At 52.6% G+C, this 56,921-nt stretch carries 58 protein-coding genes and 2 pseudogenes (2 of these 60 only partly in view); 31 read left to right on the top strand and 29 right to left on the bottom strand.

Features of this window, described 5'->3' with window-relative positions:
- The 4 genes from H7R56_RS26120 to H7R56_RS26105 all read left to right on the top strand — a co-directional run.
- Positions 1-313, top strand: partial view of a recombinase family protein gene (locus tag H7R56_RS26120; protein WP_004098989.1) — the 3' portion only. It extends 257 nt beyond the left edge of the window; 313 of the gene's 570 nt are visible here — the last part of the coding sequence; its start codon lies off the left edge, out of view; it ends in the stop codon at positions 311-313.
- A gap of 7 nt (positions 314-320) precedes the next feature.
- Positions 321-1,712 (top strand): SIR2 family protein, encoded by a 1,392-nt coding sequence (locus H7R56_RS26115; protein WP_004098990.1) that lies wholly within the window; start codon positions 321-323, stop codon positions 1,710-1,712.
- Positions 1,709-3,775 carry an ATP-binding protein gene (locus H7R56_RS26110; protein WP_004098991.1) on the top strand — a complete coding sequence of 689 codons (2,067 nt, stop codon included), beginning with the start codon at positions 1,709-1,711 and terminating at the stop codon, positions 3,773-3,775. Before H7R56_RS26115 ends, H7R56_RS26110 begins: the two co-directional genes overlap by 4 nt.
- Positions 3,776-4,279: 504 nt before the next feature.
- On the top strand, positions 4,280-4,777 hold the full coding sequence (locus H7R56_RS26105) for a hypothetical protein (protein WP_016241538.1): 498 nt from the start codon (positions 4,280-4,282) through the stop codon (positions 4,775-4,777).
- A 36-nt stretch (positions 4,778-4,813) separates the two neighbouring features.
- Here H7R56_RS26105 and H7R56_RS26100 read toward each other — a convergent pair whose 3' ends face one another.
- Both H7R56_RS26100 and H7R56_RS26095 read right to left on the bottom strand, forming a co-directional pair.
- Positions 4,814-5,065, bottom strand: a complete 252-nt coding sequence (locus H7R56_RS26100; RefSeq protein WP_007372348.1) for a hypothetical protein — start codon at positions 5,063-5,065, stop codon at positions 4,814-4,816.
- A 100-nt stretch (positions 5,066-5,165) separates the two neighbouring features.
- Complete coding sequence (locus H7R56_RS26095; RefSeq protein WP_032951190.1) at positions 5,166-5,372, bottom strand: hypothetical protein; 207 nt, start codon at positions 5,370-5,372, stop codon at positions 5,166-5,168.
- A gap of 422 nt (positions 5,373-5,794) precedes the next feature.
- Here H7R56_RS26095 and H7R56_RS26090 point away from each other — a divergent pair, with 422 nt between their 5' ends.
- Positions 5,795-6,052: a hypothetical protein gene (locus H7R56_RS26090; protein WP_182928831.1), complete on the top strand. Its 258-nt coding sequence runs from the start codon at positions 5,795-5,797 to the stop codon at positions 6,050-6,052.
- A gap of 156 nt (positions 6,053-6,208) precedes the next feature.
- On the opposite strand, the gene H7R56_RS26085 is transcribed toward H7R56_RS26090, so the two are convergent.
- The 6 genes from H7R56_RS26085 to merR form a co-directional block, all read right to left on the bottom strand.
- Positions 6,209-7,822 (bottom strand): HNH endonuclease signature motif containing protein, encoded by a 1,614-nt coding sequence (locus H7R56_RS26085; RefSeq protein ID WP_007372347.1) that lies wholly within the window; start codon positions 7,820-7,822, stop codon positions 6,209-6,211.
- 560 nt (positions 7,823-8,382) lie between these two features.
- Positions 8,383-8,619, bottom strand: coding sequence for a hypothetical protein (locus H7R56_RS26080; RefSeq protein ID WP_071602877.1), 237 nt, complete (start codon positions 8,617-8,619; stop codon positions 8,383-8,385).
- 260 nt (positions 8,620-8,879) lie between these two features.
- Positions 8,880-9,098 (bottom strand): hypothetical protein, encoded by a 219-nt coding sequence (locus H7R56_RS26075; protein WP_007372345.1) that lies wholly within the window; start codon positions 9,096-9,098, stop codon positions 8,880-8,882.
- Positions 9,099-9,689: 591 nt separating this feature from the next.
- Complete coding sequence (locus tag H7R56_RS26070; RefSeq protein WP_123282530.1) at positions 9,690-10,289, bottom strand: recombinase family protein; 600 nt, start codon at positions 10,287-10,289, stop codon at positions 9,690-9,692.
- A gap of 434 nt (positions 10,290-10,723) precedes the next feature.
- Positions 10,724-11,728, bottom strand: a complete 1,005-nt coding sequence (locus tag H7R56_RS26065) for an IS110-like element IS5075 family transposase (RefSeq protein ID WP_000427614.1) — start codon at positions 11,726-11,728, stop codon at positions 10,724-10,726.
- A gap of 99 nt (positions 11,729-11,827) precedes the next feature.
- Positions 11,828-12,262 (bottom strand): Hg(II)-responsive transcriptional regulator, encoded by a 435-nt coding sequence (gene merR / locus H7R56_RS26060; protein WP_000429838.1) that lies wholly within the window; start codon positions 12,260-12,262, stop codon positions 11,828-11,830.
- Positions 12,263-12,333: 71 nt separating this feature from the next.
- Between merR and merT the strand changes: the two genes are divergently transcribed.
- The 6 genes and pseudogenes from merT to merE all read left to right on the top strand — a co-directional run bounded on the left by merT (position 12,334) and on the right by merE (position 15,481).
- Positions 12,334-12,684 (top strand): mercuric ion transporter MerT, encoded by a 351-nt coding sequence (merT, locus tag H7R56_RS26055; protein WP_001294667.1) that lies wholly within the window; start codon positions 12,334-12,336, stop codon positions 12,682-12,684.
- Positions 12,685-12,699: 15 nt separating this feature from the next.
- Entirely contained in the window at positions 12,700-12,975 is a 276-nt protein-coding gene (gene merP / locus H7R56_RS26050) for a mercury resistance system periplasmic binding protein MerP (protein WP_000735441.1), read from the top strand.
- A gap of 2 nt (positions 12,976-12,977) precedes the next feature.
- A complete protein-coding gene (gene merF, locus H7R56_RS26045) occupies positions 12,978-13,223 on the top strand; it encodes a mercury resistance system transport protein MerF (RefSeq protein WP_000654684.1) in 246 nt (81 codons plus the stop codon).
- Positions 13,220-14,866, top strand: a pseudogene (merA, locus tag H7R56_RS26040) (mercury(II) reductase). Before merF ends, merA begins: the two are co-directional and overlap by 4 nt.
- Before the next feature lie 16 nt (positions 14,867-14,882).
- Complete coding sequence (gene merD / locus H7R56_RS26035; RefSeq protein ID WP_003465059.1) at positions 14,883-15,248, top strand: mercury resistance co-regulator MerD; 366 nt, start codon at positions 14,883-14,885, stop codon at positions 15,246-15,248.
- Entirely contained in the window at positions 15,245-15,481 is a 237-nt protein-coding gene (gene merE / locus H7R56_RS26030; RefSeq protein ID WP_001087809.1) for a broad-spectrum mercury transporter MerE, read from the top strand. Before merD ends, merE begins: the two co-directional genes overlap by 4 nt.
- A 52-nt stretch (positions 15,482-15,533) precedes the next feature.
- Here merE and H7R56_RS26025 read toward each other — a convergent pair whose 3' ends face one another.
- Genes H7R56_RS26025 through H7R56_RS26010 form a run of 4 tightly spaced genes read right to left on the bottom strand, consistent with a single transcriptional unit; the run spans position 15,534 to position 20,016 of the window.
- Positions 15,534-16,148 carry a recombinase family protein gene (locus H7R56_RS26025; RefSeq protein WP_000904941.1) on the bottom strand — a complete coding sequence of 205 codons (615 nt, stop codon included), beginning with the start codon at positions 16,146-16,148 and terminating at the stop codon, positions 15,534-15,536.
- A 60-nt stretch (positions 16,149-16,208) separates the two neighbouring features.
- Positions 16,209-17,426, bottom strand: a complete 1,218-nt coding sequence (locus H7R56_RS26020) for a TniQ family protein (protein WP_009288528.1) — start codon at positions 17,424-17,426, stop codon at positions 16,209-16,211.
- On the bottom strand, positions 17,423-18,331 hold the full coding sequence (locus tag H7R56_RS26015; RefSeq protein ID WP_123282527.1) for a TniB family NTP-binding protein: 909 nt from the start codon (positions 18,329-18,331) through the stop codon (positions 17,423-17,425). The genes H7R56_RS26020 and H7R56_RS26015 overlap by 4 nt, the downstream gene beginning before the upstream one ends.
- A gap of 2 nt (positions 18,332-18,333) precedes the next feature.
- The gene (locus H7R56_RS26010; RefSeq protein ID WP_011494284.1) at positions 18,334-20,016 is read right to left on the bottom strand and encodes a Mu transposase C-terminal domain-containing protein; all 1,683 of its coding nucleotides are present in this window, start codon (positions 20,014-20,016) and stop codon (positions 18,334-18,336) included.
- 139 nt (positions 20,017-20,155) lie between these two features.
- Between H7R56_RS26010 and istB the strand changes: the two are divergent.
- The 9 genes and pseudogenes from istB to H7R56_RS25965 form a co-directional block, all read left to right on the top strand.
- Positions 20,156-20,824: pseudogene (gene istB / locus H7R56_RS26005) on the top strand (IS21-like element ISPst3 family helper ATPase IstB); the annotation flags it as partial.
- A 354-nt stretch (positions 20,825-21,178) separates the two neighbouring features.
- On the top strand, positions 21,179-22,300 hold the full coding sequence (locus tag H7R56_RS26000; RefSeq protein ID WP_182928830.1) for an ISAs1-like element ISPa60 family transposase: 1,122 nt from the start codon (positions 21,179-21,181) through the stop codon (positions 22,298-22,300).
- Positions 22,301-22,582: 282 nt separating this feature from the next.
- Positions 22,583-23,026 carry a peptide-methionine (R)-S-oxide reductase MsrB gene (msrB, locus tag H7R56_RS25995; RefSeq protein WP_003464965.1) on the top strand — a complete coding sequence of 148 codons (444 nt, stop codon included), beginning with the start codon at positions 22,583-22,585 and terminating at the stop codon, positions 23,024-23,026.
- Position 23,027: 1 nt separating this feature from the next.
- Positions 23,028-23,567, top strand: coding sequence for a peptide-methionine (S)-S-oxide reductase MsrA (gene msrA / locus H7R56_RS25990; RefSeq protein ID WP_003464967.1), 540 nt, complete (start codon positions 23,028-23,030; stop codon positions 23,565-23,567).
- A gap of 140 nt (positions 23,568-23,707) precedes the next feature.
- The gene (locus tag H7R56_RS25985) at positions 23,708-24,412 is read left to right on the top strand and encodes a glutathione S-transferase N-terminal domain-containing protein (protein WP_003464969.1); all 705 of its coding nucleotides are present in this window, start codon (positions 23,708-23,710) and stop codon (positions 24,410-24,412) included.
- A complete protein-coding gene (locus tag H7R56_RS25980) occupies positions 24,409-25,377 on the top strand; it encodes a magnesium and cobalt transport protein CorA (RefSeq protein WP_003464971.1) in 969 nt (322 codons plus the stop codon). Before H7R56_RS25985 ends, H7R56_RS25980 begins: the two co-directional genes overlap by 4 nt.
- A 447-nt stretch (positions 25,378-25,824) precedes the next feature.
- Positions 25,825-26,838, top strand: coding sequence for a zinc-binding alcohol dehydrogenase family protein (locus H7R56_RS25975; RefSeq protein WP_002118279.1), 1,014 nt, complete (start codon positions 25,825-25,827; stop codon positions 26,836-26,838).
- A gap of 72 nt (positions 26,839-26,910) precedes the next feature.
- A complete protein-coding gene (locus tag H7R56_RS25970; RefSeq protein ID WP_005006001.1) occupies positions 26,911-27,342 on the top strand; it encodes a GlcG/HbpS family heme-binding protein in 432 nt (143 codons plus the stop codon).
- Positions 27,343-27,400: 58 nt separating this feature from the next.
- Positions 27,401-27,694, top strand: coding sequence for a DUF1330 domain-containing protein (locus H7R56_RS25965; RefSeq protein WP_010591688.1), 294 nt, complete (start codon positions 27,401-27,403; stop codon positions 27,692-27,694).
- A 325-nt stretch (positions 27,695-28,019) separates the two neighbouring features.
- Here H7R56_RS25965 and H7R56_RS25960 read toward each other — a convergent pair whose 3' ends face one another.
- The gene (locus H7R56_RS25960; RefSeq protein ID WP_003464979.1) at positions 28,020-28,490 is read right to left on the bottom strand and encodes a TlpA family protein disulfide reductase; all 471 of its coding nucleotides are present in this window, start codon (positions 28,488-28,490) and stop codon (positions 28,020-28,022) included.
- A gap of 467 nt (positions 28,491-28,957) precedes the next feature.
- On the opposite strand from H7R56_RS25960, the gene H7R56_RS25955 reads away from it, so the two are divergent.
- The 5 genes from H7R56_RS25955 (at position 28,958) to H7R56_RS25935 (ending at position 31,810) form a co-directional block, all read left to right on the top strand.
- Positions 28,958-29,560 (top strand): sulfite oxidase-like oxidoreductase, encoded by a 603-nt coding sequence (locus H7R56_RS25955; protein WP_003464980.1) that lies wholly within the window; start codon positions 28,958-28,960, stop codon positions 29,558-29,560.
- Complete coding sequence (locus tag H7R56_RS25950) at positions 29,553-30,299, top strand: ferredoxin reductase (protein ID WP_002118292.1); 747 nt, start codon at positions 29,553-29,555, stop codon at positions 30,297-30,299. Before H7R56_RS25955 ends, H7R56_RS25950 begins: the two co-directional genes overlap by 8 nt.
- A gap of 453 nt (positions 30,300-30,752) precedes the next feature.
- Positions 30,753-31,025 carry a glutaredoxin 3 gene (gene grxC, locus H7R56_RS25945; protein WP_005005995.1) on the top strand — a complete coding sequence of 91 codons (273 nt, stop codon included), beginning with the start codon at positions 30,753-30,755 and terminating at the stop codon, positions 31,023-31,025.
- 67 nt (positions 31,026-31,092) lie between these two features.
- Positions 31,093-31,374, top strand: coding sequence for a DUF427 domain-containing protein (locus H7R56_RS25940; RefSeq protein ID WP_003464986.1), 282 nt, complete (start codon positions 31,093-31,095; stop codon positions 31,372-31,374).
- 169 nt (positions 31,375-31,543) lie between these two features.
- A complete protein-coding gene (locus H7R56_RS25935; protein WP_003464988.1) occupies positions 31,544-31,810 on the top strand; it encodes a hypothetical protein in 267 nt (88 codons plus the stop codon).
- Positions 31,811-32,547: 737 nt separating this feature from the next.
- On the opposite strand, the gene H7R56_RS25930 is transcribed toward H7R56_RS25935, so the two are convergent.
- Positions 32,548-33,816, bottom strand: coding sequence for an IS4-like element ISApu1 family transposase (locus tag H7R56_RS25930; protein WP_011191342.1), 1,269 nt, complete (start codon positions 33,814-33,816; stop codon positions 32,548-32,550).
- A gap of 317 nt (positions 33,817-34,133) precedes the next feature.
- Entirely contained in the window at positions 34,134-34,505 is a 372-nt protein-coding gene (locus H7R56_RS25925) for a hypothetical protein (RefSeq protein WP_004099020.1), read from the bottom strand.
- A 156-nt stretch (positions 34,506-34,661) separates the two neighbouring features.
- Between H7R56_RS25925 and H7R56_RS25920 the strand changes: the two genes are divergently transcribed.
- Entirely contained in the window at positions 34,662-35,936 is a 1,275-nt protein-coding gene (locus tag H7R56_RS25920) for an IS4-like element ISApu2 family transposase (protein WP_182928829.1), read from the top strand.
- A 159-nt stretch (positions 35,937-36,095) separates the two neighbouring features.
- Here H7R56_RS25920 and sdhC read toward each other — a convergent pair whose 3' ends face one another.
- A complete protein-coding gene (gene sdhC, locus H7R56_RS25915) occupies positions 36,096-36,470 on the bottom strand; it encodes a succinate dehydrogenase, cytochrome b556 subunit (protein WP_005005993.1) in 375 nt (124 codons plus the stop codon).
- 730 nt (positions 36,471-37,200) lie between these two features.
- Between sdhC and H7R56_RS25910 the strand changes: the two genes are divergently transcribed.
- Positions 37,201-37,719: a YkgB family protein gene (locus H7R56_RS25910; protein ID WP_003464991.1), complete on the top strand. Its 519-nt coding sequence runs from the start codon at positions 37,201-37,203 to the stop codon at positions 37,717-37,719.
- Positions 37,720-37,748: 29 nt separating this feature from the next.
- On the opposite strand, the gene H7R56_RS25905 is transcribed toward H7R56_RS25910, so the two are convergent.
- The 5 genes from H7R56_RS25905 to H7R56_RS25885 form a co-directional block, all read right to left on the bottom strand.
- The gene (locus H7R56_RS25905) at positions 37,749-38,594 is read right to left on the bottom strand and encodes an AraC family transcriptional regulator (protein ID WP_003464995.1); all 846 of its coding nucleotides are present in this window, start codon (positions 38,592-38,594) and stop codon (positions 37,749-37,751) included.
- Between the two features lie 236 nt (positions 38,595-38,830).
- Entirely contained in the window at positions 38,831-41,860 is a 3,030-nt protein-coding gene (locus tag H7R56_RS25900) for a Tn3 family transposase (RefSeq protein ID WP_182928828.1), read from the bottom strand.
- Complete coding sequence (locus H7R56_RS25895; protein ID WP_010465829.1) at positions 41,844-42,446, bottom strand: recombinase family protein; 603 nt, start codon at positions 42,444-42,446, stop codon at positions 41,844-41,846. Before H7R56_RS25895 ends, H7R56_RS25900 begins: the two co-directional genes overlap by 17 nt.
- Before the next feature lie 121 nt (positions 42,447-42,567).
- Positions 42,568-43,143 (bottom strand): recombinase family protein, encoded by a 576-nt coding sequence (locus H7R56_RS25890; RefSeq protein WP_001173919.1) that lies wholly within the window; start codon positions 43,141-43,143, stop codon positions 42,568-42,570.
- Positions 43,144-43,269: 126 nt separating this feature from the next.
- A complete protein-coding gene (locus tag H7R56_RS25885; RefSeq protein ID WP_012585400.1) occupies positions 43,270-43,518 on the bottom strand; it encodes a type II toxin-antitoxin system YafQ family toxin in 249 nt (82 codons plus the stop codon).
- A 177-nt stretch (positions 43,519-43,695) separates the two neighbouring features.
- On the opposite strand from H7R56_RS25885, the gene H7R56_RS25880 reads away from it, so the two are divergent.
- From H7R56_RS25880 to H7R56_RS25870, 3 genes are all read left to right on the top strand, one after another.
- Positions 43,696-43,959, top strand: coding sequence for a type II toxin-antitoxin system RelB/DinJ family antitoxin (locus H7R56_RS25880; protein ID WP_123282528.1), 264 nt, complete (start codon positions 43,696-43,698; stop codon positions 43,957-43,959).
- Positions 43,946-44,230 (top strand): type II toxin-antitoxin system YafQ family toxin, encoded by a 285-nt coding sequence (locus H7R56_RS25875; protein WP_123282529.1) that lies wholly within the window; start codon positions 43,946-43,948, stop codon positions 44,228-44,230. The genes H7R56_RS25880 and H7R56_RS25875 overlap by 14 nt, the downstream gene beginning before the upstream one ends.
- 86 nt (positions 44,231-44,316) lie before the next feature.
- Positions 44,317-47,397 (top strand): Tn3 family transposase, encoded by a 3,081-nt coding sequence (locus H7R56_RS25870; protein ID WP_182928827.1) that lies wholly within the window; start codon positions 44,317-44,319, stop codon positions 47,395-47,397.
- A 193-nt stretch (positions 47,398-47,590) separates the two neighbouring features.
- Here the strand turns inward: H7R56_RS25870 and H7R56_RS25865 are convergent, their stop codons facing one another.
- The 7 genes from H7R56_RS25865 to H7R56_RS25835 form a co-directional block, all read right to left on the bottom strand.
- On the bottom strand, positions 47,591-48,454 hold the full coding sequence (locus tag H7R56_RS25865) for a hypothetical protein (RefSeq protein ID WP_016241543.1): 864 nt from the start codon (positions 48,452-48,454) through the stop codon (positions 47,591-47,593).
- Positions 48,455-48,694: 240 nt separating this feature from the next.
- Entirely contained in the window at positions 48,695-49,069 is a 375-nt protein-coding gene (locus tag H7R56_RS27805) for a hypothetical protein (protein ID WP_223226822.1), read from the bottom strand.
- A gap of 171 nt (positions 49,070-49,240) precedes the next feature.
- Positions 49,241-49,639 carry a hypothetical protein gene (locus H7R56_RS25855; RefSeq protein ID WP_016241545.1) on the bottom strand — a complete coding sequence of 133 codons (399 nt, stop codon included), beginning with the start codon at positions 49,637-49,639 and terminating at the stop codon, positions 49,241-49,243.
- Between the two features lie 21 nt (positions 49,640-49,660).
- Positions 49,661-49,978, bottom strand: a complete 318-nt coding sequence (locus tag H7R56_RS25850) for a hypothetical protein (protein WP_009651680.1) — start codon at positions 49,976-49,978, stop codon at positions 49,661-49,663.
- A gap of 87 nt (positions 49,979-50,065) precedes the next feature.
- Positions 50,066-50,551, bottom strand: coding sequence for a hypothetical protein (locus H7R56_RS25845; RefSeq protein ID WP_007372340.1), 486 nt, complete (start codon positions 50,549-50,551; stop codon positions 50,066-50,068).
- A 410-nt stretch (positions 50,552-50,961) separates the two neighbouring features.
- Entirely contained in the window at positions 50,962-51,828 is an 867-nt protein-coding gene (locus H7R56_RS25840; RefSeq protein ID WP_008786567.1) for a RepB family plasmid replication initiator protein, read from the bottom strand.
- 572 nt (positions 51,829-52,400) lie between these two features.
- Positions 52,401-52,649: a hypothetical protein gene (locus H7R56_RS25835; protein ID WP_016241546.1), complete on the bottom strand. Its 249-nt coding sequence runs from the start codon at positions 52,647-52,649 to the stop codon at positions 52,401-52,403.
- A 925-nt stretch (positions 52,650-53,574) separates the two neighbouring features.
- Here H7R56_RS25835 and H7R56_RS25830 point away from each other — a divergent pair.
- The gene (locus H7R56_RS25830; protein ID WP_016241547.1) at positions 53,575-54,693 is read left to right on the top strand and encodes a replication initiation protein; all 1,119 of its coding nucleotides are present in this window, start codon (positions 53,575-53,577) and stop codon (positions 54,691-54,693) included.
- A 1,528-nt stretch (positions 54,694-56,221) separates the two neighbouring features.
- Here H7R56_RS25830 and H7R56_RS25825 read toward each other — a convergent pair.
- Positions 56,222-56,921, bottom strand: partial view of an HNH endonuclease signature motif containing protein gene (locus tag H7R56_RS25825; RefSeq protein ID WP_007372337.1) — the 3' portion only. It continues 20 nt past the right edge of the window; only the last 700 of its 720 coding nucleotides appear in the window; its start codon lies off the right edge, out of view; the stop codon is at positions 56,222-56,224.

The following is a 56,921-nucleotide window of genomic DNA, read 5'->3' as shown; positions in this document are numbered from 1 at the left end:
AGGCATCGCTATCCGATTTCTAGAGAATGGTCTTAGTACTGAAGGCACAATGGGAAAAATGGTTATCCAGATACTAGCAGCTGTTGCCGAGGCGGAACGAGAAAGGATCTTGGAGCGAACTAACGATGGGCGGAAGACCGCTATGATTAAGGGGGTCAAATTCGGAAGAAAGCCTCACAAGAAGGCTGAATTAGCTAATGAATTGATTAATAAGGACGTACAAGTTAAGGAAGTAATGGAAAAAACGGGTATATCAAGGGCGACCTATTTTAGGCTGAAAAGAAAAACAGCTATTAACTCTAACGAAGGATGAATTCAAAGTGAGTCAATACTTAAAGCTTGGAGATGACCAGTCTCCGGTTCAGTTGGATCCACACAGCGAAGTTGGTGCATTTAAAGTTGTTGGACACTGCTCATGGGCAAAACCAGGAGATAAAATCACTCCTGATTTTTTGCGTTTAAGAATAGAACCTTGGTTAACTGCTCTTTTTCAGTCTGAACACCTAAATATACTTATTGGCGCGGGACTTAGTTCAGCAATCCAAGAGTCAGCGACAGGCACGAAACCTCAAGGCATGGGATGGATTAATGATCTCAAAGTTTGCAAGGCTGAAATAGATAGTTATGTAGCTAAAACAGCTGAAGCCTCAGGAAGAGGAAGAGGTAATATTGAAGACCAAATCCGTTCAATTAATGAGTTAATTAAAGGATTAGAGATTTTAACTGCGCAAAATCTCCCACTTCCAGAACCGCCTCCTGGTGCTCTCCCATATCGAAATTTAAAAAGTGAGTTAGTTGAGTTAAATAATGAGCTAACAAGATGTTTGAAATTATTCTCAGATTCAGTTAGTAATGGGGAAAAGTTAATTCGCGATGCAAAAAACGATTTAAAAACACAAACGTTTAATTATTTAGTAAGTTTTTTGATGAGTTTTTCAAGTCGAACAGCGACAAGGGATCGATTACATATTTTCACGACGAATTACGACAGGATAATTGAAGCAGGAGCTGAAATAGCAGGTATTCGACTAATTGACAGATTTGTTGGTACTATAGCGCCTATTTTCAGATCTTCGCGACTAGAAGTCGACTATCATTATAATCCACCGGGTATTCGTGGTGAACCAAGATATTTGGAAGGTGTGGCGCGCTTTACTAAATTACATGGCTCATTGGACTGGTATACTACCGAAGGAGCCATAAGGCGATTTGGATTACCTTTTGGTGCGAGTTCGGTGGAACCCTTTTTACAAGTGGAGGCTGCTGGAGCAGCGAACTATCATCAATTAATGATTTATCCAAACTCGGTTAAAGACCGAGAAACATCAGAATACCCTTATGTTGAACTATTCAGAGACTTAGCATCTGCAACATGTCGTCCTAATAGTACTTTGGTAACATATGGTTATAGTTTTGGAGATGAACATATAAACCGTGTTATTATTGACATGCTGACAATACCCTCAACGCATATAGTAATAATTGCCTACGGCGATCCACTCGGTAGAATTATGCGCTTTGTAAACGAAAGTGGAAGAAAAGCTCAAATATCTTTATTACTTGGTGACCACTTTGGAGATATCAAGAATTTAGTGGATTTTTATCTTCCTAAAGCAGCGATAGACAGATCATCAATTCGTATGGCAGAACTATTGAAATCAAGGGGTTTATATCGTACAACAATTTCAAATAATAGCGAGGATGCTGAATGAACTCATTTCCGATTGAACAAGGTGAGCAACTCAGGGTCGGCACTGTAGATTTTGTTTCACCTAATGAAATTAGAGCAATATTAGAGATTGACTCACCTGATACTGTTGCTTTGAATGCAGGAACGCCTAGAAACTTTCCAAGAGTAAACAGTTATGTATTAATATCATGTGATAATGGTTACTTAGTTGGGCAAATAGAGTGGCTTGCTGTAGAACATTCGCCTTATCCAAAACAAAGAGATGTTCAAGAATTTGGTTTAGTAAATCTACCATTCCCCCGAAAAAAAATAAGTTTGAATCCGGTGGGAATGCTTAAACGTTTGTCCAAAGATGGTACTGATTATTTCAGATTTCAACGAGGTTCTGAATCGTTTCCTTCTATTGGGGCTGCTATTTTACTACCGACAGATTTACAACTTAGATCAATAGTCGAATCTGGAAATAATAGGCGAGTGATCATTGGACAAAGTCCACTTGCGAACAATGCAAATGTAGCTGTAGATCCTGATAGATTATTTGGTCGTCATATAGCAGTGCTCGGAAATACTGGTAGCGGTAAGTCTTGCTCTGTATCTGGATTAATCCAGTGGTCACTCGAATCTGCATTGGAATCACAAATAAAACCAAATGCCAGATTTATCATCCTAGACCCCAACGGCGAGTATGCACGTGCTTTGGGGCCAACGACGAAATTTAAAGGTAGAGTATTTAAGGTTGAGGCTGAAGGCAGTGAAAACCAATTACAAGTACCCTCATGGTTTTGGAATAGTTCGGAGTGGGCATCATTCACGCAAGCAAGTCCTAAAGCACAACTTCCATTACTAAAACGCTCCTTGAGAGCAATGAGAAATGAAGAATTTGATTTACAAAAGAATATAGATATAGAAGTTAAAAAATACCTAGGTACAATTTTGGTTTCTTTAAAAGCGGATAAATCTAAAGGAGCAGCGGCACTTAATGATTTCCCTGGAGCCAAAAATCTTTTGGCTAAAATTAATATTTGGCGTCAGAGTCTGGAAGAATACAAAGCGAGATTAACTACACCATGCCCTGAGCTAGATAAATTAATCATCTCTATTCAAGATTTTTGTGGGCAAAGAGAAGGCAGATATCCAGATTACAATGCTAAAGTTAGCGCAGTTGATAACATCATAAATGGAGTGTTATCTTCATTTCAGAGCCTTGGAGGCGATGAGTGTGAACTCCTTCCTAAAAACGAGGATATCCCCGTCCCTTTTGACGGAAATAATTTAGTCTCCTATTTAGAGGCGTTAGCACAAGAAAATGGTAGCGAGCAATATGTTGAATATCTAGTAGCTAGAATACGCACAATGCTTGCGGATACAAGAATGAAACCCATAACCAATGACTCAGAGCATAGAGTTGACTTGGCTAATTGGTTAGAAACATATATTGGGAAAGATGGTGATGGTGATAGCTGCGTTTCAATTATTGATCTTTCTTTAGTACCAACTGAAATTACTCATCTTGTGACAGCTGTCATTTCAAGAATTATTTTTGAATCATTGCAACGTTATAGACGACTATATAACAAATCTTTACCTACGGTACTTGTTGCTGAAGAAGCACATACATTTATTAAACGGTATCGTGAGGACAGTGAAAATCAGGATGTCGCAGCTGTTTGCTGTCAAGTATTTGAGAAAATTGCACGAGAAGGCAGGAAATTTGGTCTCGGTATGGTTATTTCTTCGCAACGACCATCAGAATTATCACCTACAGTTTTATCTCAATGTAATACTTTTCTTCTGCATCGAATTAGCAATGACAAAGATCAGGAGCAAGTTCATAAAATGGTACCCGACAATTTGCGAGGATTACTCCGTGAATTGCCTTCATTGCCATCTCAACATGCAATACTGATGGGCTGGGCATCTGAACTTCCTGTCTTAGTTAAAATGAAAAATTTGACGAAAGAGCAGCAACCCCATTCTGATGACCCTGATTTCTGGGATGTTTGGACAAGAAAGGATGCTGATGGGAAATTGGTCGAGAGAACGGCCAATTGGGAAGCTGTTGTAAAGGAATGGCAACAAAATTGAACTGAAGTAGGATGTGAAAACGGGAGGGCAGATCGGAATTGAAGGAACTTTATGCAATCAATCTACTTGGTATTGCGTTCCATCGACCATCAGCCCCATGATCATTGGAGTAGCTGTAAATGCAGCACCTAATAATTAAAATAAAACAATAGGTTAACCTATTAACGTGGTTTTTTACATCGTTGGCCCTCAAACCCCTAAAATCAGAAAAGTATCTTTCCAGACCTGTCAAATGGAAGCATTAACAAATCAGTTAACAAAACGGACAATATAGTAAAAAGTGGCTGGTAAGCATACTAACCACCTGATAGGCAGGTAGCAGCATAAAAGGGGAACCGAGTAATGAAAGGCTGTATCACCCGAAAAAGGTGTTTTCAGAGATGCACTATATGATGGAATAACAAGTTTTTGCAGATACTACCGGCGTAGAGGATGTCCCGAACACCTATAGCTGGAGTATCGATATTCACGGCATAATACGAATAAACCGAATGGGATATAAATATGGCAATTATTTTGGGTGTTTTATTTGTGATAACATTAACACTTAGCATCTATCAGTTGCGGAAGATAAGAAGACTATCATCCCGAATTAACACATTGGAATCCGTTATCCTGGGTGAACGGACGGGAAAGACAATTCCTTATGAATCGTTGCACCTTCTCAATATTTTGAGATTACAGGCACGACAATGGACTAGTTCGGAGGAAAATCCCGCTTTATTAACTATCCGGCCAGTTTGTATTGAACTGCTGGATGATTATATGTCTAAACTTTTAGCTTCTATTCCAGAATTGAATTTGATGATAGAACCTCGTCCTTCATATGCATCGCTATACAGTATCAATTCTGTAATGTTCTACATCGATAGTGAGAAACATGAAAAGTTGCCTATTCGCTTTCATTGCGCCAATCAAGACCTGGCAGAGCGCATTGCAAACTTGTTGCTATCGAAGGGCATTGAAGCTCGCGCAGCGATTGAAATGTCACACGTAGATTAGCCTGATATAAATAGATGGGCATTCTGTCCGGGTTGTTTATGCAGCCCTGTTTACAATGCACTGAATAAAACGGACAGCAATAACATAAGCCGTTAGCAAAAACCCCTCAATCAGAACCGTGGAAACAGCGACAGTCGTAAAATCCGTTGTTAGCTTGATCGCTGCTACTATCACCAGTCCGCCAAAAAGAATGCAGCGGGTAGCGATAGTTTCACGTTGAAACCAGCTAAAGAAAGCGCCCGCGATAATGACCAGGGAACAGTAAATCGAAAAAAGAAGTGTCATCATATTCTGTTATCCTATCTAACACAGAAAAAACTGGCCCGAAGCTTTTGAAACATATATGGAAATCAATCAGAGCACGTCTAACGAGCACGGTCTTATATATTCAATAACTATACATGTTGCTTATCATCATAAATGGATTTGGTATAGAGTGGCCAAAGAAAAAGGTAACAACAGTGGCAAGGACAACACAGGCTAACAATATCCACTCAAACTTTTCTGGAATGAATAATACCCGGATGGAACCTGCTGCGATAGTGCCACCAACTAAACCACCAATCAACGCTTCAGAAATTGTTGATAGTTCCATAAATTAAGTCTCCTGGTGTTTGGAGGGCTTCGGGAAGTTGCACCAGCTTATTCGCCAGACGCGTCCACTCACGTTAATAATAAAATCTGTCAGAAAACAACTCTACCAGAACCGTTGAAACTTCGATAAAAAAAGGACGCTGTTTTGAGGGCGTTTTCTATGCAAGTTATTTACAATGTTTCAGGCAATTACTTCACTACCGTAAGTTTTCGTTCGACAAACATTCAGATCCCATAGTTTGCGCTGGAACTGACCTATGTGGACGAGATCTGCTGTAGGTCTGTAGGTCTGTAGGGATTGGGGGCCATAGAGTAAATCTGGCATTTTTAGCTATAAAGTAATGATTGGGCTACACGTATGTAGGTTTTAAGGTTATGTTATCTCTGCCTCGTAATTCTGCGAGCACCTCATTAGGGAATAATATGAGTAACTTAAACCACATGGATAGAACCGTAACACAATACGTAAACACTAAAGTATTAGTGGCGCGTTTAGTACATCTTAGCGCCACTATCAGAAAGCTTGAATCCTACCAATCGTCATCTTGGGCAGATAGAGCTCTCCATGATTTATATGCAGAACTTCAGCGAATTTGGCCACAGGTGGAAGAGTATTATACTCAGATGCCAACATACCAAATGGAACGTGAGTTTTACGCTGAACTCGTGCAAATAAAATAAAGGCTGAAGAGTACCTACGTAGAACTAAGCAGGAACAATAAAACAATTCGTTTTTGGGGAGCCCGGTGGGCTCCTTTTTTGTGATGGTTCAATCCGGTGACGTGGGGTTACCGAGCTGGCGCATTCCCACGATTCGCACCTGATGGATTACCGGTTTTACTTGGTCAGTTCTAACCGGCGCTGATAACGCTCCCAGCGCATGACGAGATTCGCCGGGTCTATCGGACGGCAAAGCCCGGTAATCACATGGCCATCGTATTGCTGCAAATCGGGATCTTCGGCCTGCGCGACAGGGTCAACGTGGACGGTCAACGTCTCCGGGCAAATGGCAAGGACGTTGTCGTCAAACAGCCGGTGCAGATCGATACGAAGCAGCAAGCCATTACTCCAGTGATCCAGACCACCAGCACTATGCTCTACCAGGTGTGCGGCCTCTGTCCTGCGGCGTAAGCTTGCTCCTGTAATCACGCAGCGGTCGTTACAGTTTCGACGGACGGTAGCAGCGAAATCAGCCTGATCCGGCCTGGTCACCACGCAGGTTGTAGAGCCTTCACGTTTAGGGTGCGCCAGGGGCGCAACAGACGGTTCCTGCATGGAGACGCGGGATTGTTCAACTTCGACGGAGATCAGGGCTGGCTGGGGTGCTGGCTGCGATTCTCGCACTACATCGTGCGTAATGCCGTTGGTTTCCGCTTCTTTAAGCTTTCCGACCTGGCTTGCTGCGGCCAGCGCACGGTCACGCGCTTCCTGCTTTTCTTCCTTCGTCCATTTACGTTTGGCAGGTTCGTGTGTGGGAGCCGGGAGATTATCTGGTTCATTGACCGGCACAGGGTCAACCATCTTTTTGCCTTGCATTGACTCAGCCATAAACCGGCGAGCCAGCACATCAGCGCGTAGTCCCGTATCGCGATGCTCATAAAGATAGGTGCGAAATTCCGTCACACGTCCGCCCACCAGCTTAATGGCCTCACTCATTCCGGCCTTGTTGATGGAAGCGCTACTGGTTTTCAGGTTGGGCAAACCGTACTGACGTGGGTTTTCTTTCTGGGTGCTTTCAGCGCCGGTCAGACGGCTCTCTCTGATTTTTCCATTATGCCGGGTCGGTGAATCGCCATTCGGATGTTCAGGAGATCGCCAGGTGTCTGCGGGAGGCGTATACGTTGTACCGTTCTTCTGGGCCATGTAGGCGAGCACTTCCCGCATATCAACACGGGTCTTTTTGCGCTCGGCAATACCTTCATCAATCTGACGTTCAAGATCCGCTCGCTTCTCTTTGTGCAGGCGGCGCGATTCCAGTACGGTTTCGTTATCATTCAGGCGTTCTACTATCTCACCGGTATTTAAATTCTGGTTTGCCAGTTCGCGCACCATGCTCAGCACTAAATCGCCCATTGGATGCCGGGTTGTGATACCCAGGCGCTCAAACGCCCGGTTGGTGATCTCGTTTCTGCGGGTTTGATTGGCCAGTTCCGTGATCTTCTTCAGGCGCTCGATTTCGGCAAGCTGTGCCCGCTTCATCAATTCGCTGCCGGTTAGCATGGCAACAATCTGAACCTGACTCTCACCCTTCAGTAAGTGCTCGGTGATGAATGTAGAAAGAGCTGCCCGCCCACCGTGATTTTTAGGGATACCCAGCGTGGCCAGAATGTCTCTCTTTAGAATATTACGCAGGTTAGCGGCCTTTTTTTCCGCTTCATGTTTGGCCTGCATGTCCCGGCTATGCTGCTTACGTTCGGCCCGGGTTTTCTTCACCTTCACTTTCGTCGTCACTACTCTTTACCTGGCAGGGCATCATCATCATTGATACCGGTCGCGGAGGCCTGCGGTCGTTACCTATCCCCCGCCGCTGGCCGCACATTTGATGGCGAGAGTATACCTGCTCTGTCGGCAGCGCGTCTTTTCTTGTCTTCATATATGCAAAATTAGTCCAACATACAAATGCGATCAGGGTCAACACCCCCGCGTCCACCCTGCAAAGCGCCCTTGACCTTTATACCCACTGAAACCCTCGCGCCCCCGGCCCCTCTTTTTTTTCTCTTTTTTTCTCTCTTTTTCTCATATTTTCTCGCATGGCTCATCCAGCGACCGGAGTCCCTATGTGGGGTTTGCAGGAACCGGACGGAAAGACCGGCACGGCCCGGTTGCCGCAGGCGGGGGAAATGGCCAGACCGGGCACGGCGGTTTCTTTTTAAAATGGTGGGCCCGGGCAGAATGGTTACCCCGGGCACGGGCCCGATCCTGAAAACGACACGGAGGTTTCAGGTACGGCTCCCCTTTCTGCCCCAAGCGAAGCGCAGGGGCAGAAAGGGGAAGTTTATTTGTATGTTGGACTAATAGAGGGTGATGTACGTGAATTCTGCCCGGGTTTTCCCGGCGATTATCCCGGAATCCATCACCGATATTCTTCCCTTTATCCTAATACCGGTGATGGCCACCGGCACAAAATGCAGGGTGTTCCGGCCCGGCGAAGATGCGGCCGCAAACCAGCACGAAAGTGTCGGTCGGAAAAAGGTGAAGCCAATGCTGGTGGCCGCACGGAATTCAGGCGGGCACTCGACGTTACTCACCCACGACTCCGGGTTAACGGTTCGACTCCGGGTAGCCTGGCCCGGGTGAAGCCCGGGGCAGGCTACCCTGTTTTTGTATGTTGGACTATTTTGACGGGTACTGGAGCAAACCACTCTGCCACACGATATGGCATTTAGTTACCGCTCTTGCGGTTCATGGATGAAATAGTCGGTTCTGTCAGGAGGGAGTCAGGGAAATGTGAAGAACCGAAATGGCCACGCTGAAAGATCATGTAGCCAGTTCAGATAAGCAAATTGAGTTAACGCCCTCGCTCATACCGCACCAGCTCTTCAGGTTTAGACAACCACTCTGTAATCTGGTGATCATGCATTGACGTATCGTATTCAAAGTCTGGCGGATAATACATATCGCCAACAAACCACTCTTCCTGCTTTAATTCATCCTCATCTATATCACAACCGCTATCAAGCCAGTCCCATCGGCCTCTTTTGTTAAAAATCACTCTCCCATTCGGCATAAAAGCTCCTTATTCAGTCAGATGGTTACGGTCTCGATATCTCGATGCCAGGTTAACATCGTTCACCAGTTTTACCACGGCTGGACGTTCGGCTTCAGTCCAGGAATCAGGCTGATAGTACACCCGCAGCGATTATCATCAAACTACTTCGCCTCTCAATCCCGCGCTCTCAAATTTCTGTTATGCATCATGCCAGAGTACAATATGAGGACACTATCGCCGGAATATTACCGACCGCCCCGACGATTAACGTTACCGGCCTAAGCTGAGGAAAATGGTTCTATGAAGTCATTTCTGATCAAAATGTCAAACGCGCATAACGAACACATCCGGGAAGTCGCTTCCGTGGATGAAGCTATTCGTATCGCATCCGAAAGAGCAAATGAAGGTTTCTGGCTTCCACCCAGCCGGGTCTGCGAAATGAGCAAGGAACATGAAGGCCGGTATACAGTCGGTGATGATGGCTGGTTCCGCCCCATCGAGCTGGCGGTTCCAGTCGAAATAGAAGAAGTGAAGTCGTCCTACGGGAACGGTGGTTACGACATGATTTCCGTAGGGGCTAAATTTGCCCAACGCGCCAAAAATGTAAAGTTAGCTATTTTCTTGTACCGAGCCAACATCATTGGATGTTTGGATCCTTGCCAATGTATCGATCAACGTTGTGCGTTTTACACTAAAGTTACGACATACAGCGGCTTTGGACATGCCTCCTTTCAGCGCTTCTAAAATAGCCTCCAGCTTTTCTCCCGTAATGGCGGCGGGTCTGCCACCTACTCGGCCTCGTCGACGAGCCGCGGCAAGTCCGGCAATAACTCGTTCTTTCGTCAGGGCTCGTTCGTATTGCGCCAGAGCGCCAAAAACATGGAATAGCAATTCGCCTGATGCTGTTGTGGTATCCATGCCTTCAGTCAGCGAACGAAAGGCCACCCCTTTTTCTTTGAGTGTATTAATGATGGACAGTAGATGAGATAGCGACCGACCAAGCCGATCCAACTTCCAGACAACAAGTACATCTCCCGGACAAACATAAGCCATTGCCTTGGCTAAGCCCGCACGGTCGTCTTTCGCCCCCGATGCATGATCTTCAAATAAATTTCGAGCATCGATACCCGCAGCCAGTAATGCATCACGTTGCAAATTTGTTGTTTGGCGATCTGATTCAGATGAAACACGCATGTATCCTACTAACATAACCGGAAAACCCATGTAATGACGTTCCCGTATATTAGTGGATTACGACATAGTTTTCCGTATATTTTTTGCTATCAAATTATATTCCCGATCTGTCACTTTCAGAAGGCGACAGCACGAAATATCAAAAGTCGACCGCACGGTCTTTTCTGACGTTGGAGTCGCCTCAGAAAACGGAATCTATGGTCACTCCCGTTTTTGCAACACCGATTTTGACGACAAGTTGGCTTGCTTGAATCTATCCGGCGTCTGAATGGGATTTTATTCCCGCGCCTCGATGAGTTCCGCGCCTGATGAACCTCCAGAAAATATACGGCTTCAATGAGCCTTTCCGTTTTACAGGTTCCTCAACAGGCCGGTGGGCCGTTAGTATCATCAATATCAGTATTCGCAAAACCAGATGAATGATTGTTTAAACTGGTGTATTTCTGCCTTTATGCTTCGTAAGTTTGCTGTCGCGCCGTCAGTGCCCAGGCTATTCTGGCCAGCTTGTTTGCCAGAGCACAGGTGACGACAAAGTTGCTTTTCCGACACAACAACTCCCTGACCCAGTCGGCCAACTTGCCAGACTGGTGTTCCAGTTTTTGTATGAATACCCTGGCACACTGAACCAACAAAGTTCGGATCTTTTTGTTGCCCCGCTTGCTAATCCCTAACAATGTCGTCCGACCTCCCGTGCTGTACTGTCGGGGTACCAGCCCTGTTGCCGCCGCAAAGTCACGGCTGCTGGCGTACTGCTTCCCGTCGCCAATCTCAGTTGAAATAGTACTGGCAGTCAGCGTTCCAACGCAGGGAATACTCAGCAAGCGCTGTCCAACCTCATCTTCGTCCAACTTTCGTTTCAACTGAGATTCCAGATCTTTAATCTGCTCAACAAGATAGTGATAATGCTGTTGTAATTTCAGCAGTAACTGGCTGAGATAAAGAGGCAAACTACTGTCCTCAAGAAGGGTACTCAGTCGACTAATAACGGCAGCACCTCGCGGAACGCTGATACCAAATTCCAGCAGAAAAGCATGCATCTGATTAGTTGTTTTCACCTTATCCTGAACCAGGGATTCACGGACACGATGCAGAGCTCGCATTGCCTGCTGAGATTCGGTTCTGGGCTGCACGAAACGCATAGATGGACGTGATGCTGCTTCACAGATAGCTTCAGCATCAACGAAGTCATTTTTGTTGCTTTTAACGAATGGGCGGACAAATTGCGGTGATATCAGCTTTGGAAAATGCCCTAACTCTGCCAGCTTGCGTGCCATAAAGTGAGAACCGCCACAGGCTTCCATCGCGATGGTTGTTGCCGGGCATGTCGCCAGAAATTCGATTAGCTTTGGTCGGGTGAATTTTTTACGGTAAACGGCCTTCCCACGATGATCCTGACAATGAATATGGAAAGAGTTCTTACCCAGATCGATACCAATAAGCGCAATGTTTTCCATGATGGTTCTCCGAATGAAAGCCTGTCCTCAGCATAGTACTGGGAAGGAGGGAGTGACCATCTCATTAAATAAAGCACGCTAAGGCGTAGTTCCCTCGGGCTACACCGCGTCCGCACTGCGCGGTTCTTTCTTCCCTTGCAGTGACGCAATCAGCGGGCAGGAAACGTTCCCCTTCCGCGCATGGCAGGCGCACACCAAATCAGACAGCACGGCCTCCATGCGCGCCAGGTCAGCCATCCTCTCGCGCACGTCCTTGAGCTTGTGCTCGGCCAGGCTGCTGGCTTCCTCGCAATGGGTGCCATCCTCCAGCCGCAGCAGCTCGGCGATCTCATCCAGGCTGAAGCCCAACCGCTGGGCTGATTTCACGAAGCGCACCCGCGTTACATCCGTCTCGCCATAGCGGCGAATGCTGCCGTAAGGCTTGTCCGGTTCCGGGAGCAAGCCCTTGCGCTGATAGAACCGGATGGTCTCCACATTGACCCCGGCCGTCCTGGCGAAAACGCCAATGGTCAGGTTCTCCAAATTGTTTTCCATATCGCTTGACTCCGTACATAACTACGGAAGTAAGCTTAAGCTATCCAATTCAGATTCGAAAGGACAAACGTATGTCTGAACCTCAAAACGGGCGCGGCGCGCTCTTCACTGGCGGGCTGGCCGCCATCCTCGCCTCGGCTTGCTGCCTCGGGCCGCTGGTTCTGATCGCCTTGGGGTTCAGCGGCGCTTGGATCGGCAACTTGACGGTGTTGGAACCCTATCGCCCCATCTTTATCGGCGTGGCGCTGGTGGCGTTGTTCTTCGCCTGGCGGCGCATCTACCGGCCGTCAGCCGCCTGCAAACCGGGTGAGGTTTGCGCGATTCCCCAAGTGCGAGCTACTTACAAGCTCATTTTCTGGGGCGTGGCCGTGCTGGTTTTGGTCGCGCTCGGATTTCCCTACGTCGTGCCATTTTTCTATTGATCACAGGAGTTCACCATGAAAAAGCTGCTTTCCGCCCTTGCCCTCGCTGCCGTTGTTGCCCCCGTGTGGGCCGCCACCCAGACCGTTACGCTGTCCGTACCGGGCATGACCTGCTCGGCCTGTCCGATCACTGTCAAGAAGGCGATTTCCAAGGTCGATGGCGTCAGTAAAGTTGACGTGACCTTCGAGACGCGCGAAGCGGTGGTCACCTTCGATGATGCCAAGACCAGCGTGCAGAAACTGACCAAGGCTACCGAGGATGCGGGCTACCCATCATCAGTCAAGAACTGATCATGAAAGACCCGAAGACACTGCTGCGGGTCAGCATCATTGGCACAACCCTCGTGGCGCTGTGTTGCTTCACCCCTGTTCTGGTCATTTTGCTCGGTGTGGTCGGCTTGTCCGCGCTGACCGGCTATCTGGACTATGTGCTGCTGCCTGCGCTGGCGATTTTCATCGGCTTGACCATCTACGCCATCCAACGAAAACGCCAAGCCGATGCCTGCTGCACCCCGAAATTCAATGGAGTAAAAAAATGACCGAAATCACCGTGAATGGCATGACCTGCACATCCTGCGCCACCCATGTCAAAGATGCTTTGGAAAAGATTCCCGGCGTGAATGCCGCTGTGGTGTCCTATCCAGAAAGCCGCGCGCAAGTCATGGCAGACACCGCCGTGAGCCACAACCAACTGCTGGCCGCCATCGCCGCATTGGGTTATCAAGGCTCGATCCGGGTTGGTGATTTCAAAGATGAACCAAAAATCCGTGATGCACTTGAGGGCGCCGGTTTGCATATCGCCATCATTGGCAGCGGCGGGGCCGCGATGGCGGCGGCGCTGAAGGCCGTCGAGCAAGGCGCGACGGTCACGCTGATCGAACGCGGCACCATCGGCGGCACCTGCGTCAATATCGGCTGTGTGCCGTCCAAGATCATGATCCGCGCTGCCCATATTGCCCATCTGCGCCGGGAAAGTCCGTTCGACGGCGGTATTGCGGCAACTGTGCCTGCGATTGACCGCAGCAAACTGCTGGCCCAGCAGCAGGCCCGTGTCGATGAACTGCGGCACGCCAAATACGAAGGCATCCTGGACGGCAATCCAGCCATCACCGTTTTGCACGGTGAAGCGCGTTTCAAGGACGACCAGAGCCTGGTCGTCCGTTTGAACGAGGGTGGCGAGCGCGAGGTAACGTTCGACCGCTGCCTGGTCGCCACCGGTGCCAGTCCGGCCGTGCCGCCGATTCCGGGCCTGAAAGAGTCACCCTACTGGACTTCCACCGAAGCGCTTGTCAGCGACACCATTCCCGCACGCCTGGCCGTGATCGGTTCGTCGGTGGTGGCGTTGGAACTGGCGCAAGCCTTTGCCCGGCTCGGCAGCCAGGTCACGATCCTGGCACGCAGCACCTTGTTCTTCCGGGAAGACCCGGCCATCGGCGAGGCCGTGACAGCCGCTTTCCGCGCCGAGGGCATCGAGGTGCTGGAGCACACGCAAGCCAGCTAGGTCGCCCATGTGAACGGCGAATTCGTGCTGACCACCGGACACGGTGAATTGCGCGCTGACAAGTTGCTGGTTGCCACCGGTCGGGCACCGAATACGCGCAGCCTCGCGCTGGACGCGGCGGGGGTCACTGTCAATGCGCAAGGGGCCATCGTTATCGACCAAGGCATGCGCACGAGCAACCCGAACATCTACGCGGCCGGCGACTGCACCGACCAGCCGCAGTTCGTCTACGTGGCAGCGGCCGCCGGCACCCGTGCCGCGATCAACATGACCGGCGGCGACGCAGCCCTCAATCTGACCGCGATGCCGGCAGTGGTGTTCACCGACCCGCAAGTCGCCACCGTGGGCTACAGCGAGGCGGAAGCGCACCACGATGGCATCGAGACCGACAGTCGCACGCTGACACTCGACAACGTTCCGCGAGCGCTTGCCAACTTCGACACACGCGGCTTCATCAAGCTGGTCATCGAGGAAGGTAGCGGACGGCTCATCGGCGTGCAGGCGGTGGCCCCGGAAGCGGGCGAACTGATCCAGACGGCGGTGCTCGCCATCCGCAACCGCATGACGGTGCAGGAACTGGCCGACCAGTTGTTCCCCTACCTGACAATGGTCGAGGGGTTGAAGCTTGCGGCGCAGACCTTCAACAAGGACGTGAAGCAGCTTTCCTGCTGCGCTGGATAAAAAAAGGAGGTTTTCAATGAGCGCCTACACCGTGTCCCGGCTGGCCCTTGATGCCGGGGTGAGCGTGCATATCGTGCGCGACTACCTGCTGCGCGGATTGCTGCGTCCGGTGGCGTGCACCCCGGGCGGCTATGGCCTGTTCGATGATGCCGCCTTGCAACGGCTGTGCTTCGTGCGGGCGGCCTTCGAGGCGGGCATCGGCCTGGACGCGCTGGCGCGGCTGTGCCGGGCGCTGGATGCTGCGGACGGCGATGAAGCGGCCGCGCAGCTTGCCGTTCTGCGCCAGTTCGTCGAGCGTCGGCGCGAAGCGTTGGCCGATCTGGAGGTGCAGTTGGCCACCATGCCGACCGAGCCGGCACAGCACGCGGAGAGTCTGCCATGAACAGCCCCGAGCGCTTGCCGTCCGAGACGCACAAACCGATCACCGGCTACCTGTGGGGCGCGCTGGCCGTGCTCACCTGTCCCTGCCATTTGCCGATTCTCGCCATTGTGCTGGCCGGCACGACGGCCGGCGCGTTCATCGGAGAGTACTGGGGTATCGCAGCCCTCACGCTGACCGGTTTGTTCGTCCTGTCTGTGACACGACTGCTGCGGGCCTTCAAAGATCGATCATGAGCGCTTCCCATTGAGACAAACCACGCTGTCGCTACGTTGCCTCATGCCGGCATCAAATTCGGCTGAGTAGCTTCTCGCCATCTGGACGTAGCTCACCCTTGGGTGAAACATGCCGATACAGGGTCTGCCGCGTGACGCCAAGTTCCTGGCATAGGTCGCCGACCTTGGTCTCTGGCTGACCCATTGCCGCCATCGCCAGCCGCAGCTTGGCGGCGGTCATCTTGAACGGCCGGCCGCCTTTCCGCCCGCGCGCGCGGGCCGAGGCTAGGCCGGCAATCGTGCGCTCCGCGATCAACTCGCGCTCGAACTCGGCCAGGGCGGCGAAGATGCCAAAGACCAGCTTGCCGGCGGCGGTCGTGGTGTCGATGGCCGCGCCGTGCCCGGTTAATACCTTCAAGCCGATGCCGCGCCCAGTCAGGTCGTGCACGGTGTTGATGAGATGTCGCAGGTCGCGTCCGAGCCGATCCAGTTTCCACACGACCAGTGTGTCGCCAGTTCGCAACGCCTTCAGGCAGCTCGTCAAGCCGGGCCGATCCTCGCGCATGCCGGATGCCTGGTCCTCGTAAAGATGTACTGGATCGACCCCGGCGGCAATCAGCGCGTCGCGCTGCAAATCGGTAGCCTGGGAGCCGTCCGCCTTCGATACCCGCATGTAGCCTATCAGCATGTCGTACCTGTCACATATACGTTCGATTATGTGACAGTTTGCATCGGGAAGCTCTGCACGTCAAAATTTGTCACTTAACCCGTCATTCTGTCTAAGGCATGCAAAGGGTAGGCTAGGCTCATAATGTGACAGAAATTCCGGGGGGATGCCTTCCTTCGCGAAGGTGGCGCGCAACTGTTCCAAGGAAGCGGGGTCGCGCCGACCATAGGAAGCCAACGCGAACAGCGAGCGTGCCGTCTCGGGGTTGTGTCGTGCTTCAATGATGGCCTCATCAATGGCCTGGATTGCACGCTGCCAGTGATCGACGGGTTCGGGCTTCGGCGCTTTCGCCGGCAGGCCACTGGTGAACCCGGTTTGGGGCTCGGACCAGAATAGCTTTGCGTGCTCGCCTGGCGGGCTTATATCCCTCACCTCAATCAAGCTGATTGCCGTTGCCGCCGCCTCCAGCATCTGCAACCGTACTGCCGGGTTCAGGGTTTCATACGGTCGCCACAGACTTTGCCCAGCACGCAGCGGATGCCCGCAGCATTCCCAGATTTGGCGGAGATACCCCGCGTAGGTGCCGCACGTCGAAAGCGGGGTGTTCAGCTCATCGAGCAGCGTGCGTAGCAGCCTAAACCACAATCCGGCGTGGATGCGTCGGCGCGGCAACTCCACGTGGCCGGTCGTCAGTGCCTGCCAGGTACGCTGGTCCATCGCCGCAATCGCGTCGCTGGCAGTGCGCGGTTCGGCGTCGGCGTTCTCCCAGCCGAGAAACCGCCCTGGCACGCCCCAATAGGATTCCAGCCAGCAGCCATGCAGTGGGCAGCTCAGCATCAGGGGCAGCTTCCACGCGAGCAGTACGGCTTGGTTCTCCGGATCGTTCAGGCAGAGCGGACAGGCGCGGTGTATCGGTTGGGTGGGCAGCCAGGCACGCCAGCTCGTGATGGATCGCGTCTTACGGCGGAGTCTCGGCAGCAGTACCGAGAGCTGGAACGCATAGGTTTCCAATGCGGCTGGAATCTGATCATCAAGGCTGTCCAGTAGCCAAGGCACCCAGCCGGCGAAACTCATGCAGCGCAGCCGATCCAGCTCGATACCGCTCCGCTGGGAGAGCATCGCCAGCAGCGCCAGTGGTGGCGCGGTGTCCAGGTCATCAACCTGGCCGTGACCAAGATCGTGCTCCAGCAGCTCGGACACTTCCATGTGATAGCAAAGGGCCACGCGGTTGAGCCACGAAGACAGGGCTTCGGCTTCCCTGGGTGCCGGATGCAGTGGCCAGCGTGGCGCTGGCTTCACATCAGTACCCGCTCGAATTGCCGCCGCCGCTCGCTGGGACCGGTGTAATCGGCCATGCTGAGCGTGCGGTGGTTGATCGCTTCCTCACCACTCTCCACGGCGGCCACGGCCGCCGCCATCAATAGGTGCGCCAGCTCGCCAATAGTGCCCTCGCTGCGCGTGAGCAGGTAGCGAGCCATGTCCAGCGTGGCAATCGACGAAGGTCGCCGCAGCGGGAGCGAAGCCGCGAAGCTGGCCAGCAGTGAACAGCAATCGTCGTTGGCCTCCCACACCGGCAGCATCATCGGCTCGAAGCGATTTTCCAACTGGTCATCCGAGCGGATGGCCAGGTAGGCGTCGCGTGTGCCCACACCGACCAGCGGGATGCGCAATTCGTTGCCGAGGAAGCGCAGCAGGTTGAGGAATTCCCGGCGGTTGACGCTGTTGCCGGCCAGGACGTTGTGCAGCTCGTCGATCACCAGCAAACGCACACCGAGCTTGCGCAGCAGTGTCAGCGCCAGTTGCTCTATTTCCGGCAGCCGTGGGCGCGGTCGCAATGGTGCTCCCATCGCCGCGAGCAGCGCGACGTAGAAGCGGATCACCGATGGCTCGGACGGCATCTGCACGACCAATACCGGGATGTGCTCCTGGTCGGCGTCGGAGCTGGCCGGGTGGGCGCGGCGGAACTTCTCGACGATCATCGACTTGCCGTTGTTGGTTGGACCGACCAACAGCAGGTTGGGCATGCGTTGTTTGTTTGGCCACGTATACAGGGCTTCCAGCCGGTTCAACGCCTCGACTGCTCGCGGATAGCCGATCCAGCGGTCGGCGCGAAGGCGATGGATGCGCTCGTCCGCCGGGAGACGGGCCAAGCCCTGGGCCGCCGGCAGCAGGTGGGACAGGTCGATGATGGGATATTCGTCCACGGCTACCACTCCTCAATCTGGTCGAACGGTTTGGCAGGTGGCTGGTTGTCCGCCTGCGGGTCTGCCATGTCCGTGTCCGCTGGTGGCGTGGTTTTGACAGGTTGTTCCGTTGACTTGAGATGCTGGCGTCGATCCGCGTCGCGCCGCGCCTTGCGCGTGGCTTTCTGCGCAGTGGTCACGATTTCGCGCATCTGCCCGATCATGCGGAACAGCGCCGACTCATCCACCTGTTCGCGCCCTTGCTGCCGCAATTTCGCCAGCGCCTGCCGTTGTTCCCAGAGGGTGACAGCCGGGTGCGACAAGGTACGGTATGGAATTTCCAGATAGTGCTGCCCCTCCGGCTCCAGCACCCAAATGCGGCTGATGTCGCGTGGGTCGCGCCGGATCAGGAACGCAGGCAGGCGGTCGCGCCGAGCTATCCACGGCTTGAGCGCATCGGCGTAGTAGTGGATGTGGTCGATGACGAAGCCAGTGCGGGTCAGGGTGCGGCGGAGGACGGGCAGGAAATCGACCAGAAAAGCCGTGGTGCGAGTGATGACGGTTGGAACGCCGGTACGCGCGACAGCTTCGGCCCAGCGTGCGGCCGGCGGTTGGAGCAGGCCGTTGTGCACGGAGCCGTGATAGGTGCCAACCGCCAATGCGAGCCAGCGTTCCAGCTCGCGCAGTGTCAGGGCGGCCATCTTCTCGGAGGCGTATTCCCCGCGCTGGTCAGGGTTGGAGAAGGTCGTCCCCGGCAATTCGTCGTGGATCATTTGCATCGCCGTGCCGATGATCCGTTCCACGATGCCGCCATAGTGCGGCTGCCCGAGAGGCCGATAGTCCAACCGGATGCCATGCTGCTCGCAGCCACGGCGTAGCGCCTCGCTCTTGAATTCGGCCGCGTTGTCCAGGTAGAGCAGCGCGGGCTTGCCGCTCATCGGCCAGTCCATTTCCACGTCCAACCTTTCCAACCAAGGGCGCTTGTCGCAACCGGCGTGTGCGAGGCACAGGCCGACCGAGACGGCAGATGGCGCTTCTAACGTGACCACCATGCCAACCACGCAGCGGGTGAACACGTCGATGGCGAGGGTCAGGTACGGACGGCCAATCGGTTGCCGGTCGCGCTCGTCCACCACGATCAGGTCGATGACTGTGTGGTCGATCTGTACCTGCTCCAGCGGTGCGGAGACTGGCGGAGGAACACCGCCAACACCTTGCAGGATGCGGGACGCATCCTGGCCTTCCCGAAGTCGAGTGGTCTTGAGTGGATCAAGGCTGGCGATCCGCAACGCGACCGTGTTGCGCGCCGGCATCCGCAGCTTTTGCAGCTTGCACACCCGCGCAACTTCACGGTGGAACGCCGCCAAGCTGCGCTTCTGCTTGGTCAGGAAGCGCTTTTGCAGTAGCTCGCGGATGATTCGTTCGACCGACTCCGGCAAGCGGCCTTTACCTTTGCCACCGCTCGACTGTCCAAGAGCCAAATCAGTGACCAGCCCCGAACCTTGCCGGGCACGGCGGATCAGGACGTAGACCTGCCGCCGGGACAGACCCAGCGCCTGGGCTGCTGCGTCGGCCGCTTCATGCCCGACCGTCTCCGACTGCGCCAACGGCCCAATGATCTCCGCGCGGCAGCGAGCACGCTCCCATGCCTGTTCTGACAGGGTGGCTACGCCGCGCTCGGCAATCGGTACGGTATCGGTCGCCATGCTCGCCTCGCTTTGGTGCACACGAGTATTGAGCATAGACGAGTTTCGTGCAGAGGAGTCCTGATATCGGGCTGTCAGGAGCCGTATGCACAGCAGGCTTCATGTCTCGTTGATTGGTGCAGTCGTCTTCTGAAAATGACACACAGATCGCGCCATGCGCTCGGTGAGCCACCAGATGAACATGGCCAAGCTGCCGATGCACCGCGACCTGGCCGGCTTCGACTTCAGCGCCTCCAGCGCAGACGCTCGTTTGATCAGCGAACTGGCCAGTCTGGCCTTTACCGACACCGCGCAGAACGTGGTGCTGATCGGTGGGCCTGGCACCGGTAAAACCCACCTGGCCACTGCGCTGGCCGTGTCCGGCATCACCCGGCACGGCAAGCGCGTGCGCTTCTACTCCACGGTCGATCTGGTCAATCTGCTGGAGCGCGAAAAGCACGACGGCAAAGCCGGGCGGATCGCCCAAGCTCTGCTGCGCATGGATCTGGTCATCCTCGACGAACTGGGTTATCTGCCCTTCAGCCAGGCCGGCGGTGCGTTGCTGTTTCACCTGCTATCCAAGCTGTACGAACACACCAGCGTGGTGATCACCACCAACCTGAGCTTCGCCGAATGGTCGAGCGTGTTCGGCGACGCCAAGATGACCACCGCCCTGCTGGATCGGCTGACCCACCACTGCCACATCGTCGAAACCGGTAACGAGTCCTATCGCCTGCAACACAGTAGCTTGGCGGCCCAGGCCAAGATCAAATCACGGGAGCGAAAGCGTAAGGGCGGCCAGGAACCGGAGGACGATGAGCCGTTCTGATTTCATGGCGACGACGGCCTGCTACATGGCTGCGTGTGGCAGGTCTTAAACAACTGAACTGGGCTAGCGAAGGAGTGGGGGCAACAGCAGCTGCGCTGGTAGACTTATCCACAGTTGCTGGTAACAAAATCAGCAATCCGCCCTGGGTCAAATTTCAATCGGCAGGGTGGGTCAATTTTCCATCAGCGCCAACACACTAAGCAACCATCAGAAAATTTTGACTGTACGCCAAAAAATTCGCATCTACCAGCATCTAAACAGGCGTTGCAGGGCAATCGCATGAACGCCTGCCGATTTGAATGAGTCCTTTCCCAGCGGGCATCCTGAGCGCCTCTCTACTCAGGATGCCCTGCAATGTCGCATCACATACCAATCTCCGATGTTCTGGTCGCCATCAATGATCCCCGTCAGCAGGGCAAGATTCGTCACGACCTGGTCGAAACACTGGTCGTGGCTATCTGCGGCGTGCTTGCCGGCGCTGACACCTTCATCGAAATCGAACTCTGGGCTGAGCAGCGGCTGGACTGGTTCCGCCGTATTCTGAAACTACCCCACGGCATTCCCTCACACGACACCTTTGGACGGCTATTCAGCCTGATCGATCCAGAGGAGTTCGAGCAGGCCTTCCGCTGTTGGGTTGCGGCGATCCTACCGGCCCTTTCTCCGCAAGTGGTTGCCCTAGACGGCAAGACCAGTCGCCGCTCCGGCAAGAAAAACACGGCCCCGTTGCACCTGGTCAGCGCTTTTGCGGCTGATTCAGGGCTGATTCTCGGGCAGAGGGCGACCTCCCAGAAGTCCAACGAGAAGACCGCCATTCCTGAGCTGCTGGCCACACTGGCGCTTGAGGGCTGCATCGTGACGATCGATGCCATGGGTACCCAGCCGGACATTGCACAGGCCATTCTCGATCGCGGGGCGCACTATCTGCTGGCCATCAAGGGAAACCAGCCGAAGCTGGCCGAAGCGATCGATGACTTCGCTGACACCTTTTTGGACGGCGATCCTGCCCGGGTACCCCATGCGCACTTCGAGCATGTCGAGAAGGACCATGGCCGGCTGGAGGTTCGTCGCTGCCATGTTTTCGACCAACTCCAGTGCCTGCCACAGCCAGAACGCTGGCCAGGACTGCGCACTTTCGTGATGCTGGAGTCCGAGCGGACTGTGGGCAACCAGACCAGCCTGGAGCGCCGTTACTACATCAGCAGTCTTGCTCCGGATGCAGAGCGCATCGCACATGCCATCAGGGCGCACTGGGGCGTGGAGAACCGCGTCCACTGGTGCATGGATGTCATTTTTGGTGACGATCAGATGCGGATCCGAACCGGGCATGCTGCCCACAACATGGCCGTTCTCAAGCAACTTACATTGAATTTGATCCGGTTGGATCCGGTCAAGCGCAAGGGTGGCATCAAGGCACGAAGGCTGATTGCTGCAACCTCTGATGATTATCGGGCTGAACTATTAGGTCTCAGGTGAGCTTCATGCGATTGCCTTGACAGGCGTTGTTGATTATCATAAAACACTGACACTGTATTATATAATCGTGCTTTTGTGTTATTTTTTTAATATTTACTGATTACGTACTTGCTTAACCACTCAGTTGCGCTAGAACTAATAGACGCGAAATTTAAATCTCTAATTTTCCAACACTTAGTAAAACCTCGTTTGCCATCCCACTACCATTGTAGGAGCAAATCAGGAGACATAAAAAATTAGCGGTAGCGTGCCTGGCCCTCTAGATAAGTATTGGAGACTGTAATGAAGTTTGAAAAGTCACAGACAGCAATCGACCACCTGACTCCCGAGCAACACCGAATTACCCAGGAGGCGGGCACCGAAAGGCCCTTCACGGGCGAGTACAACGACAACAAGGAGCCTGGCATCTACGTCGACATAGTGTCGGGAGAGCCACTGTTCGCTTCGACGGACAAGTTCGATTCGGGTACTGGCTGGCCCAGCTTCACCAAGCCGATCGTTTCGGCAAACGTGAACGAGGTGCGGGACAGCGCACACGGCATGGTCCGGACGGAGGTCAGGTCAGTACACGCAGACAGTCATCTCGGCCATGTGTTCCCCGATGGTCCTTCCGACCGCGGCGGTCTGCGGTACTGCATCAACTCAGCGTCCCTTCGCTTCATCCCGCGCGACGAGATGGAGTCCGAGGGATACGGTGAATATCTCGATCAAGTAGAGGAGGCTTAACATGCATCAGCGCGCTGTTCTCGCAGGAGGATGTTTCTGGGGCATGCAGGATCTGATCCGCAAGCGGCCCGGCATCATCTCGACCCGTGTGGGTTACACGGGCGGCGATATTCCGAACGCCACGTATCGTAATCACGGCACGCATGCCGAGGGGATCGAGATTGTCTTCGACCCGACAGTGACGAGCTACCGGAACATCCTGGAATTCTTCTTCCAGATCCACGATCCGACGACGCTGAACCGCCAGGGCAATGATCGTGGGCTCTCCTACCGGTCGGGCATCTATTATGTCGACGAGGAGCAGAAGCGCGTCGCCGAGGATACGATCGCCGATGTGGATGCCTCGGGGCTGTGGGATGGCAAAGTGGTGACCGAGGTCCAGCCGGTCGGCGAGTTCTGGGAGGCCGAGCCCGATCACCAGGATTATCTGGAGAAGCGCCCGGGCGGCTACACCTGCCACTTCGTCCGTCCCGGCTGGGTGCTTCCGAAGCGCCAAAAGGTTGACGACGTACAGCCAGCGGCCGGGACCGCGGCGGAATAGGCTTCACTGCCGTTGCCACTGCGCCGATCCGGTCCGCAATCTTCGTGACCGCGTCGTTCAGCGACGCGGTCATCGAACCCTACTTCAGAGTGACGGCTCGTTCCAGTCAGTCGCCATCGCAACACCAGGATCGCAGATTTATGCCAGACCTCTCGTCCTTTCCGATCACGCAGCGCTGGCCGGCATCTCATCCCGATCGCCTGCAACTCTACGCAGCCCCTACGCCCAATGGCGTCAAGGTCTCGATCATGCTTGAGGAGACTGGCCTGGCGTACGAGCCCCACCTGATCGACATCTCGAACAACGAGTCGAAGGATCCGGCGTTCGTGTCGCTGAACCCGAACGGACGCATACCGGCGATCATCGATCCGGCTGGCCCTGACGGTAGACCCATCGCCTTATGGGAATCCGGTGCGATCCTCCTCTATCTGGCCGACAAGACGGGTCAGTTCATCTCCACCGAACCAGGCCAGCGTTACGAGACCCTAGCGTGGGTGTTCTTTCAGATGTCGGCCATCGGGCCGATGTTCGGTCAGCTCGGCTTCTTCCTGCGATTTGGCGGCAAGGACTATGAGGACAAGCGGCCGCAACAGCGCTTTATCGACGAATCCACGCGTCTGCTGGGGATTCTGGATCGCCGGCTGGAAGGCCGCGACTGGATCGTCGACGACTATTCGATCGCGGACATCGCGACGCTCGGCTGGGTGAATGCGCTGGTGGAATTCTACGCTGCGGGTGACATCCTTGGCCTCAGCAGCTTTTCGAACGTCCGCGCATGGCTTGGACGCGGGCTGGCTCGACCGGCCGTCCAGCGTGGCCTCCACATTCCCGCGAGGCCAGCATGAGCATCATCGCCGCCTATTATTACAACGAAGGCAAGCGAGTTCGCGAAATCGCGCTCGATGAGCACGTCAAGTTGGGCGAGAGTCGCTCGGGCTTCTGCTGGATCGCGCTTAGCGAACCCACCCCCGAGGAACTACTCGCGATCCAAAGGACATATAATCTTCATCCGTTGGCGATCGACAACGCGATGCACCCGCTGTGCCCGCCCAAGCTCGAGGTCTACAACGATGAGTTGTACGTCGTCGCGCAGACCGCCGAGCTGGTCGGCGACCGGATCAGCTACGGCAAGATGGCGATCTTCACCGGTCACAATCACCTTATCACCGTGCGGCACGGCAATGCCGGAGCGCTGGGCAAACTTCGGGAGCAACTCGAGGCATCGCCGACGCAGTTCGGCAAGGGTGTCGACTATGTGCTGCACGCGATCTTGCATCGCGTGGTCGACCAGTATCTGCCCATCTTCGAAATGATCGAGGACGACGTCCTGGCGATGGAGCGACGGTCGCTGCACGATTTCCTCGGGCCAGAAGAGGTGGCGCGAATCTTCGAACTAAGGTCCGAACTCACGCGGTTCCAGCGCACGCTCGGGGCTATGGCCGAGCTGGTGCGAAAGCTCGTTCGCGGCCACTTTCCCTGCATCAGCGCCGAAATGACACCATATTTCCACGACGTCGCGGACCATGTCCACCGCGTGCAGTCCATGGTCGACGGCCTCCTGCTTGTCCTGTCCACGGTCTTTGAGGCCAGCAGCCTTCTTGAAGCGCAAAGGACGGGGGTGATCACCCGCCAGCTGGCGGCTTGGGCGGCAATACTGGCAGTCCCGACGGCGATCGCTGGAATATACGGCATGAACTTTAAGCACATGCCGGAGCTGGACACGGCCTACGGATACTTTGTCGTGCTCGGAGTGATAGCGATATCGTGCGTTTTCCTATTTGTGCGCTTCAAGAAGGCTAAGTGGCTGTGAATACTGCCCATCGTTTTCTTCGCCGTCATCTGACGGTTACAGCGGGCCTTATACGGAAGCTTGTCCAATCCAACTCAAGATGAAGGTGCGTCCATGACATAGCAGCTGACCGACGCTCTACAAGCAGTTCAGTCCTTCATCGCCAAGGGCTAAGACCGCGAATAGCGCGTCAAGGACAGCAATCTCGTCGATCTCGAGCCAGGATCAACCATCGGTCCGTGCGGCATCTGCGTCGACGCGGCGTTTCGCCTCGGAAGCGGTGATGATGGCGATAACGCCTCCACCCTCTACGCGATCACCGATCCGGCGACCGAGCATAAGGGCCTGTTGATCGACGTGTTCGATGAAATCTGCTACCGCGACCCAGTTCAAGAGTCGGGACCTCAATGTAGAAGAAGTTGACTAACGAGCATTCGCGTCATCCGATCAAGCAAGCTGGAGACATTTATGAAAGCCATTGGTTACAAGGTTCCGGGACCCATCGCCGCGGATGCCGCGCTGGTCGACATCAATCTGCCTCGGCCTGTCGCTGCAGGATACGATATCCTGGTTGAGGTGAAGGCCGTCTCGGTCAACCCGGTCGACTACAAGGTCCGCAACAGCACGCCGCCGGCAGATGGCGATTGGAAGGTGCTGGGATGGGATGCCGCCGGGATTGTGCGCGAGGTCGGCCCCGACGTCACGCAGTTCGAGTTAGGCGACGAGGTCTATTATGCCGGATCGATCACACGGCCCGGTACCAATGCGGAGTTCCATCTCGTCGACGCCCGGATTGTCGGTCACAAACCTGCGTCGCTCTCCTGGGCGGAAGCGGCGGCGCTGCCGCTGACGACGTTGACGGCCTGGGAGGCGATGTTCGACCGCCTGGACGTGGCGAAGCCCGTACCCGGTGCGGCGGAGGCGATCCTCATCATCGGTGGCGCGGGCGGGGTTGGGTCGATCGCCGTCCAGATCGCGCGACAGCGCACGGACCTCACCGTCATCGCCACAGCCTCTCGACCGGAAACCCAAGAGTGGGTAAGAGGGCTTGGAGCTCACCACGTCATCGACCATTCTCGTCCGCTCGCGCCACAGATCGCCGAACTCGGCATCGGTGCTCCCGCTTTCGTCTTTTCGACCACACATACCGAGCAACATGTCGCCGACATCGCCGAACTGATCGCCCCACAAGGACGGTTCGGACTGATCGACGATCCCAAGGCATTCGATATCATGGTTTTCAAGCGCAAGGCGGTGTCGATCCACCACGAGCTGATGTTCACGCGGTCGATCTACGGCACGCCCGACATGAATGAGCAGGGCGAGATTCTGGATGCGATGGCAGCGCTGGTTGACGACGGCAAAATCCGCACGACGCTGACCCGGCGACTGTCGCCGATCAATGCCGCCAATCTGAAGACGGTGCATGCACTGATCGAAAGTGGCGCGGCTAAAGGCAAGATCGTCCTCGAAGGCTTCTAACGACCGCGATCGCCAAACATCTTGTCCAACCTCAAAAAGCCGAACGGGTTATGCCCCAGCGATGAGAATCCCATGACCAAATCTATTGCCACCGCCTCGATCAACCGCGAAACCGCAGTCGCCCTCATCGACGCGGCGCTCGCTGCGGCCCGTGCCATCGGCATCCCGGCTGCCGTCGCCGTCGTCGACGCCACCGGTAACCTGCGCGCGTTCGAGCGCACCGACGATGCGCCGTTCCTTACCGTCGATGTTGCCATCGACAAGGCCTGGAGTTCCGCCTCGTTTGGGTTCCCGACCCATGTCTGGAACGACTATGTGACCAACGATCCAAAAGTGGCGCCGCTAGCCTATCGCCCTCGGATGGTCGCTGTCGGCGGCGGTTATCCGATTCTGGAGGATGGGAAGTTGATCGGCGGCATAGGCATCTCCGGAGGCAACTATCAGCAGGATCAGGATGCGTGCGTCGAGGCACTCATGAAAATCGGGTTCCAGTTGCCAGCCTGACGACTGTGAGGCCATCACCGGTGGTAATGGCCAACAGATCCAACCTTTGAGAGGCCTAATGATGGAAGCGTTCGTCGTCTTTACGCGGGAAGAAACCAGCGACCCACATGCACTCGCAACCTATTCTGCAGGCGTCGGACCATCGTTCGATGGTCACGACGTTACCTTTCTCGCCGCTTATGGCGCGATCCAGCATTTGGAGGGGCCGCCCATCGAAGGGGCCGTAATCTTGCGTTTCCCGACGATGCAGGCCGCTCGCGACTGGTATGACAGTCCCGCCTACCAAACCATCGCTGCTCAACGCTTTGCCGGTTCCCGTTACCGCGCCTTTATCATTGAAGGGCGGCGGTGACATACCGACAGAAGCACTTCGGCGCTGACCACGAGGTATCGGCGTGTGAACTCGCATCTTGGGAATCTGTGGGGGGGACCAAGACAGCGGCGCTAGGGGCTCATATCGTCGATCGGATCAGAGAGTTGCTCGGCGAGAATGGGTTATCTATTGCCGAGCTGACGGAGCGGAGCCGCCCTCTCCCAACGGATTGATTCAATCGTTGACGCTCCTCCTATCCGGATCCGGGTTTTCGCACGCTGATCAACAGAGTTACAGCGCGCAACGCCTGTAGTGGGCATCAGGGGATGGGTGGCAATCAGGATGATTGCCCACCTTCCAACGATTAACCTTGCTCAAGTTGCTTCACTAGTCGCTCCGCGTCGAGATGGAAGTCCGAGAAAACAATGCTACCGCCAGCGTCGATAACCGTAAACCACGGAGTTCCTCGTGTGCGGTAGTCTTCCATGAAGGTTGGAAACGGCGAGCCGGTCGGTTGCTCGTCGTGACCGAAAACGATAGGAAGCTCATACTTGAGCTGGTTCACGCGCAACTTCTCGAAGGTATTCTCATGCGTTCCTTCGAAGACGGTCTGGATCACTGCGAACCCCACGTCTTTTGAGCTCAACGCTGCATGCAACTTTTGTAGCGTCGGAAACCCATGCAAATGGCAACCTTGGCACCAATGCTGGAAGGCAAACAAGATTTTCGGGCCGGGCCCGATATCTGACAGTTTGAACGGCGCGATACTTTCCCCATCTTTGCCAATCCATTTTTGCACCCGCAGCTCAGGCGCTTGTCGTTCGATCTCGTTCATCTGATCCTCCAACCCCGATACAGAAGCTTAGTGGATGATCGCGCGTCGCGACGGTGCGCGAACGTCCGACCTTATTTTCCCTATTTCCTGAAGCCAGAATAGATCAGATCGACATTTCGTCCTTAATATACTCAAGCTGCCGGCGAGCGCGAACTGGGCAACCATGCGCTGGTGAGCCTTGAGCTTTGCACGCTGCCCATCCGTTTGAGAGCGAACCTGCAACTTCCGCTCCGCATACCGCAGATCAGCGTACGCAGCCTTGGGGTTATCTACCCTATAGCCATTGGGTATTGGGAATCATGCTGGCCTGACGCTATGTTCGATACGCGATTTTTTACGATGATAGAGCATCTGTATCTGATTTTTAGTCGATTGGCTTATTCGGCGGATGTGCGGGCAAATGCTTTACGCAGAGTACTGAAATGAAGGCCGGCTTCGGTCTGCCGTATCGAGCAAGAGGGGTCACTATGGTCACCAGAGGTTTCACCGGTCGCGGTTCAGGCGACCAGTCCGATCGGATTCCGCCAGGTCAGCATCTGGTGGAGGATTTCCCTGTTCTGTCGGCCGGCCCTACGCCGAGGGTAGAGCCCTCCGACTGGAAATTCACAGTCAAAATTGGTCCGAAGCCCGTCAAAACGTGGAATTGGGGCGAATTCAACACTCTACCAAAGACCCAGGTGACAAAGGATATTCACTGCGTCACCTCTTGGTCCAAACTGGATACCGTTTGGGAGGGTGTACTCATTGAAGACATCCTTGCAGATGCAGAGCTTGATCGGCCTACCGATTTCGTCTTGGCGCACTGCTACGATAATTATTCGACAAACGTCCCTCTGACGGATCTGCTTTCCGGGAAAGCGATGGTCGCCCTCAGTTATGCGGGCAAGCCACTTTCCCGCGATCATGGGGGGCCGGCGCGTCTTCTAGTGCCGCACCTTTACTTCTGGAAATCCGCCAAATGGGTGAATGCGCTGCAATTCACGACGCGTGACGAGGCCGGCTTTTGGGAGCTGCACGGCTATCACATCTACGGCGATCCGTGGCGCGAACAACGATACACCCATGACTGAAAACGAAGCGCAAGTCCGTTCGTGGCAATCATGCGTGATCGACGACATCATCCAGCAAACACCGAGTATCAAGAGCTTCTTCCTTCGGTTGAGCAAGCCGTTCGCGCACACCGCAGGTCAGCACGTCGATATCCGGCTGACCGCGCCCGACGGCTACAGTGCAATGCGCAGCTACTCGATCGCGTCATCGGCAGTTTCGACCCCGATCGTCGAGATAGCTATCGAGCGCATGCCGGATGCCGAAGTTTCGCCGTTTTTTCACGACATCGCGGCGATTGGTGACGAAATCGAAGTTCGCGGTCCGCTCGGTGGCCATTTCCTTTGGCCTGAGCCTGCCATAGATCCGGTTCTGTTGATCGGGGGAGGCTCCGGCCTCGTGCCGTTGATGGCAATGATCCGGCAGCGCCGCGCATTGGCCCAAGCCGTTCCGACAGCGTTGCTCCTGTCCGCACGAACCGCCGAGGACGTTCTCTTCTCAGAAGAACTTCATTGCATCGAAATCAGCGATCCGGCGTTCGTCCTGGCGCTCGCGATTACGCGCGAGAAACCGGTTCGCGCATCGGACTTTGCGCGACGGATCGACGGCATGATGGTCCAAGAAATTCTAACCAGGCTTCAGGGAAAGCCGACGCAAGTGTTCGTCTGCGGGTCTAACGGATTCGTCAACATCGCAACCGATAGCGCGCTGCTGGCGGGCTTGGACGCCTCCATCATCAAGACGGAGCGCTACGGGGGCTAGCGGCGCGAGCTATCTCACGTCGCGCCGATCGTAGACGTGCGCCCTGGGAAGCTTTGGCGATCAACGTGAACCGTTTTGCCGAACACAGTCTTCGTACCCCCCGGCCTCTAGAACGCCTTCGCTCGCGATACCTGGCTCGACATCAAGCTCAATTTGAAAGTTCCTGCACTATCCGTCGTCCTGATATGCTCGACCAGCATGATGGGCGATTCGAGCGGGACCGCTTCCGTCCCAATCGAGGCTCGGTTACCTTAGAGCATCGGCTCGGCGCTACAGGAGGCGCGTGCGGCCTCTGCCTGGCGGTGAAAGCACTTTGGGCCATGTCGCCTGGATAGCGGCCAATCGTCAGCATCTGCTCCGATGTCGGCCAAGGTGCAGTCGCCATCTTTGAACGCCGCGAATTGGAGATCAACGCCATGACAGCGATCCGCGTGCAACTGCCGGAGATGCAATATGACAACTGATGTATTGCTGTACACCACGAATTGGTGCCCGTTCTGCCGCCGAGCGAAGGCGCTCCTCAAGGAAAAGGGCGTGCGATGGAAGGAGCTCGATATTGAGGCGGATCCGGCTCACCGGCAGGCCATGGCGGAAGCGTCGGGGCGAAGCTCCGTGCCGCAGATCTTCATCAATGGCACCCTTATCGGTGGCTCCGATGAGCTATTCGCGCTCGATGTCAGAGGCGAGCTCGACAAACTTCTCGGGCGCAACCCGCCTGCCACCTGAGGAGGTGCGGCTTGGGGCAGCCAGCCCGCGAGCCTTCGCCGGTTGATGAATACAAAAGGAGAGTCCGTTGGTCTCAGCCATCTGGAAAGACACTACTATCGCCACAAGCGACGAAACAGTCATCGTCGAGGGAAATCACTACTTCCCACCGTCAGGAGTCGACCTGAGCCTGCTTGAGATGAGCCCGCACACATCTGTCTGTCCGATCAAAGGCGCCGCGCGCTTCTTTCATGTTCGCGCGGGTGACGCGCTCAACGTGAACGCCGCTTGGACCTATCCCGCCCCCACTCCGGATGCCGAGGGTATCCGGGATTACATCGCTTTCTGGAAAGGCGTGGACGTTGCCTAGCAGACTGGACGGACGACTTCGCTGATAGCCATGCGGGCGCCGACATCTCAATTATCCTGCCCACCCCGGGCCTCGTCGGCTGCAGGAATCTGCCCGGCACCTTAGCGCGACCCGGCACTGGCGGTCTCGCACCCGCCGCGCCTCTGTTCTATCAATAAGGATGGATGACATGGAGCATTCCGAGTTCGATGCCGCTTTCGCGAAGCTTGCGGAGGGATACAGAGAAGGGACTTATGAAGGCCGGCGTTTCAGCTTGATCGTCCGGCGATCTGGGGACGGACGTCGCAACAGTCTGTTCGCCAGGGAGTTGGACGGGACTGACATTGTCAGCTTCAACCTCTTCCGCGTTACATCAGATAGGACATTGTTGAAGCCGTGCGAAATGTCCGCCGAAAAGGTCGTAGCGTTCGTGCTGGAGTTCCGACCGGACACCTGACGGGCAGAAGAAGATCCCGGCCAACCGGCGCGCCTGCGACGGCCGGCTATCTAAGGCTGCGCAAGCCTATAGCCGCAGCTCATTGCACTTCGTCTGGCGAGGAATTCAACATCGATACGTCGCCATCCGCGGGGATATCGGTACAGGCGCCCGTGTAAGCCAGATTGAGAAATCCTAAGCGATGACTAACACCAATGACGCCACCCTTCCGACACATTCTATTCTTGAGGAATGCACAGCGATGGCTGTCGTCAACGCTCTGAAGATTATTCTGAAGAACAGCTACGCGATCTACCTTAAGACAAAAAATGCCACTCGGGCGCATCCCGCCCCTACTTCAGGGACTTTCACTTGCTTCTCGCTCTGTCACTCACAGCATCGGCACGCCCATGACGCATGGTATCCAGGCCTCATAATTTTCCCATATAACCTTCTTGTCTTTTGCGCACCCAGAAAGACTCGAGGCTTTAACTGGACAGATGAGCCCTCGAGGGTAGTGTTCACCTGATTGGCTTTCTCATATCTGATGTTGATTCGCACAGTGTGCCAACCAGGTGATAGTTTCAAAAAACCTGCGCTTCAGAGCGAATTAGACGATCTTCGATAAGAGCGATCCGCCTCAAAATCCAAAACATCTAACATTGTCCTAGAGCCATATTTGTACCTAGTACTATGGCGCTCCCATTAACACATTTGATGATGCACAGAAAACTTAGCTCATGATCATGTACAGGACCTTAAGCGGCGAGTCCATTTAAAACGCCTTCCAAGGTCCTGTTCTGTATCGACTTTCTCTGCTTGGTTCGGCAGGCGTTCTTGGCCAAATAATCGGCAGCCCATTCCAATCTTTCCCTTATTTCTGTCAGCGCCCTATGGGCCACTGCTTCCAATAGCGGTAGCCACCACGTCGCACTGTTCTTCGACGCTTTCAGCATCGATAGCGCCCCACTCATCACACTCTGCGCGACCCGTCTCTTCATCACCAGCGACAGCAGGCTCGTCCACACCAACCCCTCGGCAATCGCTTTCTCGCCCGTCACAAACCCCTTGAGCCGGTTGTGCGATTTCCACTCTTTAAATAACAACTCCACCTGCCAACGGCAGCGATACAGGCTCATCACCTGCTCTGCTGACCATGCTGCTCGCGGTAGGTTCGTCATCCACAGACAGAACCGCTTTTCCTCAGCAAACCAGCGCCGGATCAACCGGTACTCGACCTGGCCGGACTTCACCACCATATCCAGTACCTCGGCCCGACAGCGTCGCCGTCCGGCCTCTCTCAGAGATAGTCCCGCCAGCTTGGGTACTTCCCGTCCATCACCGCGCCAGGCTTGGATTATCTTGGGGTTCAGGCTTTTCGTGCCGCGCACCAGATAAAATCCGCCAGCGTCGTTCACCTGCTCAAACCAAGCCCTATCAATGTAACCTGCGTCAGCCAGCAGCAGGCAGTTGGTCAGCGTGTGGGCTTCAGGCAGAAATTGCCGTTCCCCTGCGGTATCGGCAGACACACTCATGCACAACGGGCTCTGCTCCGACAGTGACATGGTCATATGGCACTCGATAGCTGCCGGACTGATGGTCTTGAACCGGCCGGGAAAATCAGCAGCAAGGCGCCGATGCACCGCAAAGGAGGTGCCATCGTGCAGTAACACCTGCTTGAACGCGCCGAGGGAGGCTGCTTTGAGTTGATGGTCGATACGCAAGGCGATGGCCCGCTCGACCAGGGCTTTCATAAACAGGGCAAAGCTCTCTTTGCGCAGCTGATTGTGAAACGGTTTGTAAGAAACCTGATGGGTGTTTACCAGTTGCAAGGCATTGAAATGGCGGTGTAAACCGGCAATGTCATTGACCTGGTCGCCTCCCATGGCCCGCAGCAGTGCAGGTACGAGCATGGCTGGGGTAATGGCACGCTGACGCAGACAAAACTTGCAGAGCCGAGCAATGCGCTCGAGTGCGGCGGGAGCCAAGAGTTGCTCCAGATAGTAATTAGCGTTGATAATAGTCATAGGCTTCGCGCGTGTTGATTTTGTTTGGCGATAAAATCAGATCACAAACGAAGCCTTTTTTATATCTATTTCAATTGGTTGCCGCTAAAGATCCTGTACATGAGTGAGGGTTATGGTGGCTATATGCTGGATATTGCTATTCAGATGACAGCCATATGGGGAAGATTACAGGCGCCTGAAATAACAGCAGAGTATGGAGTGACTACCACGGCTGGAGGTTGGCACGGGCTGATCCCCTCTCCCTTTGGGAGAGGGTTAGGGTGAGGGGAGCTGGCTGACCGGGTGTAGCAACCAGGCGGCATTACACCGCTGAATCTTCAGTTATTGAAATTCCACGCGATCGGCAGTTCGACGTCGAAGATAAGTGCATCCCCGTCGAGGCGAAAGGCCAGGCTGGTCTGGTGCTGGTCGTATTCGTTGATAATCAGGCAGCTCTCGGCGAAGTTGGACTCGTAGTTGATATGGGCCACTCCTTCACGGCCGTCAGCGAGTTCGATGCTGAGCACCCGCAGCGGGTTCTCCTGACTGAGGTTGACCCGGGTGTCCCCCACGTCCACCAGCCGTTCCAGCAGAGGGAAGAAATCTTGTCTGTGGGTCGTTATGGCCTGGGTGATGGCCTGCTCCAGCTCAGCCTGGGTGGCGAAGGGGCCGCCGAGTGGGTAGCGGGTCTGGATCCTTTCCTGAGTCATTGCGTTTCCTCCTGAACTGAGATGTGGCAACAGTTTGGCCGCTGCAGTGACCTGTCATGTACAGGATCTTTAGCTACAACCAATTGAAATAGATAGAAAAAAGGCTTCGTTTGTGATCTGATTTAATCGCAAAAAAAAACCGACACGCCCGAAGCCATGACTATTATAAATGCAACCCAGTACCTCAAGCAACTTCTTAGCTCTTCTGAACTCAACCGGATCGGTAAATTTACCGGTTTTTGTCAGCGACTCCGGGATATCCAGCCTGCGAGACTACTCCCGGCTCTGCTCTCAGGGCTTGGTTGCGACAAGGTGGATGGTATTGCTGGTTTGCATCGCCATTTCAATGCGTTGCAGCTCCATGATACTGACCAAATAGCGTATAAACTCTTTCACAACCAGTTACGCAAGCAGGGTTTTCCCTTGTTCATGCGCGCACTGGTTGAACGAGCCATCGCCTTACGCCTCAAGGAGTGTCTACCGGACGCCCACGGACTGGCAGGCTTTGAGCAGGTACTGCTGCAGGACGGGTCGTCATTCGCGTTACATCCGCAATTGGCAGAACATTTCCCGGGCCGATTCAATAAGCACAGCCCCGCTGCGGTAGAGTGTCATATGACCATGTCCTTGCTGGACCAGTCGCCGATATCGATGAGTATCACGGCGGATACCGAATCGGAGCGCAAGCATCTTCCGGCCGCAAATTCGTTAAATAACAAACTGTTATTGGCGGATGCCGGTTACATCAGCCGCGAGTACTTTGCTGATGTGACCAAAGCCAAAGGAAGCTATCTGGTCAGAGGGAGTCAAAATCTCAATCCCAAAGTACAGGCAGCTTACCGACAGGACGGCAGGGAAATGCCCAAGTTACTCGGAAAAAAGCTCAAGGATATCGATCGGAGAAGCTGCAGAGCCGAGGTTCTGGATCTGGATGTGAGTTCGGGAAAGTATAAATATCGACTCATAAGACGTTGGTTTGCAGAGGAAAAACGGTTCTGTATATGGATGACCAATCTTCCGCGTGAGCGATGGCCAGCCGAGAAGGTGATGGCATTGTATCGTTGCCGTTGGCAGATCGAACTGTTGTTCAAAGAGCTGAAATCACATAACCGGTTGAAGGCGTTCGCGACACGACAAAAAGCGATAGCGGAAGGCTTGATCTGGGCTAGTTTGCTGGCCTTGCTGGTCAAACGTCGGCTGGCGCTGACGCTGATTGGCAGCGCGGAGTTATCGATGCTGAAGATTGCCAAAAACAGCGCGCTTTGGTTAATGCCGATATTGGCGAGCATCATCCATGGTGCGTGGCAGGAAATAACAGAGAAGTTGGAGTGGGCAATGGTGTATTTATCCAAAAACGGCAAAAAGAGTAGGCAGAGAAAATCCAAGAAAAACAACACGTTAGACGGTATTATTAATTCGCTTGCCGCTTAAGGTTCTGTACATGAGCTCATGATAGCTTTCAGCTAACAGCTATTCGGAAGCCCGAAAGGATTCAACCGTTTAAGCGTGAACCGTCGATTATAAATACTTTCGTAAGTTAGCTTTAAAGGACGCTTTTAGTCCTTGTAAATACGCATTACGACTCCACAGCTACCAAATCCATACGGCGCCAGCAACCATTAAAACACCCGACACTACTAAAACAATAGTAGAGGCGCGATTGCTGCCTTTCAAAGTATGACCAACACCCACATCCATAACTAGGTGTCGAATTCCGGCTACGAGATGATAAATAAATGAAGAGTATACCAACCAGAAACTAACTTTGCCGAAAGGTGAAGAAAAAATCTCCTTGACTTCATTAAAACCCTTTTCTGACTCCAACGATTTGCTCAGCATATACAGTATCAGTCCCAGAAAAATAAAGAGCATAATTCCTGAAATCCGGTGCAGAATCGATGTAAGCGCCGTGAGAGGAAGCTGAATGGTTCGAATATCAAGATTAACCGGCCGCTTTTTATTCATTTTGACTCCAGTCAACAATTCTAGTGGGGGATTTCAGTTTTCGATCTCATTCATCATAGCAGCTGTAACTAAGGCTGGCGGCGACAATAATGGAGATATTCGGGGCTTACGTTGCATTTTGAGGTCGCAAGTGCATGTGCGTAAATTGAAGCAAATTGCAAGGTTATGCCCAATAGGTAGCTAGCTTATTAATTTAACAAAAGTGACGTGTGTCGTTCTGCAGGGCATGCTGTTCCCCAACCCTGGAAAACCTATCCTCTTTAACACGTCAAAGTCGATTGATAGGCTTGCTGCAACAGCTATCTGCCCGGTTGAAGTCGAAGATCGATGTATCTGTAGGGTTTGGAAATAAATGCGGGCGCCCACCGCACTCACGGCTCAGTTACCATTCTTTGTGCATCGCGGCCGCGCGGCTAGTTGGTAGCTGTTCTAAGCCTAGTCAGTGCCGCCCTTCGCCCCAAGCCCCATAGTCAGATTTGAGAAATGACAGTAGGCGATGCCGCAACGCGCTTCATCGACCTATGTAAAACGACTCCTTTATCGAAATAGTGCACTCATCGCTCTCCACGGCGATCCCTTCATCGCGAATTGCACCGCCCAAGACGATCTGCACTGAAATCAATACTTTCTGATGCCTCTTGATTAGAGATGCCAGCTATAATCATCTCATCGCCAACGCATACGGCGTTCGGCAGCCAACACACTCTCACTCACTACTGGAAGCTCAGACATGAAAACCATAGGCATTGAAAACTCGAAGTCCAGCGTACAGGCCCACTTAACGCTTGGAACCAAAACTATGGGGCTAGGTATCTATGGCGCGTACTTGGCTCTCGCTATTATTTACTTCTGGTTCGGCGGCATGAAATTTACCCACTACGAGGCCGAGGGCCTGGTTCCACTGGTGAGCAACAGCCCGCTTTTGGGATGGGTGTATAGCATTTTTTCGGTCGACATGTTCTCCAGCCTGCTCGGCATACTAGAGATTTCGATCGGCACTCTGATCGCAGGCCGCATGCTGTCGCCCAAACTATCCGTGGTAGGAGGCGCTCTGTCTGCAGGCCTGTTCTTCACAACCCTTAGCTTTATGTTTTCCACTCCGGGCGTCATTGAGCCTAGTTTAGGGTTTCCGGCGATTTCCGTTGCGCCAGGTCAGTTTCTGCTTAAAGACTTAGGGTTGCTTGCTGTTTCGATATTTGTGGCAGGCCATTCGCTGGTTGAACTGGAAAAACGTAAAATTAATGCATAATTTTTTCAATGGCTTAAGGCAGTAATGCCTTAGGCCTTTTTGCCATCATTTTCCCCCGCCAGATCTTTCAACCAGTCACGAGGGCTCAACCCCGTCTTGCGTCTAAATGCGCGAGACAGCGCCGAAGGACTTTCGTAGCCGACTTGAGCTGCAATCAGCGTAATCGAGCGCCCTTCTCGCATCAGCTTCTGAGCCAGGCTAACTCGCCAACTCAACAAATAATCAGCAGGCGTCTGTCCGATGACACTCTTGAAATGCACGGCATACGCAGCGCGTGACATATTTGACTCACTGGCCAGCTCTGCTATTGACCAGGCATGTTCCGGGGAGTTGTGCATCTGTAAAAGCGATCGGGCAAGCCGCATGTCGGCCAGTCCAGCCATCATTCCGGTGCGCAACTGGTGATGATCGAGCAGGTAACGGAGCAACAGAATGATTAGGAGCTCAAATAAGCGCTCAAGCGCGGCTTCCCTTCCACAATGCACATTTGCCGCCTCGGCAAACATCCACTCCAACGTGTCTGCCAGCATGGGCAGATCATCGAGTGCGAGCACCAAACAGTCCGGTAATGAAGCCGACAAAGGATTATCAATTCCGCCCTCAAACTCCATGGAAGCACACAACAACTTTGCGCCATCGGACTCACCCGCAAACAATTGATGCTTGGCGGGGCGTGGCATAAAAATCAAGCTAGGGCGAGTGAGCTGCAAATCCTTGCGATCGGGACCAAGCAACGTCACGCTGCCGGCCTGAAGCAGATGGATATAACCTCGCCGCTCGGCGCCATCGTAAGATGCAGAGCCGCATAGGTCGCCGTCATAGAACAGATTGGCCCGCACGCCGAACCGCGAGAGCAAATTAGACAAACGATCCATTGGCCGATCCTTGACGAGTCAGAACGCACAGACCATACCATCTGCGTTGTCGTTCAGTGCCTGTAGCGAACATGCCGGCGTAAATCAGCCAACGGATAAAGTGATCACTGAGCAGCTCAGCCTCCCTTTCCAGTTCGGCTGTTAAAAAAACAACACCGTTGTTTGAAAGCACCAGCAAATCAAGTGCTCACTCTTCTATTTTACGGGGTTGTACGCCGGAATCCCAGAAATTTCCGTCAGCCCAGCTCCAGTCCCGCCACGAGCGCATCCAGGTCGATGAACTTGCCGTCAGTCTGGAAGGTGTAATGCCCGTTCAGCAGGATGTGCCGCCAGGCCGCTGGCGACATCTGCGTGATCAACGCCAGCGCCTTGGCATTGCCAGCTGCCTCGTACTTCGTCAGCAGCAGGGACAGGATCGCCGAGTTGTAGAAGATGATCGCGTTGCCGATCAGCCTGGCGCACTGGTTGCTGATCTCGATTTCGATGTCGGTGCGGCCGGTCAATTCCTTCTTCCCACCGACTTGGGCGATGGTCGAGCGTAGCTGGTGATAGGACTCAATGCGGTTCTGCGAGCGGTGAACATTACGCTCCAGTTGCGGGTCGCGCAGGTAGCGCAGTGTGTAGATACTGCGGATGAGCTTGTCGAACTCGAAGATTGCGCGCCGCGTCGGGTTCGGCGCCGTATAGGTGCACAGCTTGCGGATCAGCGTGCCCTGCGTCATTTCCTTCAGGCCCAGTGTGGCGACGATTCGGTCGATGTTCGCCTTCTCACCGACGATGAGTTGCCGGTCGATCTGGCCAGCCGGCCGGATCAGGCATTTCTCGTACAATGCCAGATCATCGGCGCAATACAGCTCCTGCAACTGGTCGTCGAGGTCGGTGAAGCGCGGCTCGAAACGAAGTCCGAACCAGTGCAGGATGGCGAAGTTGGCCTTGTTGATGCTGTGCATGTCGCCGGTGATCGCGCTCGGCACGATGTCCGACGTGTTGCGGTACCAGATGTCGAACACGTGGTGAGCCTCGTACTCGTGTGCGCCTATCAGGTAGCCGTTCAACGGCACGTGATTGCACAGCAGCGTGTAGGCGACGACGCCCTTGCCGCGGCCGAAATATTTGCGCGAGTAGCGCGCCTTCACAGTTGGTCGCTCGACGCCGAATTTCTGCCCATCAACGGCACCGTACAACGAATCGAGGTCGAACGAGTAATGCGGGAAGATCGGCAGTGCGGCGATGGCGTTGCTGATGCAATCGTTGGCCACATGTAGCGTCGCCTGGCGCAGGTACTGCTGGTAGGTACTCTCCAGGACGTGGTACGGGATGTCGCTGGTACGTGCCATAACCTGGTTGCCGTGGTTCATGGCTTGGGCAATGATCACCGCCATCAGACTGTCGGCGTCGGCTACCTTCTTCGCATAGCGTGGCTGCAATGGTGTCAGCGCCGACAGGAACTGGCACTGACCGTTGACGAAGCGAAACACGTCGGCGACATCGCAGTATGGCAGTTGCTCGTAGAGAGCTTGCTCGCGCGCCTTCTGGTTCTCCCCCTTGGGCTTGCGCCAGGTCAGTCTCTGCGTGTCCTTGTCGTATTCCAGGTGCGTCAGCTTGCCCTGTTTCAGCTCGCGATTGAACGCCACCCATTGCGCACGCAACTCGGCCGCCAGTGCATCGAGCTGGGCACTGACCGGCTGCCGCAGGAAGGGGATGTCCATCTGCGCGAGCACGGCGGCTTTCTCGTCCATCGAAACCAACTCGTCGGACAAATGCCGGTGCTGCAAGCTGTCGTCAATGTAGAGCTTGCCCGCCTGGAAGCGTTTCCTGACCTGACGGTAAAGCCAGAATTCGTAACGATCGGCATGCAGGCCTGTCGGCGTGCCTTCGGCATCGAACATCAGCAGGTACGGACGCAAGCGTTTCGGCAGCGTTGCCGCCGGACATTCGTCGAGTGGCCGTTGTGATAGGCGCTGCTGCTTGGCGAACACGCTCTTGGCCCAAGTCAGCGCCGCGAGCCATGGGTTATCGGGGGCCGTGCCGGCGAAGTCGAGCGCGACGTACAGCGGCCGTAGATGGCGTCGAATGCGTTCGGCCAGGCCGTCCACCGCCTGCCAGTGCAGCGCCAGTTTGTTCAGTGGCTTGACGCTCATGCGCTGCGCCGTGTTTTGCAGCAATTCCCTGGACATGATTTTGTAGGCGCGTTGGCGCACCTCGCCGAACGGCGTCGGATCGGCCACGCTGTCGTCCACGTACAGCGACAGCAGGCGGCCAACCTGCGGCGTTTCCTGATGGCGTCGCAGCTGTTCGGCGACAAAGGACTGTTTCGCACCCGTGCGGCTCTCGTCCTCAAGTTTTTTCATGTGGAAGGCCATCGCGTCGACCAGGTTGTCGGTGAGCTGCCGGTAACGTACCCAGGCATAGCACAGCAGGTAGAGCCGGGTCTGCTCCGCCTTCAGGTGGCGCAGGTCATGGACGGTATAGAAGTTCGCCAGGCTCGCGTAGTACAGCAGGTTCTGCTGCGAGATGCCGAGCTTGGGCAGCAGCGCCTTGGCGATCCCGTGCAAGGACTTCAGCGTGGCGCGCTTCTCGCGCTCCCCTGCCATCTGACGCCAGCCGAAATCTTTAGCGTCCTGCTTGAGCGCTGCCAGTTGAGACAGGGTGTCGTCACGCACCAGGAGCTGGCCCAGCGCAGCTTTGGCCGATTCGTCCAACACTTCTGCCAGCAAGCCGCCCAAGCGCCTGCGTTCGGTGGACAGGGCTTCACTGACCAGCTCTTGTAAGGTGGTGTGGCCGGGCCGGATGATTTTGTGCTCGCTGAGCCAAACGATCAGTTCGGCGGCCACGAATCCTGGCATTACGTCGCGCCGCACGATCTGTTCAGCCTGCTGTGCCAGTTGCGGCAGGAAGCTAGCCGCCCACGACCGGTAGCCGAACAGTTCGGCGATCTTACCCCTCTGGCTGTAGTGCTCATGCTTGGTGATCGCCTTGCGTTCGAACGCTTCGCCGTGGAAATAGCGACTCAGCACGAAGGCGCAATCGTCCTCGACCTCATGCCAATCGAAGCGGAAGAAAGCATGCTTGGCCTTGAAGTAGCCGATCTGCAAGACGCAATAGACTTGGGCCTGCAGGCTAGGCCGGCTGCTGGCGAACGCCAGTTCAGATTCGGTCAACGCCAGGTATTCCAGCCGCTGAGCATCGTCGAAGTCCGGTAGGCCGTACAAGGCTTCCTGCTCTGCGTCAGAAAAGACGGTGAGTAGCTTATTCTTGTTGCTCATCGACCGTCCTTCCCGCACCACGCCAACCTGCTCGCGTCAATGTTTCGATCAACGTAGTGCGCTTGACATTGAAGTTGCGGCACACCGCCGCCTTAGACATGCCGCCATCGAGCGCGGCGACGATGGCGTCCAGCTTCTCACCAGTGATCGCCTGCGGCCGGCCGCCGATCCGGCCGCGTTTGCGTGCGGCGGCCAAGCCCGCGACGACGCGCTCCTGAATCAAGGCGCGCTCGTACTGCGCGAGCGCACCGAACACCTGGAACAGGAATTCGCCCGAGGGCGTCGTAGTGTCCAGGTTCTCTGTCAGCGAGCGGAACGCCACCCGCTTGTCCTTGAGCGAAGTCACAATGGCGAGCAGGTGCGACAGCGAGCGACCGAGCCGGTCGAGTTTCCACACCACCAGCACATCGCCGGCTCGAACGAACTCAAGCGCCCGCGCCAAGCCGGCACGGTCATCCTTCGCGCCAGAGGCACGATCCTCAAACAGGTGACGCGGATCGACGCCGGCGGCGAGCAGCGCGTCGCGCTGCAAGTCCGTGCTCTGGCGGTCGGAGTCCGACGACACGCGCATGTAGCCAACCAACATAGGCGGATAACCATCAAAAACAGGTTTCCGCATAATAGTGAATAGCGATAGAGTTTTCCGTACATTTTTGAGGGGGTGTTGCACAGGTAGTGTCGTTTTCAGAAGGCGACTGCACGAAATATCAGGAGTCGGCTGCACTGCCAGAACTGGCCGCCTGCAAGGCAGCGTAGAGAGCGGTTTTTCCTACCTTGAGGCGTGCGGCGGCCTCGCGGACATTCAAGCCGTTGGCGACAAGCTCCCGCGCTCGTTGCAACTTGTCGGCAGTGACAACCGGCTTGCGTCCGCCTTTGCGCCCGCGTGCGGCGGCAGCGGTCAACCCGGCCTTGGTGCGCTCGCGGATCAGGTCGCGCTCGAACTGGCCCAGCGCACCGAACACATGGAAGATGAGCCGTCCGCCCGGCGTGGTGGTGTCGATGTTTTCAGTCAACGAGCGGAAGCCGACGCCCCGTGCTTCCAGCTTGCCGACCGTCTCAATCAGGTGCGGCAGGGAGCGGCCAAGCCGATCCAGCCGCCAGACGACCAGCACATCGCCATCGCGCAGATAAGCCAGCGCATCGGCCAAGCCGGGCCGGTCTGCCTTGGCCCCGGATGCCGTGTCCTCGAAAACCCGTTCGCAGCCTGCATTGCGCAGCGCATCCGTCTGCAAGGCGGTGTCCTGTTCCGCCGTCGATACCCGCGCATAGCCGATGAGTGCCATTTCCGCCCATTTGTCCGTTATACCGTCCGCCTATCTTATTGTCCGTCATCCCGTTGCGCAAGATGTTTTCGGACAGGCGTCCGGTTTGGCCGCCTAATGATCGTTTGGCGGACAAGGCGACTGGCATCAGCCGAACAGCTCGCTATGGGAGCCAAGCCGCGCCAGTCGCAGGGTGTCGGCGTCGGACTTGCGGTAGATCAGCAGCAGGTCGGGCTTGATGTGGCATTCGCGGTAGCCCGCCCAATCGCCGGAAAGATCGTGGTCGCGGTATCGCACATCCAGGGGCTGATCGGTCGCCAGCGCGACCAGAACCGGCTTGAGGTCATCATTCGTGCAGCGGACTCCTGATACTGTTCGTTCAATAGACGACTGCACAACAGCCTTCAAACCGCGTTGTCTGGTGCAGTCGTCTTCTGAAAATGACACCGATCATCAAAGAAATTGACGTGTCGTAAAACACTTGTTTTCCGATATAGCATGGCTTTTTTTAAAGTTATGGCCTAAAATAAAGTTGAGCTACATTGTAGCCCAAACAAACATGAGGATTAAATTATGTCTGCAAATGCCGTTGTACGTGCCCGTATTGATGAACACATCAAAGAAGAAGCTACTATCGTTCTGGCATCGATGGGGCTGACTGTATCTGATGCTTTCCGGATCATGCTGACTCGTGTTGCCCGTGAAAAAGCATTGCCATTCGAGCCATTGGTACCCAATGCTGAAACTATTGAAGCTATGAAAGAAGCTCGTAAAGGTGGGTTGAAATCTTTCGCAACAGTTGATGATTTAATGGCTGATCTCAATGCGGACGATTGAATACACAAGCCAGTTCAAGCGAGATTTTAAACGCGAAAGCAAAGGGCAATACAAAGCGGTTCTTGCCGGTGCCGAGTTTTCGTTGATAGTTCAAGTTTTGGCAAATGATTTGCCATTGCCTGAAAAACTACGCGATCACCCGCTCTCAGGTGACTGGAAAGATCATCGGGACTGTCATGTTAAGCCCGATCTGGTTTTAATTTACCGAAAACCAGATGACACCGTATTGCAGCTTGTTCGTTTAGGGTCACATAGCGAATTAGGGTTATAAGAACTGCGGTAATGAAGGGGAAAGCGGTTTATGTTTCCTCATTAACGCAGGTGTTCTAATGGCAAAAATTTCTAGGGCCATCAACTATGGCGAATGAGCCGCGTCGATTATCCATTTTATCCTCTCATGAGATAGACGAACTATTTGGTCTACCTAATTTTTCGGATGACGACCGTCGGTTATATTTTGACTTAAGCGCCAAGGAACGTGAAGCGGTAGAAGATATCCGCACGTTTTCTGTCGCAGCCCATTTGGTGTTACAACTGGGTTATTTCAAAGCCAAACGGCAATTTTTTCTTTATGAACAAGAAATATCAGTATTGAATGACCTGCGTTATATCGTAACGCAACATTTTCCAGCTAGAACGCTTTCATCACTAAAAAGTCCATCGAGACCCATCAGGACAGAGCAACAGCGCTCAATACTTCAGTTATTTAATTATCAGTTGTGTGACAGCGAAGCCAAAGCTGCTCTGGAAGACAAAGCACAGCGGATAGCGATGCTATCGACACAACCCATCTATATTTTCCGTGAATTAATCCAGTATTTAGAGCTACACCGCATTGTTATGCCAAGTTATCGGTATATGCAGGAGATGATTGGCCGGGTTGTAGCTTATGAACGTACCCGTATTGCTCAATTACTCAACACATCAATGGATCCGCTTATTGTTCAGCAGTTAACTGCTTTGCTCCAGGCTGATTCGGGTTTGTTTCGCGTCAGCGCACTGAAGCATGAGGCCAAGGATTTCAGCTATGAAGAATTGCGGCAAGAAGTTGCACGTCGGCAATTTTTCCAACCGTTGCACGAATTTGCTCAGCAATTCCTGACGACAGCCGGTATTTCTAATGAAAGCGGGAAGTATTACGCCTCTCTGGTCAAGTTCTACACCACCTACAAACTCCAGCGCATGAAAAAAGAAACAGCCCAATTGTATCTGTTGTTTTTTGCTTTCCATCGGTTCCGGCAAATCAATGACAACTTGATCGAGGCGTTGATCCACTGGGTCGATCAATATGAGAAACAAGCCAAGCGTGCCGCTGAAGAAGCCATGAACAATGCTGTTGCAAGTGCATCCAAGAATTTGCAGGCTGCGGGTCATGTACTGAGTCTGTTTACAGATGACCAGATCACTGATGACACGCCTTTTTCATCCATCAAGGAAAAAGCGTTTACGTTACTTGACCCCGAACAATTTCCGCTGGTCTCTGATTATTTACGCAATATTGCGTTCGACAAGACTGCATTTGAATGGTCGCATTACACAAAATTATCGGCGACCTTCAAACGCAATCTTCGACAGTTGTTCTCTGATCTGGATTTTGCTGGACGGGTAGAAGACTCGCCCTTGCTGGAGGCGATTGAGTTTTTACAAAATCTATTACGGACAGATAAATCACCCCGGCAAACAGACCCTAGTTTGTTTCCGACCGAGATCATCCCCAAAGGGTTACGCCGTTATTTGTTCCGTAAAGAGGGCAATACGCTCAAGGATCTCGATGTAGATCGCTATGAATTTCTGGTCTATCGCTTACTGCGAAATTCACTGGAAGCCGGTGATTTATATGTTAAAAACAGTAATGAATTTCGGCGTTTTGAGGACGATTTGATTAGTGATCTTCGGTGGCAGGATAAAGAACAGATATTGCGTGAGATCAGTGCGCCTATTTTGTTAGCGCCAATCAAGGACACGCTGGCTGAATTTCATGCCATGATAGAAGCTCGTTACACAGCCATCAATCAACACATTACTGAGGGTGTTAACAAGCATATCAAAGTGATCGGTGCCGCCGAAAAACGCCGTTGGAAACTCCTTTATCCCAGCACAGATGAACCGATAAATAGCGATTTTTATAGTCAGTTACCGGGAATTGGAATTGCTGACTTGTTGTGGTTTGTTGCCGGAAATACTGGATTTTTGAGCGCATTTACTCATGTGCTGGATCGTTATGTTAAGCATGAAGCTGATCCCCGTGAAATATTCGCCTGTATTGTCGCCATGGGAACGAATATGGGGTTATCCAAAATGGCCGAAGTATCAGGTCTGAGTGCTCCAGCCATGGCAGGAACATCCAGAAATTATCTCCGACTGGAAACTCTGCGTGCAGCAAACGATGCCATTAGTAACGCGACCAGCCAGCTACCGGCATTTCATCTCTATGATATTCAGGACACACTGCATTCCAGCAGCGATGGCCAGCGAATGGAAACACAAATCAACACACTCAACGCCCGGTATTCACCCAAATATTTTGGATTACAGAAGGGTGTAAGTGCTTACACGTTGGTTGCGAACCATGTCCCCATTAATGCCAAGATCATCGGTACGCATGAACACGAAAGCCATTACGTTTTCGATTTGCTGCATAACAATACATCTGACATAAAACCGGAACGACATTCCACCGACACGCATGGCACCAATCAGGTTAATTTCTGGATCTTGCATGCCTTTGGCTATTATTTTGCACCGCGTTACCGCGATCTACATAAAAAAATGGAAACGTTGGTGGGTTCCAAAAACCCCGCTGAATATGGTGATTGGTTGATCAAACCATCCAGAAAAACGAATGACGAATTGATTGAACGTGAGTGGCCCAATATTCAACGCATTATGGCGTCACTTGCCCAGAAAGATGTCACTCAGGCCACGATTGTCCGCAAACTATCCAGCTATTCACGACAGAATCAGACTAAGAAAGCGTTATGGGAGCTGGAAAATATATGTCGTACCCTCTATATCCTCGAATTCATCGATGATGTTGGTTTACGTCAATGTGTACAAAAAGCATTGAATCGAGGAGAAGCCTATCATCGATTGCGGCGAGCGGTCGCGTTCGTCAACGGCGGAAAGTTCAGAGTTAAAACCGAAGAGGAACAGCAGATCTGGAATGAATGTTCCCGACTGATCACTAATGCGGTCATCTATTACAATACCGTGTTGCTTTCTCGTGTCTATGAACAAAAACAAGCAGTGGGAGATCAAAACGCGCTGACCCAGCTTCAGGGCATTTCGCCTGTAGCCTGGCAACACATCAATATGTACGGTAGTTTTGAATTTAGTCCATCGACTTCAAAGATAGATATTGATGCATTGGTAGCCCGATATGCAGATCCAGAGTATTGGCTGCAAGCCTTGACGGATAGTGAGACATCAATTGAGTAATGTTTGAAGCTTAGAGTCCAACGGAACGAAAACGTACGCTAAGCCATTCATCTTAGATCCCAAAAGCTAACTTTACATTTTTGGCGCGTTGGGCAAATTTAGCCGTAGGCAAATGGATCCAGACTCAATCAGGCTGGCAACCGTCACCGGCTGTCTGACTCTCCTTTTGTTTCGGTGGGGCTAGAGTGCCCCACTATTCTTCCGCTTTACGCTCGCGTTTTTCTTTGTCGCACTTCACTTTTTCATAAGCCTTGCCAAACCACTTAGGCTCTTTTCCCATCCCCGAATAAGATAGTCCTTCCGGCAGACTCTTCCAGAACACCGTTATCGCCTCGGCAAATTCTCTAAACTGTTCCTCGGAAACTTCAAGTTCTTCGTGGCGAGCTGGTCTCTCTTGCGGATAACCTTCGCATTGCCATACTGAGTAGTACTCCGGGTGAGCATTAACCAGTTTCTGGTGGGCATCACCATCTCCATGTTTATAAACGTTGACAACCTGATGACATGCACTGATTAACGGGAAACATGGCATGTTTCGTACTTCAATACCCAGCCATTCCATCAAATCCATAAGCCTCGGAAAACTGAGGTTCCAGATCAAATCTGATATCACAACCATGTCGAGCCACCGCCAGCTTCTGGCCTCCCGGATAAGCAGATCTCGTAATGCCTTGTCAAACTGGTGGTACATCCCAGCGGTCAGGGAAAGCGTGACCGTGACCTTCATTTCCCGCAACGCAACCCAGTGGCAAGCTTCAATCTGTTCAATATTCTCGTATACGTCACTTTCGTCGTGGTAATCAGGATTGAACCAGTCTCCAGCTGACTCTATAAATGACTCGCCTTTCTTTGTCGCTTCACTCCTGATCTCCACATCACTGAACTGCGACAGCAAACGTTCCTGCGCTTGTTCAGCGTAAAAAAGATGCGGGTTAAGCACCCACGGTCGGTCAATTGCCGCAAAGAAAAAGATGTTCCATCTCGGGTCGATAATTTCTTTTTCAGCATCAACAGCTGGCGCTGATACACTGCGGTTTGATTGTTTTTTTCTACCCATACCACTATCCAAATTAAAAACAGACGAAAAAAAACCGTCCAGCTGGACGGTTAATATCAAAATATCCTTCAGAAGTCTGACACGGGTCAGGCGCTAACCCGGGCAGTCGCTACTCACTAATTAAACCCCGCATAGGGGAAAACAATATTTTGATACTCCGACAACGCACCCCGCGATGGGGGAAGGTATGTCAGGCCAGTCTAACAAACCCAAAGCTCGTTGCAACCGCCAATCAGTGACTTAATCCTGGCAATCCTGATCATCAGTTTCAGTTCCGCAACTTAAGTAATCCATATTTAAAAACATTTTGTTCCCCGAGCCTGCCAATGCAGACAGACCTGAGATTTTACAGATCACGACAATCGACGGTACGCGTTTATAAATCTCGATTTCGCTTTCCCAACTTGACGCAAGATACCTTTCAAGCTGAAGTTCAGGGGTTACATCAACAGGTTGAATTCTGACCACAAAACCGTCTTTTCGCCCCTCATTGCGAAGAGATGTTAGCTGTTTTATCTCTGCATCGTTGAGTGTGGAAAATTTACGGCCATTAAGAATATGAGAGCAAAAATTGAAGCCAGTGATATGAGATGAGCCACCAGTTATCGATTCCAAAATGCTTGCATATTAGCTATCTGGGGGTTAGGCTCGCCTGTTTGCGGAGTGGATTCACATAATTCAAGGAGTCTTTCCAATTCCGATTTGGAATCACCCATACCCAATTCATTGCAAGGAAAAACATTGTGATTATTATTCATGAAAACTCCGTAGCATTAGATTTGAAGGCTAGTTTTCAACACTATGGGATCCCGAAATAAGTTCTCCCCCCCGCTCCCGGTAAGCTTTCGTTAATACCGCATAACTTTCTGAATTAACATGCTCATCAACCCCCGAACAAATCAGCCGGTTCGTCGGTGCTTCAAAAGCGTGGCGTTCGTATTTTTCGACCACGCGACAATCTTCCGACCATCTCTTGCCGAGCAACAAATCATTTGTGGTAATTGATGGAAACATCATCAATGCAAAAATTCCCCCAAGACAGCCTATTGGCACGAGCCACATGCAAACGATCTTGTTTTCGGAGCGTACAAATTTCAACCCGATGGTAGCGCCTATGATAGTCACGACAAATACCACCAGCAGAATTTTTAAGGGTAAAATCAGATCTGCGGCATAAATTAGCATTAATCATATCTCCTTAACTTTTCAATATTTGGTTCCTTCAAAAAGCCATCCATACTTTCCTTCATCTGGATGATCTGTCTTGTAGTTTATCTGGCAAGTGGTGAACTGACGCATCCATTCTCGTGACCTAAAAAATTTCCCACGAGGAAGTTTATCGCCAGGTAAGCATTGTTCAGCCCATTCGACAAAAGCAGGACAAACCCCCTTAAAGTGAGGAATAACAACTTGCGTGGCTTCTTTACGCATTACTGCTGACTGAATGGTTTTGGGATCAATCGTCATGGCTTCACAGGCTAACCCGACTTCACAAACATTTCTATTCTGCTGATGTTCTGTCATAGCGCCTTCCAGTTGAAGTTAAGTAGGGTCAGTTTGGATTTGAAAATTGTTGTACGGTAAGCCTGTTCTTGAACCTGCTTCGTGATCTTATGCCCGTTTGATGGCCACGGACTGACGCAAAAGTGCAAGAACGTCACTGACACTCATATCCCACGCATCCGCCTGCCGTTTCAGAATAAATGCCCCTACTTCCATTCTTTGGGCATGGTTCAACATATGCGTCAGCATATCCCCACCATGAGAAAAGTTTATCCCGCAGCCGGATGCACCATTGTTGATGAGCGTAAAACCTTTGTTTTTATCGGTTCCGTGAAAGTTTGCCCTCATCTCCTTTTCCAGCCCGAACAATACCGCGCAACATTGAGTTAATTCATAGCGATTCAGCTGGATGACGCGCTTAAGCTCCCATTGGGCTTCTTTTGCGCCATCAGCAATCGGAGCCATAGTGATGTTCACCGTGGGAAACGCATCCTTACCAGGCGAAACCACATATTGAAAATCAAGAGCAGTACGTTTTGCGCCCGTTTGCCGGTCTGCATAAAGCTTCAGCTGCTTACCAAATGTCGAAGTCATAACTATCCTCCAGAACTTAATTTACCCTGGTCATTCCAGCCGACAAAAGATTGTCGGGTTGTTTTCTACAGGCCTTCCCTCTCAATCCCACCGGGTATATTTTCCCCTTCCCTCTCGTTCCCACCGGCGATAAAAACTGTGCAGATTAAAAAAGTATCTTTTTGGGATTAGGCGAACAGCAGTAATTATAAAGAGGAGTGTTATTTTCTTTATTTTTCATGGTAATACAAGTTGTATTCAATAGAGGCCTGACGCGCCCCATCAGCTTTTCAGATGTAAATGGGACTATTTATCCTTTAGCGACTACAAAATCACGGGTGGGTTTGAGAGGGAAACGTCAACTTAGTGTTTTTGACCGGTGGGAATGAGACAGCACATTCCCGGAACCGGGCAAAAAGACGTTTCAAACATCAGGAACCTGTTAGTTTGGGATTCCGATCCGTGATCTGAATGGTGGGTACGCTGGTGTCCACCAGGTAGTAAAATTTCAGGTAACCGATGCTGGCAAGCACATCGAGAGCAGTTCGCATTTTCCGGTTCTGTTCGGCAATGCGCCCATTGAGCAGTAAACGCTGTCGAAGTCTGTCAAAGGTGATCGGGGCTGGATGTTGAGGTAGCGCTTCAAAAAATGTATAGAGCGCCTGAGCCGTTTCATTCCTGGTAAGTAGCTCCAGGGGTTTCTTCCGCAACAGAGTAAGATGATCTGAACGGTACAAATCCCAGAGTCGTTCGTCGGCTTCCAGGATGATGTAATCACTTTCACCATCAAATTCCGCCTCTTTCAGCAACCCGGCTACTTTGAACTTGGTGATCCCCGGGTTCTTCTCAAACCGAATGCTTTTTGAGCGAATCTTCGTCAACGAATCGGCTATCTCATTGCGCAGTTTCGTGCTGTAGCGTTTTGATGGGTAGCCGCAGAGTTTGGCAAATTCACTAAAGGGCATTTTAATCCGGTTACCTTTCAGCGCATCAGGCGATACGCTGAAGGAATGGACGATTGCTGTCCAGCACCGGAAGTCCTGGAAATAATTCAGCATCGGGCCGGTGATCTTTATGTCCGTGTACCCTTCCTGTTTTGCAATTTCCAGACTGGATAGCGCTTCCGTCACGTTTAGCGTGACCGTTGCCTCTGTTCGGCAACTGGGAGTAAAAACGCCCAGGCGGAGCAGTGATACAGGTTGTACTGATGAATTTTTTGTCACCGTCAGCTTTCCAGTCGACGGCTGATTGAAGTCGGGAATAGCGTCCTTGAAAAGAAGAACTTCATTCGAGTTCATCGTGTGGATCCCCCAGTTTTATTGTTATTTTCCGGGTATCTTGGAATGCCCAGTCCGGGCGAATGTATCACGGTGATTTTTATTGATCATGAGAAATAGGGGTCATTTAGTCCCCATTTATCGGGTATTGGTTTTTATTTGTACTAAATCAATACGTTATTTCAGAGATGAATCGGATAAATGTCGTTGACATCAAATTTTTGATCTGCTGCCAGTGTGGACAAAAAATGAATACCGATCACCTATTTTTGAGATTTGTTACGTATGATTATGTTTTTATTTGATGTTTTCATTAGCACAGCAGATGTTGATAATTAAGTTCCTTTCCCCTTCCAATCCCACCGTTATTCCCTTTGAACACCACCAGCTACCAGGCTAACCCCACCGACAGCCCTTCAGAGCTCACTTTTTTCCCTCTCAACCCCACCGGGGCAGGTCTTCAGAGCTTACCAGCTGCGGGTTTGCGGGAGCGGGGATCTTTTTGGTTCTATTTGGTCTTAATCTGGATCGATCTGTTGATCTACCCGGTGGATATGTGGATTAGTTGAGTCACGTCCTTGTTACTCGGTTGCTTAAATTTGGCCACTACGAACTGTCTCAATACCACTCTGAACAACATCCCAGTTGATACCGATATCACCATCGTGAGTTCGGTCTATCAACGCTAAGGTCGACTCAGCTTCGCTAGCTGAAACCTGCGGCATGTTTCGGTCTATTGCTAACTCCTGAACATCAGACTTGTACCAGACACGGACTAGCACCTTTTCGTCAGGGTTCATTTTTTGCAGCTTTGCGATAATTTCTTTTGCAGTTGCGTACATGTGAGTGCCTCTTATCGTTTTGTTTACACAATCAGTAAAGCACCGAGTCAGTAGCTGACGAAGGCAAAAAAGATACTTTTCCACAGGACAGTTCCAATAAAGAGATCCCAAAGGTGCAACGGAGTACAAAAGAGATCCCTGTACGCTGCAAGCCGCATGGTTACTGGGCTCAAGGGCATTTTATGACAATGGTAATGACTTTTTTGACATTGGTAATGATTAAAATGACATTGGTAGTGACTATTTCGACGTTAGTAGTGAGTATTTGTGACAATGGTAGTGAGTTTTATTGTGTGATCTGAAGGTATAACTCTTAAAGAGTTTTGAGTATATTTCTATTATAATTCATATAGATACCATCTATCACCTGTATGATGAAACAAAATTATTAAAATCTTATCCACTGTTTTCTATACGCATTTTCCTTTCATGCCCGTACATATTTTCGACAATTTAGCTATTCGATGTTGATTTAACTCGAAGAGAGAATTTATCCCCATTTTCCACAAGGTAGTTCCAATAATTAGTACCTTACGAGTTCCCATAGATCACAAGAGATCCCCGCAGCTCGGAAGCCAGACGGCACAAGGCCTGGAAGCCAATCGGTGACAACGGTAGTGATTATTTTGACATTGGTAGTGAGTTTTTTAACGGTAGTAGTGAGTTTTTTGACAACGGTAGTGATTGCGGCGACAATGGTAGTGATTTTTTAAAGGATCTTTTTCACCGGAATTGATCCTTTGTTGATAAACTACGTATGTATTTGTTTTTATGTGAATTTCAGAGTTTTATATTTAGTCGTGGCGTTTTTTTAGCCTGGACTTATGCACAATCTGAGATCGTCGCAGAGATCCCTTAAGTGACACTGAGGGCTTTGGGCGATAGTATTCAATAATCTGTTGATTAATACAGTCGATAAACCACTATGACCAATGAGAAAGATTCTGAGCAGCAAGGCCAGATGGTTACCAGGGCTTTCTCTGTAACAGAGAGAGAGACAGGTAAAGAAATTATTTTACGTCCTAATAGCAGCAGGACGGTTCAGTCTATCGCGCTCATGCGCCTTGGGTTGTTTGTGCCATCACCAAAAAGCGTTGGCCGTCAGAGTCGTGAATACAAAACTGTTGGCTTTGATGCCACGAAAGAACTACAGACACTTTCTTTGATGGAGAGCGAGGGTTTCACCAATATCTCGATCGTGGGTCAGCGCCTCGATATGTCTGTTGACTTCAAAACGTGGATGGGAATCATCCGAACGCTAGCTAACCATCCGATTGATAACGATAAGATCAGCCTCAAATTTACTGAGTTTCTGAAGCTCTGTAACCCTGAAAATTATCGTTCCTCTACCGCATCCCGTAAGCGTATCGACGCGTCGTTACGCAGGCTGGCATCCGTGATGTTGTCCTTCACCAGCACCCACTCGTCAAAGGTGTATACGACGCACCTGGTGCAGTCTGCCTTGCTTGACCCGGACTCTGATCAGGTAGAGCTACAGATAGACCCTAAGATATTCGAGTTGTATCAGTACGACCACAAGGTTTTGATGCAGCTGAAGGCTATCAAGGAACTGGCGAAAAAAGAGAGCGCACAGGCGCTTTACACGTTCATTGAGTCACTTCCACCAAATCCAATCCCGATCTCCTTAACGAGACTTAAGAACCGATTAAATCTTAAGACCCGTGCCAACAGCCAGAACGCCACAGTACGTAAGGCATTGGAGGAGCTGGCATCCATTGGTTACCTTCAGTACACCGAAGTAAAAAAAGATGGGAAGGTTTATTTCCAGATCCACAAACGCGATCCTGATTTGAATCTGAACAATATCCAACCACCACCTGATGGTGATGGCGAGGGTGATGCTGATGAGGAGAACAATGGCACGTCGGGTAAAAATAATGGTGAGCCACTGGAAGGTGAATTGTGCCCACCAGATGAGCCCATTGATGGGGATGAAACGTTAACCATCCATGACTTAACAGCTGAAGAACTTCACTACATTCGCAGCCTTAGAAGCCAGAAAAAGAACAATCCCGCCAGCTAGCATTCCCTCCGGGCTGTCAGATGACGGCCTGGAACCCTCCCTCCCTGCACATCGTCAGAGAATCCTGTTTAGCTTAATGACAACGGTATTGAGTGACGCGGTCACTACTGTTGTCATTGCGGGGTGACCACTCATGACAATGGTAATGAGACTAGATAGCTCACTACTGTTGTCATCATCGACATCTCTCCAGACCAGCTTCTCAGGGAAGGTCTTACACCGCTCACTACCATTGTCGGAATCGCCGGTACAGACAAATCGCTGATACCCATGACACCATGACATCGGCAATGAGTCTTGGCAGCTCACTGCTGTTGTCATCATCGACAACTCTCCAGAGCAGCTTCTCGGAGAAGACCTCATACCGCTCACTACCATTGTCGGCATCGTCAGTACGGATTTATCGCTGATTCCCATGACACAATGACAACGGTAATGAGTGATTTGACTCACTACCGCTGTCATTTGCTCCCGGCGCATTTGAATGACCACTGTATTGACTAAGAATACTCACTACCGTTGTCATTCATGATTCAGACCAAGTTCTTACTGCTCCACCAGCACAATGACAACGGAAATGAGTTCTGTTGGTCATTACCGTTGTCATATGCATTCCAGGTTAATCAGGCCTTTCAGGTAGCTATGGTAAGGATTCACTCGCCGTACTGTCTGCTCGTACTTGAGGGGCGGGATGAATGACCGTGGTAGTGACCGCGTCACTCCCTGCCGTTGTCGTTGTATGAATACATGGCCTGTCGGTGACAATGGAAATGAGTCCAACCGCTGTCGTAGCTAACCTGATTGGTCAATGACAATGGATGTGATTTTTTCAAGTCTCTACCATTGTCATCGTTTCCAAGTACATTTCAGTGGGGTCGTTCCGGCGATGACGAATCAAGTGAGTGCGGGATCACAACCATTGTCGAGGCACAACTTGCCGGTTGTAGCCATACCGAACGCTGCGACAACGATAGTGATCTCGATCACTCATTACCGTTGTCACCAGGCGGATGGTGAAGCACCAGAATCACTACTGTTGTCATCTAACATTCTGCTACCCATGCAACCAATGACGATGGTAGTGAGCAACGCCGTCTACTTGCTGTATATAGGGATAGTATGATGAGCCATAACAATGGTAATGACTCACTACCATTGTCATAGTTCCTGTACTTGATTGCCGGTAACCAGACAAGGGTTAACCATTAAGCCACTACCGTTGTCATTACAGAAAGGTACTTTCCTTAATTGTCATTACCGTTGTCGACCATGCACCCTCTTACCAGTAGTAACGGTTCGTTAATTATGTGAAGGTGATCATTACCATTGTCACTGGTTACACTCCCGGCAGATTCAAAAATCGAGTGACAATGGATGTGAGTTCGATGCGCAGGACGGCATCTCAGTGCCGATGGCAATAGTTATGAGCTGACCAGACTGGTGACAACGATAATGAGCCAAGCATTGAAGCCCGTTTGCTACGACAACGGTAATGATTAGGCCTCACTACCGTTGTCAGACACGATGCTTACTTCGGCCAGGTAAGTTCATCCCACCGGGATTTTAACCAGGCAGGGTTTACAGGTTTTCTTGTCGGTAATATTGGCCGAGCTTCATACGCGATGAGATCGTCATCCTTAGCCAGGATAGTGGGGTGGAAATGGATTGTCAGGGTGCTGGGATTAATCACACACAGGCCGTTGTCGTATAACCGATGTATGTCTGCCCGAAGCCACAGGCCATTACTCCAGTGGTCAGAGCCCGCTTTATGATGCTCAATCAGATGTGCTGCTTCTCCCCTGCATTTTGTCTTCACACCGGTGACGACACACCGCTCCATGCAGTTGAAGTATACCCTGTCGCTGAATTTCTTCTGATCAGGACGGGACATCGCACCGTACCGGCGATATCCAAAGCGTTTTGGTGAGACTTTCTCATCCAGGTCATCGTCAAATGAATCCTGACTCTCAGGCCGGAAGGTCTTCAGACGAACTTCCCAGCGAATGCCGTCACGTGCAAATTGCTGCCCTACGCGTGGGTCATCATCAGGCCAGATAGCTATTCCCTTAGCTTTAACAGCCAGCCGGAACTGGCGGGCATCAGCAGGGGTTCCCGTGCGGGTTAGTGTCATAAATTCATGGACACTCCGGTACTCCACTGGTTCTCCTGATGAGCCAGCAGGCCTGGCGAGAACCTTGTCTTTAATATCGCGGGCGAGTTTATCGGTT

Origin of the sequence: Klebsiella sp. WP3-W18-ESBL-02 (assembly GCF_014168815.1) — a bacterium.
Lineage (GTDB): Bacteria > Pseudomonadota > Gammaproteobacteria > Enterobacterales > Enterobacteriaceae > Kluyvera > Kluyvera ascorbata_B.
The sequence above is the reverse complement of the archived record's forward strand: the minus strand, read 5'-3'. Positions and strand labels throughout refer to the sequence as shown.

Excerpts from the sequence above, each read along its gene's own strand:
- H7R56_RS25975 (WP_002118279.1), top strand. The coding sequence starts at position 25,825 with ATGAAAGCCATTGGTTACAAGGTTCCGGGACCCATCGCCGCGGATGCC.
- H7R56_RS25875 (WP_123282529.1), top strand. The coding sequence starts at position 43,946 with ATGCGGACGATTGAATACACAAGCCAGTTCAAGCGAGATTTTAAACGC.
- H7R56_RS25950 (WP_002118292.1), top strand. The coding sequence starts at position 29,553 with ATGACTGAAAACGAAGCGCAAGTCCGTTCGTGGCAATCATGCGTGATC.
- H7R56_RS25930 (WP_011191342.1), bottom strand. The coding sequence starts at position 33,816 with ATGACTATTATCAACGCTAATTACTATCTGGAGCAACTCTTGGCTCCC.
- H7R56_RS26100 (WP_007372348.1), bottom strand. The coding sequence starts at position 5,065 with ATGATGACACTTCTTTTTTCGATTTACTGTTCCCTGGTCATTATCGCG.
- H7R56_RS26110 (WP_004098991.1), top strand. The coding sequence starts at position 1,709 with ATGAACTCATTTCCGATTGAACAAGGTGAGCAACTCAGGGTCGGCACT.
- H7R56_RS25980 (WP_003464971.1), top strand. The coding sequence starts at position 24,409 with ATGAGCATCATCGCCGCCTATTATTACAACGAAGGCAAGCGAGTTCGC.
- H7R56_RS25985 (WP_003464969.1), top strand. The coding sequence starts at position 23,708 with ATGCCAGACCTCTCGTCCTTTCCGATCACGCAGCGCTGGCCGGCATCT.
- H7R56_RS25925 (WP_004099020.1), bottom strand. The coding sequence starts at position 34,505 with ATGACTCAGGAAAGGATCCAGACCCGCTACCCACTCGGCGGCCCCTTC.
- H7R56_RS26095 (WP_032951190.1), bottom strand. The coding sequence starts at position 5,372 with ATGGAACTATCAACAATTTCTGAAGCGTTGATTGGTGGTTTAGTTGGT.
- H7R56_RS26025 (WP_000904941.1), bottom strand. The coding sequence starts at position 16,148 with ATGCTGATAGGCTACATGCGGGTATCGAAGGCGGACGGCTCCCAGGCT.
- H7R56_RS25910 (WP_003464991.1), top strand. The coding sequence starts at position 37,201 with ATGAAAACCATAGGCATTGAAAACTCGAAGTCCAGCGTACAGGCCCAC.
- H7R56_RS25890 (WP_001173919.1), bottom strand. The coding sequence starts at position 43,143 with ATGGCACTCATCGGCTATGCGCGGGTATCGACGGCGGAACAGGACACC.
- H7R56_RS25880 (WP_123282528.1), top strand. The coding sequence starts at position 43,696 with ATGTCTGCAAATGCCGTTGTACGTGCCCGTATTGATGAACACATCAAA.
- H7R56_RS25830 (WP_016241547.1), top strand. The coding sequence starts at position 53,575 with ATGACCAATGAGAAAGATTCTGAGCAGCAAGGCCAGATGGTTACCAGG.
- H7R56_RS26010 (WP_011494284.1), bottom strand. The coding sequence starts at position 20,016 with ATGGCGACCGATACCGTACCGATTGCCGAGCGCGGCGTAGCCACCCTG.
- merP (WP_000735441.1), top strand. The coding sequence starts at position 12,700 with ATGAAAAAGCTGCTTTCCGCCCTTGCCCTCGCTGCCGTTGTTGCCCCC.
- H7R56_RS25835 (WP_016241546.1), bottom strand. The coding sequence starts at position 52,649 with ATGTACGCAACTGCAAAAGAAATTATCGCAAAGCTGCAAAAAATGAAC.
- H7R56_RS26090 (WP_182928831.1), top strand. The coding sequence starts at position 5,795 with ATGAGTAACTTAAACCACATGGATAGAACCGTAACACAATACGTAAAC.
- H7R56_RS26105 (WP_016241538.1), top strand. The coding sequence starts at position 4,280 with ATGGCAATTATTTTGGGTGTTTTATTTGTGATAACATTAACACTTAGC.
- merD (WP_003465059.1), top strand. The coding sequence starts at position 14,883 with ATGAGCGCCTACACCGTGTCCCGGCTGGCCCTTGATGCCGGGGTGAGC.
- H7R56_RS25905 (WP_003464995.1), bottom strand. The coding sequence starts at position 38,594 with ATGGATCGTTTGTCTAATTTGCTCTCGCGGTTCGGCGTGCGGGCCAAT.
- H7R56_RS25865 (WP_016241543.1), bottom strand. The coding sequence starts at position 48,454 with ATGGGTAGAAAAAAACAATCAAACCGCAGTGTATCAGCGCCAGCTGTT.
- H7R56_RS25855 (WP_016241545.1), bottom strand. The coding sequence starts at position 49,639 with ATGCTAATTTATGCCGCAGATCTGATTTTACCCTTAAAAATTCTGCTG.
- H7R56_RS26075 (WP_007372345.1), bottom strand. The coding sequence starts at position 9,098 with ATGCCGAATGGGAGAGTGATTTTTAACAAAAGAGGCCGATGGGACTGG.
- H7R56_RS25900 (WP_182928828.1), bottom strand. The coding sequence starts at position 41,860 with ATGAGCAACAAGAATAAGCTACTCACCGTCTTTTCTGACGCAGAGCAG.
- H7R56_RS25965 (WP_010591688.1), top strand. The coding sequence starts at position 27,401 with ATGATGGAAGCGTTCGTCGTCTTTACGCGGGAAGAAACCAGCGACCCA.
- merE (WP_001087809.1), top strand. The coding sequence starts at position 15,245 with ATGAACAGCCCCGAGCGCTTGCCGTCCGAGACGCACAAACCGATCACC.
- H7R56_RS25960 (WP_003464979.1), bottom strand. The coding sequence starts at position 28,490 with ATGAACGAGATCGAACGACAAGCGCCTGAGCTGCGGGTGCAAAAATGG.
- H7R56_RS25920 (WP_182928829.1), top strand. The coding sequence starts at position 34,662 with ATGACTATTATAAATGCAACCCAGTACCTCAAGCAACTTCTTAGCTCT.
- H7R56_RS25840 (WP_008786567.1), bottom strand. The coding sequence starts at position 51,828 with ATGAACTCGAATGAAGTTCTTCTTTTCAAGGACGCTATTCCCGACTTC.
- H7R56_RS25850 (WP_009651680.1), bottom strand. The coding sequence starts at position 49,978 with ATGACAGAACATCAGCAGAATAGAAATGTTTGTGAAGTCGGGTTAGCC.
- msrA (WP_003464967.1), top strand. The coding sequence starts at position 23,028 with ATGCATCAGCGCGCTGTTCTCGCAGGAGGATGTTTCTGGGGCATGCAG.
- merF (WP_000654684.1), top strand. The coding sequence starts at position 12,978 with ATGAAAGACCCGAAGACACTGCTGCGGGTCAGCATCATTGGCACAACC.
- H7R56_RS25970 (WP_005006001.1), top strand. The coding sequence starts at position 26,911 with ATGACCAAATCTATTGCCACCGCCTCGATCAACCGCGAAACCGCAGTC.
- merT (WP_001294667.1), top strand. The coding sequence starts at position 12,334 with ATGTCTGAACCTCAAAACGGGCGCGGCGCGCTCTTCACTGGCGGGCTG.
- H7R56_RS25955 (WP_003464980.1), top strand. The coding sequence starts at position 28,958 with ATGGTCACCAGAGGTTTCACCGGTCGCGGTTCAGGCGACCAGTCCGAT.
- H7R56_RS26065 (WP_000427614.1), bottom strand. The coding sequence starts at position 11,728 with ATGGAAAACATTGCGCTTATTGGTATCGATCTGGGTAAGAACTCTTTC.
- sdhC (WP_005005993.1), bottom strand. The coding sequence starts at position 36,470 with ATGAATAAAAAGCGGCCGGTTAATCTTGATATTCGAACCATTCAGCTT.
- H7R56_RS26000 (WP_182928830.1), top strand. The coding sequence starts at position 21,179 with ATGTCGCATCACATACCAATCTCCGATGTTCTGGTCGCCATCAATGAT.
- H7R56_RS25895 (WP_010465829.1), bottom strand. The coding sequence starts at position 42,446 with ATGTTGGTTGGCTACATGCGCGTGTCGTCGGACTCCGACCGCCAGAGC.
- grxC (WP_005005995.1), top strand. The coding sequence starts at position 30,753 with ATGACAACTGATGTATTGCTGTACACCACGAATTGGTGCCCGTTCTGC.
- H7R56_RS25935 (WP_003464988.1), top strand. The coding sequence starts at position 31,544 with ATGGAGCATTCCGAGTTCGATGCCGCTTTCGCGAAGCTTGCGGAGGGA.
- merR (WP_000429838.1), bottom strand. The coding sequence starts at position 12,262 with ATGGAAAACAATTTGGAGAACCTGACCATTGGCGTTTTCGCCAGGACG.
- msrB (WP_003464965.1), top strand. The coding sequence starts at position 22,583 with ATGAAGTTTGAAAAGTCACAGACAGCAATCGACCACCTGACTCCCGAG.
- H7R56_RS25845 (WP_007372340.1), bottom strand. The coding sequence starts at position 50,551 with ATGACTTCGACATTTGGTAAGCAGCTGAAGCTTTATGCAGACCGGCAA.
- H7R56_RS25870 (WP_182928827.1), top strand. The coding sequence starts at position 44,317 with ATGGCGAATGAGCCGCGTCGATTATCCATTTTATCCTCTCATGAGATA.
- H7R56_RS26070 (WP_123282530.1), bottom strand. The coding sequence starts at position 10,289 with ATGTTAGTAGGATACATGCGTGTTTCATCTGAATCAGATCGCCAAACA.